This is a genomic window from Weeksella sp. HMSC059D05 (genome assembly GCF_001809725.1).
GTDB classification, from domain to species: domain Bacteria; phylum Bacteroidota; class Bacteroidia; order Flavobacteriales; family Weeksellaceae; genus Weeksella; species Weeksella virosa.
In genome coordinates this window covers 1-55,423 of the sequence record NZ_KV798535.1, presented here as the reverse complement: position 1 = coordinate 55,423, position 55,423 = coordinate 1, and the positions used below count along the sequence as shown (strand labels likewise).

The 55,423-nt window shown below is 36.4% G+C and carries 51 protein-coding genes, 4 tRNA genes and 1 riboswitch; of the genes, 20 read left to right on the top strand and 35 right to left on the bottom strand.

Annotation, left to right across the window (positions count from 1 at the left end; genetic code table 11):
- Positions 1-125: 125 nt before the first annotated feature.
- From HMPREF2660_RS04985 to HMPREF2660_RS04935, 10 genes are all read right to left on the bottom strand, one after another.
- Positions 126-208: transfer RNA gene (locus HMPREF2660_RS04985), tRNA-Tyr, on the bottom strand.
- A 28-nt stretch (positions 209-236) separates the two neighbouring features.
- Positions 237-310 (bottom strand) — tRNA-Thr (locus HMPREF2660_RS04980).
- Positions 311-421: 111 nt separating this feature from the next.
- A complete protein-coding gene (raiA, locus tag HMPREF2660_RS04975) occupies positions 422-721 on the bottom strand; it encodes a ribosome hibernation-promoting factor, HPF/YfiA family (RefSeq protein ID WP_013597834.1) in 300 nt (99 codons plus the stop codon).
- Complete coding sequence (locus HMPREF2660_RS04970; RefSeq protein ID WP_013597835.1) at positions 718-1,623, bottom strand: tyrosine-type recombinase/integrase; 906 nt, start codon at positions 1,621-1,623, stop codon at positions 718-720. The genes raiA and HMPREF2660_RS04970 overlap by 4 nt, the downstream gene beginning before the upstream one ends.
- 71 nt (positions 1,624-1,694) lie before the next feature.
- Positions 1,695-1,889, bottom strand: a complete 195-nt coding sequence (rpsU, locus tag HMPREF2660_RS04965) for a 30S ribosomal protein S21 (RefSeq protein ID WP_070485913.1) — start codon at positions 1,887-1,889, stop codon at positions 1,695-1,697.
- Between the two features lie 77 nt (positions 1,890-1,966).
- Positions 1,967-3,109, bottom strand: a complete 1,143-nt coding sequence (locus HMPREF2660_RS04960) for an acyl-CoA dehydrogenase family protein (RefSeq protein ID WP_013597837.1) — start codon at positions 3,107-3,109, stop codon at positions 1,967-1,969.
- Between the two features lie 196 nt (positions 3,110-3,305).
- On the bottom strand, positions 3,306-4,229 hold the full coding sequence (locus HMPREF2660_RS04955; RefSeq protein WP_013597838.1) for a cation diffusion facilitator family transporter: 924 nt from the start codon (positions 4,227-4,229) through the stop codon (positions 3,306-3,308).
- Positions 4,230-4,273: 44 nt separating this feature from the next.
- Positions 4,274-5,902, bottom strand: coding sequence for an L-glutamate gamma-semialdehyde dehydrogenase (gene pruA, locus HMPREF2660_RS04950; RefSeq protein WP_013597839.1), 1,629 nt, complete (start codon positions 5,900-5,902; stop codon positions 4,274-4,276).
- A 183-nt stretch (positions 5,903-6,085) separates the two neighbouring features.
- Positions 6,086-7,339, bottom strand: a complete 1,254-nt coding sequence (locus HMPREF2660_RS04945; protein ID WP_070485912.1) for a type IX secretion system plug protein — start codon at positions 7,337-7,339, stop codon at positions 6,086-6,088.
- Positions 7,340-7,823: 484 nt separating this feature from the next.
- On the bottom strand, positions 7,824-10,238 hold the full coding sequence (locus HMPREF2660_RS04935) for an alpha-ketoacid dehydrogenase subunit alpha/beta (RefSeq protein WP_013597842.1): 2,415 nt from the start codon (positions 10,236-10,238) through the stop codon (positions 7,824-7,826).
- A gap of 462 nt (positions 10,239-10,700) precedes the next feature.
- Here HMPREF2660_RS04935 and HMPREF2660_RS04930 point away from each other — a divergent pair, with 462 nt between their 5' ends.
- The 3 genes from HMPREF2660_RS04930 (at position 10,701) to HMPREF2660_RS04920 (ending at position 13,556) form a co-directional block, all read left to right on the top strand.
- Complete coding sequence (locus HMPREF2660_RS04930; protein WP_070485910.1) at positions 10,701-11,624, top strand: hypothetical protein; 924 nt, start codon at positions 10,701-10,703, stop codon at positions 11,622-11,624.
- Between the two features lie 57 nt (positions 11,625-11,681).
- Entirely contained in the window at positions 11,682-12,554 is an 873-nt protein-coding gene (locus tag HMPREF2660_RS04925; RefSeq protein WP_070485909.1) for a hypothetical protein, read from the top strand.
- A 153-nt stretch (positions 12,555-12,707) separates the two neighbouring features.
- Positions 12,708-13,556 carry a hypothetical protein gene (locus HMPREF2660_RS04920; RefSeq protein WP_070485908.1) on the top strand — a complete coding sequence of 283 codons (849 nt, stop codon included), beginning with the start codon at positions 12,708-12,710 and terminating at the stop codon, positions 13,554-13,556.
- A gap of 69 nt (positions 13,557-13,625) precedes the next feature.
- Here the strand turns inward: HMPREF2660_RS04920 and HMPREF2660_RS04915 are convergent, their stop codons facing one another.
- Positions 13,626-14,588 carry an endonuclease/exonuclease/phosphatase family protein gene (locus HMPREF2660_RS04915; protein ID WP_013597846.1) on the bottom strand — a complete coding sequence of 321 codons (963 nt, stop codon included), beginning with the start codon at positions 14,586-14,588 and terminating at the stop codon, positions 13,626-13,628.
- A gap of 40 nt (positions 14,589-14,628) precedes the next feature.
- Here HMPREF2660_RS04915 and HMPREF2660_RS04910 point away from each other — a divergent pair, with 40 nt between their 5' ends.
- Both HMPREF2660_RS04910 and purE read left to right on the top strand, forming a co-directional pair.
- The gene (locus tag HMPREF2660_RS04910; protein ID WP_070485907.1) at positions 14,629-15,756 is read left to right on the top strand and encodes a 5-(carboxyamino)imidazole ribonucleotide synthase; all 1,128 of its coding nucleotides are present in this window, start codon (positions 14,629-14,631) and stop codon (positions 15,754-15,756) included.
- 4 nt (positions 15,757-15,760) lie between these two features.
- Entirely contained in the window at positions 15,761-16,264 is a 504-nt protein-coding gene (purE, locus tag HMPREF2660_RS04905; RefSeq protein ID WP_070486104.1) for a 5-(carboxyamino)imidazole ribonucleotide mutase, read from the top strand.
- Between the two features lie 54 nt (positions 16,265-16,318).
- On the opposite strand, the gene HMPREF2660_RS04900 is transcribed toward purE, so the two are convergent.
- From HMPREF2660_RS04900 to rpsT, 3 genes are all read right to left on the bottom strand, one after another.
- Positions 16,319-16,390 (bottom strand) — tRNA-Glu (locus HMPREF2660_RS04900).
- Between the two features lie 214 nt (positions 16,391-16,604).
- Positions 16,605-16,676 (bottom strand) — tRNA-Glu (locus HMPREF2660_RS04895).
- An 18-nt stretch (positions 16,677-16,694) separates the two neighbouring features.
- Positions 16,695-16,949: a 30S ribosomal protein S20 gene (gene rpsT, locus HMPREF2660_RS04890; RefSeq protein WP_013597849.1), complete on the bottom strand. Its 255-nt coding sequence runs from the start codon at positions 16,947-16,949 to the stop codon at positions 16,695-16,697.
- Positions 16,950-17,288: 339 nt separating this feature from the next.
- Between rpsT and HMPREF2660_RS04885 the strand changes: the two genes are divergently transcribed.
- A complete protein-coding gene (locus tag HMPREF2660_RS04885; RefSeq protein ID WP_070485905.1) occupies positions 17,289-17,921 on the top strand; it encodes a C40 family peptidase in 633 nt (210 codons plus the stop codon).
- 93 nt (positions 17,922-18,014) lie between these two features.
- Here HMPREF2660_RS04885 and HMPREF2660_RS04880 read toward each other — a convergent pair whose 3' ends face one another.
- The 8 genes from HMPREF2660_RS04880 to HMPREF2660_RS04845 form a co-directional block, all read right to left on the bottom strand.
- Complete coding sequence (locus HMPREF2660_RS04880; RefSeq protein WP_070485904.1) at positions 18,015-20,162, bottom strand: TonB-dependent receptor; 2,148 nt, start codon at positions 20,160-20,162, stop codon at positions 18,015-18,017.
- A 54-nt stretch (positions 20,163-20,216) separates the two neighbouring features.
- Positions 20,217-20,306: riboswitch (TPP riboswitch) on the bottom strand.
- Between the two features lie 42 nt (positions 20,307-20,348).
- Entirely contained in the window at positions 20,349-21,971 is a 1,623-nt protein-coding gene (locus HMPREF2660_RS04875) for a class I SAM-dependent methyltransferase (protein ID WP_070485902.1), read from the bottom strand.
- A 79-nt stretch (positions 21,972-22,050) separates the two neighbouring features.
- Positions 22,051-22,485, bottom strand: a complete 435-nt coding sequence (locus HMPREF2660_RS04870) for a PepSY-like domain-containing protein (protein ID WP_013597853.1) — start codon at positions 22,483-22,485, stop codon at positions 22,051-22,053.
- 28 nt (positions 22,486-22,513) lie between these two features.
- Entirely contained in the window at positions 22,514-23,032 is a 519-nt protein-coding gene (locus HMPREF2660_RS04865; protein ID WP_070485900.1) for a PepSY-like domain-containing protein, read from the bottom strand.
- A gap of 58 nt (positions 23,033-23,090) precedes the next feature.
- Positions 23,091-23,807, bottom strand: a complete 717-nt coding sequence (locus tag HMPREF2660_RS04860; RefSeq protein WP_013597855.1) for an LOG family protein — start codon at positions 23,805-23,807, stop codon at positions 23,091-23,093.
- Between the two features lie 90 nt (positions 23,808-23,897).
- Complete coding sequence (locus tag HMPREF2660_RS04855; protein WP_013597856.1) at positions 23,898-24,599, bottom strand: Bax inhibitor-1/YccA family protein; 702 nt, start codon at positions 24,597-24,599, stop codon at positions 23,898-23,900.
- Between the two features lie 68 nt (positions 24,600-24,667).
- Entirely contained in the window at positions 24,668-25,348 is a 681-nt protein-coding gene (gene pnuC / locus HMPREF2660_RS04850; RefSeq protein WP_013597857.1) for a nicotinamide riboside transporter PnuC, read from the bottom strand.
- A gap of 22 nt (positions 25,349-25,370) precedes the next feature.
- Positions 25,371-26,006, bottom strand: a complete 636-nt coding sequence (locus HMPREF2660_RS04845) for a 4'-phosphopantetheinyl transferase family protein (RefSeq protein ID WP_013597858.1) — start codon at positions 26,004-26,006, stop codon at positions 25,371-25,373.
- Positions 26,007-26,169: 163 nt separating this feature from the next.
- Between HMPREF2660_RS04845 and ahcY the strand changes: the two genes are divergently transcribed.
- Positions 26,170-27,483, top strand: coding sequence for an adenosylhomocysteinase (gene ahcY, locus HMPREF2660_RS04840; protein ID WP_041942262.1), 1,314 nt, complete (start codon positions 26,170-26,172; stop codon positions 27,481-27,483).
- Positions 27,484-27,552: 69 nt separating this feature from the next.
- Here ahcY and HMPREF2660_RS04835 read toward each other — a convergent pair whose 3' ends face one another.
- The 3 genes from HMPREF2660_RS04835 to dnaX form a co-directional block, all read right to left on the bottom strand.
- Entirely contained in the window at positions 27,553-28,485 is a 933-nt protein-coding gene (locus HMPREF2660_RS04835; RefSeq protein ID WP_013597860.1) for an FKBP-type peptidyl-prolyl cis-trans isomerase, read from the bottom strand.
- A gap of 81 nt (positions 28,486-28,566) precedes the next feature.
- Positions 28,567-29,067 carry a hypothetical protein gene (locus tag HMPREF2660_RS04830; protein WP_070485898.1) on the bottom strand — a complete coding sequence of 167 codons (501 nt, stop codon included), beginning with the start codon at positions 29,065-29,067 and terminating at the stop codon, positions 28,567-28,569.
- A 152-nt stretch (positions 29,068-29,219) separates the two neighbouring features.
- A complete protein-coding gene (gene dnaX / locus HMPREF2660_RS04825) occupies positions 29,220-30,311 on the bottom strand; it encodes a DNA polymerase III subunit gamma/tau (RefSeq protein WP_070485896.1) in 1,092 nt (363 codons plus the stop codon).
- 136 nt (positions 30,312-30,447) lie between these two features.
- On the opposite strand from dnaX, the gene HMPREF2660_RS04820 reads away from it, so the two are divergent.
- The 7 genes from HMPREF2660_RS04820 to HMPREF2660_RS04790 all read left to right on the top strand — a co-directional run bounded on the left by HMPREF2660_RS04820 (position 30,448) and on the right by HMPREF2660_RS04790 (position 38,704).
- Positions 30,448-32,925 (top strand): FtsK/SpoIIIE family DNA translocase, encoded by a 2,478-nt coding sequence (locus tag HMPREF2660_RS04820; RefSeq protein ID WP_013597863.1) that lies wholly within the window; start codon positions 30,448-30,450, stop codon positions 32,923-32,925.
- 15 nt (positions 32,926-32,940) lie between these two features.
- Entirely contained in the window at positions 32,941-33,558 is a 618-nt protein-coding gene (locus HMPREF2660_RS04815; protein ID WP_013597864.1) for an outer membrane lipoprotein periplasmic chaperone LolA1, read from the top strand.
- A gap of 3 nt (positions 33,559-33,561) precedes the next feature.
- Positions 33,562-35,064 carry an LptF/LptG family permease gene (locus HMPREF2660_RS04810; protein ID WP_070485894.1) on the top strand — a complete coding sequence of 501 codons (1,503 nt, stop codon included), beginning with the start codon at positions 33,562-33,564 and terminating at the stop codon, positions 35,062-35,064.
- 8 nt (positions 35,065-35,072) lie between these two features.
- Positions 35,073-36,215, top strand: coding sequence for a 3,4-dihydroxy-2-butanone-4-phosphate synthase (ribB, locus tag HMPREF2660_RS04805; protein WP_070485892.1), 1,143 nt, complete (start codon positions 35,073-35,075; stop codon positions 36,213-36,215).
- A gap of 277 nt (positions 36,216-36,492) precedes the next feature.
- Positions 36,493-37,260, top strand: a complete 768-nt coding sequence (locus HMPREF2660_RS04800; RefSeq protein ID WP_070485890.1) for an exodeoxyribonuclease III — start codon at positions 36,493-36,495, stop codon at positions 37,258-37,260.
- A 17-nt stretch (positions 37,261-37,277) separates the two neighbouring features.
- Positions 37,278-38,171, top strand: a complete 894-nt coding sequence (locus HMPREF2660_RS04795) for an OmpA/MotB family protein (protein ID WP_070485888.1) — start codon at positions 37,278-37,280, stop codon at positions 38,169-38,171.
- Positions 38,172-38,218: 47 nt separating this feature from the next.
- A complete protein-coding gene (locus tag HMPREF2660_RS04790; protein ID WP_013597870.1) occupies positions 38,219-38,704 on the top strand; it encodes a GNAT family N-acetyltransferase in 486 nt (161 codons plus the stop codon).
- A gap of 23 nt (positions 38,705-38,727) precedes the next feature.
- On the opposite strand, the gene HMPREF2660_RS04785 is transcribed toward HMPREF2660_RS04790, so the two are convergent.
- From HMPREF2660_RS04785 to kdsB, 9 genes are all read right to left on the bottom strand, one after another.
- Entirely contained in the window at positions 38,728-39,261 is a 534-nt protein-coding gene (locus tag HMPREF2660_RS04785) for a DUF4136 domain-containing protein (protein ID WP_070485886.1), read from the bottom strand.
- Position 39,262: 1 nt separating this feature from the next.
- On the bottom strand, positions 39,263-39,784 hold the full coding sequence (locus HMPREF2660_RS04780; RefSeq protein ID WP_070485884.1) for an NUDIX hydrolase: 522 nt from the start codon (positions 39,782-39,784) through the stop codon (positions 39,263-39,265).
- Between the two features lie 6 nt (positions 39,785-39,790).
- Positions 39,791-40,675 carry a site-specific tyrosine recombinase XerD gene (gene xerD / locus HMPREF2660_RS04775; protein ID WP_070485882.1) on the bottom strand — a complete coding sequence of 295 codons (885 nt, stop codon included), beginning with the start codon at positions 40,673-40,675 and terminating at the stop codon, positions 39,791-39,793.
- Positions 40,672-42,258, bottom strand: coding sequence for a S41 family peptidase (locus tag HMPREF2660_RS04770; RefSeq protein WP_070485880.1), 1,587 nt, complete (start codon positions 42,256-42,258; stop codon positions 40,672-40,674). The genes xerD and HMPREF2660_RS04770 overlap by 4 nt, the downstream gene beginning before the upstream one ends.
- 5 nt (positions 42,259-42,263) lie before the next feature.
- The gene (locus HMPREF2660_RS04765; protein WP_013597875.1) at positions 42,264-42,695 is read right to left on the bottom strand and encodes a deoxycytidylate deaminase; all 432 of its coding nucleotides are present in this window, start codon (positions 42,693-42,695) and stop codon (positions 42,264-42,266) included.
- Positions 42,696-42,706: 11 nt separating this feature from the next.
- On the bottom strand, positions 42,707-44,668 hold the full coding sequence (locus tag HMPREF2660_RS04760) for a site-specific recombinase (RefSeq protein WP_070485878.1): 1,962 nt from the start codon (positions 44,666-44,668) through the stop codon (positions 42,707-42,709).
- Positions 44,669-44,715: 47 nt separating this feature from the next.
- The gene (locus HMPREF2660_RS04755; RefSeq protein WP_013597877.1) at positions 44,716-45,378 is read right to left on the bottom strand and encodes a LolA-like protein; all 663 of its coding nucleotides are present in this window, start codon (positions 45,376-45,378) and stop codon (positions 44,716-44,718) included.
- A 111-nt stretch (positions 45,379-45,489) separates the two neighbouring features.
- Entirely contained in the window at positions 45,490-46,038 is a 549-nt protein-coding gene (locus tag HMPREF2660_RS04750) for an HNH endonuclease (protein WP_013597878.1), read from the bottom strand.
- An 82-nt stretch (positions 46,039-46,120) separates the two neighbouring features.
- Positions 46,121-46,846: a 3-deoxy-manno-octulosonate cytidylyltransferase gene (kdsB, locus tag HMPREF2660_RS04745; RefSeq protein ID WP_013597879.1), complete on the bottom strand. Its 726-nt coding sequence runs from the start codon at positions 46,844-46,846 to the stop codon at positions 46,121-46,123.
- A gap of 109 nt (positions 46,847-46,955) precedes the next feature.
- Here kdsB and HMPREF2660_RS11110 point away from each other — a divergent pair, with 109 nt between their 5' ends.
- The 5 genes from HMPREF2660_RS11110 to HMPREF2660_RS04725 all read left to right on the top strand — a co-directional run bounded on the left by HMPREF2660_RS11110 (position 46,956) and on the right by HMPREF2660_RS04725 (position 51,298).
- A complete protein-coding gene (locus tag HMPREF2660_RS11110) occupies positions 46,956-47,078 on the top strand; it encodes a hypothetical protein (RefSeq protein WP_255356414.1) in 123 nt (40 codons plus the stop codon).
- Positions 47,079-47,082: 4 nt separating this feature from the next.
- Positions 47,083-47,862, top strand: a complete 780-nt coding sequence (locus HMPREF2660_RS04740; protein WP_013597880.1) for a DUF3822 family protein — start codon at positions 47,083-47,085, stop codon at positions 47,860-47,862.
- Positions 47,862-48,404, top strand: a complete 543-nt coding sequence (rsmD, locus tag HMPREF2660_RS04735) for a 16S rRNA (guanine(966)-N(2))-methyltransferase RsmD (RefSeq protein WP_013597881.1) — start codon at positions 47,862-47,864, stop codon at positions 48,402-48,404. The genes HMPREF2660_RS04740 and rsmD overlap by 1 nt, the downstream gene beginning before the upstream one ends.
- 106 nt (positions 48,405-48,510) lie before the next feature.
- Entirely contained in the window at positions 48,511-50,694 is a 2,184-nt protein-coding gene (locus HMPREF2660_RS04730; protein ID WP_070485876.1) for a TonB-dependent siderophore receptor, read from the top strand.
- Between the two features lie 103 nt (positions 50,695-50,797).
- A complete protein-coding gene (locus tag HMPREF2660_RS04725) occupies positions 50,798-51,298 on the top strand; it encodes a TlpA family protein disulfide reductase (RefSeq protein ID WP_013597883.1) in 501 nt (166 codons plus the stop codon).
- A 369-nt stretch (positions 51,299-51,667) separates the two neighbouring features.
- On the opposite strand, the gene rpsA is transcribed toward HMPREF2660_RS04725, so the two are convergent.
- Positions 51,668-53,482 carry a 30S ribosomal protein S1 gene (gene rpsA, locus HMPREF2660_RS04720; protein ID WP_013597884.1) on the bottom strand — a complete coding sequence of 605 codons (1,815 nt, stop codon included), beginning with the start codon at positions 53,480-53,482 and terminating at the stop codon, positions 51,668-51,670.
- A gap of 244 nt (positions 53,483-53,726) precedes the next feature.
- Here rpsA and HMPREF2660_RS04715 point away from each other — a divergent pair, with 244 nt between their 5' ends.
- Positions 53,727-55,382, top strand: a complete 1,656-nt coding sequence (locus tag HMPREF2660_RS04715; protein WP_070485874.1) for an ABC1 kinase family protein — start codon at positions 53,727-53,729, stop codon at positions 55,380-55,382.
- Positions 55,383-55,423: the final 41 nt, after the last annotated feature.

The window sequence follows — 55,423 nt, the reverse complement described above, 5'->3', positions numbered from 1 at the left end:
ACGCTCTACCAATTGAGCTATTCCCGCTTACACTTTCTACAATACAATTTCTGAATAAAAAGCCTCGCAAAGCTAAGGATTTTTTTTAATTCCTATGAAATTCAGAACAAAAAAAATAAAAAATGTGGGAAGAGCAGGATTCGAACCTGCGAAGGTGAATACCAACGGATTTACAGTCCGTCCTCGTTGGCCGCTTGAGTATCTTCCCAACTGAACTTTTTACTTCTTTCTGTATGAGCCGATAGAGGGATTCGAACCCACGACCCCGAGATTACAAATCACGTGCTCTGGCCAACTGAGCTATATCGGCAAAAAGTCCTAGCATTTAAAAGAACAATCCGCTAAGTATTGAATTTAACGGACTGCAAATTTACATAGATTTTTAATAATTCCAAATTTTTTTTCGGAAATTTTATAATCTTTATCGGTCTGCGATTTTTTCTTTCCGTTTTATAATTAATCTTTTTAGTGTATCTATCGATAAATCAATGCATTCCTCAAACGATTGCCCTTTTTTACTTACTATAATATCATCTCCAGGAATTTCTAATCGAATATCAATCGATTTATTATCTTTCTCCGAGGTGTTTTCTAATTTCATCGATACGTCTGCCGCAATTATTTTATCGGACAGATGGTCTAATTTAGCTAATTTTTGCTCTAAATAATCTTCTAAATTTTGTTTTGCGTTGAAATTAATCGCTTGAAATTTTACTTTCATAGTTCATCTTTTTTCCGCCCACGAGGGTGAGCATTGTTAAACACTTTTTTCAAATTCTGTATGCTACTGTGCGTATAGATTTGGGTAGAAGACAAACTTGAATGCCCTAAAATCTCTTTCAATGCATTCAGATCTGCTCCATTCTCTAACAATTGCGTAGCAAACGTATGCCTCAATACATGAGGACTCTTTTTATGCTTCTCTGTAATAAAACTAAGATAATAATTTACTCTTTCGTAAACAAATTTTTCATACAAAGCTTGACCGTTATTTTTGATAAAAAGTGTTAAATTTTCGCTACCAACAACTTCTTTGCGCACTTTTAGGTATCGAGTAAACTCGGACACTAGATTTTCTCCGATAGGCAAAACTCGCTCTTTGTTTCGTTTTCCCAAAACTTTGATTTCTTTTTGCTCGATACGCAACTGAGGAAGTGTTAGTTGTATTAACTCTCCTCGCCGTATTCCTGTTTGGTAGAAAAGATTCATCATCAAACGATCACGTATCCCATCAAAATCATCCGGAAAAATATTTTCCAACTCAAAAAGTCGTTGCATTTCTTTTTCAGTATACGGTATGATTACTTCTTTTTTCGTTTTCAGTGATTTTATCTGCAACATAGGCGAAGTAGTTAACTGTCCCGTTTTGATAAGATAGATGTAGAAAGTTCGTAAACTACTCAACTTCCGATTAATACTACGTTCGGATATATTCTTATCCGACAAAGAAATTATAAAAGACCTGATATGATTTTTTTCGGCTTTTTCTATTGAATCGCTTGACTCTTCTATTTGGTAGAAGGACAGAAAATCATCTAAATCTCGTCGGTAATTCTTTATAGTATGAAGTGAGTAACGCTTTTCGTACTGTAAATAGTCTAAAAACCTCTGTATTGTCTCCATAAAAAAACCTATCCGTCAAAGATATGTTTTTGACGGATAGGTTGATAATTTTTCTAAAGAAAAAACGCTATTTATGCTTCTTCTTGCGCAGCCAAAGCTTGTTTGTAGATTGCTCTACTCATTTTTTGACGCTTCAAAACAGAAGGTTTTGTATACTGTTGACGTGCTCTTAATTGACGCAAAACGCCTGTTTTGTCGTATTTTCTTTTGTATTTTTTCAAGGCTCTTTCGATTGATTCGCCGTCTTTTACTGGAATGATTAACATAATCTATCTATTTTCTTTTGTTTCTTTCTATTGAGTTTGCAAATATACAACTCTTTATATTTTAAACAAATACTTTTTTAATCTTTTGTAATATTTCTTCCGATTACTAATTTTTGAATCTCGGTTGTTCCTTCTCCAATGGTACATAATTTAGAGTCGCGATAGAATTTCTCTACCGGAAAATCTTTAGTATATCCATATCCACCAAAAATCTGTACCGCTTCGTTTGCGATTCTCACACATGCTTCCGATGCAAAATATTTAGCCATTGCTCCTTCTGTCGACATCGGTTGTTGATTATTTTTCAGGTATGCAGCTTTGTAAATTAATAATTCAGACGCTTCGATTTCGGTTGCCATCTCCGCCAACTTGAAGTTAATTGCCTGAAAATTAGCAATTGGCTGCCCAAATTGGTGTCTTTCTTTCGAGTATTTCAAGGCTGCTTTGTATGCACCTTTCGCAATTCCTAAACTTAGTGCTGCAATAGAAATTCTACCTCCATCTAATATCGTAAGCGCTTGTTTGAAGCCTTCTCCTACTTCTCCTAAGCGGTTTTCGTCTGAGACACGTACGTTATCAAAAATTAATTCTGCCGTTTCGGATGCACGCATTCCTAATTTATTTTCCTTCTTTCCAGAGGTAAATCCTGGTGTGCCTTTTTCTACTACAAAGGCTGTGGCATTATTTTTCGCTCCTTTTTCTCCTGTTCTTGTCATCACTACTGCAACATCTCCAGAGATGGCGTGTGTAATAAAATTTTTAGCACCGTTGATTACCCATTCGTCTCCATCTTTCACTGCTGTTGTACTCATTCCACCAGCATCCGATCCTGTATTATGCTCTGTTAATCCCCACGCACCGATCCATTCTCCGGTGGCTAATTTTGGGATCCAGCGCTGTTTTTGTTCTTCTGTTGCAAAAGTTAGGATATGATTTGTACAAAGTGAGTTATGTGCTGCAACAGATAAACCAATCGAAGGATCTACCTGAGAAATTTCGTCTACAATTGCGATGTATTCATCATACGATAACCCGCTTCCGCCTAATTCTTCTGGTACTAGAATTCCCATAAAACCCATCTCTCCTAACTTCTTGAAAACTTCTACAGGGAAAGTTTGGCTTTCGTCCCATTCCATTACATGAGGAAGAATATTTTGAGTTGCGAAATCTCTTGCTGATTGTGCGATTAACTGAATATTTTCGTTCTCTAAGTGTTTCATTTTTTTGTATGTTTTTGCTCGGCTAAAATAAAATTATTATTGATGAAATGAAAATTTTCGGTTTGTTCTTTTCGATGTTGTTAAAAAAACGAGCATTTTACGAAATCCGACATCTATAAAACTAGATTTGTTGGATAATTGTTTTGTTGGGTTTTCTTTTCTATAGATTCTATAGGAGAAAGCTGTTCTTTTCGTTTTAGATTTTCTTTTTCAGTCGATTCAATCGTTCTTCATAATTTTTATTTTCGAGATAATCTGGTTCGATATGAATCAAAACATCTGCAATTTCTGGTATTTTAAATTTTATAAGATCTTTTACTAAATGACTAATTTCATGCCCTTCTCCTACCGAAATTCCTTTGTCTACAATGACATGTAAATCTACAAAATACATCATGCCCGATTTCCTGATGTTGGCCTTATCGGTTCCTAAAACTCCGGGTACTTGCAGTGTTATTGTCTTGATATTTTCTATTAGTTCATCATACAAATGTTCGTCCATGATTTCGCCCAAAGCCGGACGTAAAATTCTATACGCATTGTACAGTATAATTCCCGATGCTATCAGTGCTGCAACATCATCCGATGCTTCCCATCCTGGTCCTAGAATAAGTGCGAATGAAATCCCTATAAATGCCATGACAGAGGTTATCGCATCACTTCTGTGGTGCCACGCATCTGCCTTGAGAGAAGAACTGTTGGTTTCTTTACTTTTTCGGATAACGTATTGGTAAGATAGTTCTTTGAACAAAATAATTCCTGCCAAAACAATCAGCGTAAATGGTTTTGGCATATCGTGCGGTGTTAAGATATTTTGTACACTTTCGTAAGCAATGATACAGGCCGAAACAATCAGAAACAAAACTACCATAAATGTTACGATTGCTTCTGCTTTCCCGTGTCCATAAGGATGATTTTCATCGGCCGGACGAGACGAATACTTCAAACCAAATACTACGAGAATAGACGAAAAGACATCTGTTGTAGATTCTATGGCATCTGCAATTAAAGCATAAGAGTTGCCGAGATATCCTGCCACACCTTTGATAAGAGCTAAGCAAAGATTTCCTAAAACACTAAATATAGAAGCTTTTATTGCTTTATCTGTATTCGATTCCATAAAGATAAAAAAACCCCACCGAAGTGAGGTTCTAAAGGTAAGTTTTATTTTTCTAAAAACGGATATTTATAATCTGTTGGGTGTACGAATTGTTCTTTTACTGTACGTACTGATGTCCAACGAAGTAAATTCATTGCAGATCCTGCTTTGTCATTTGTTCCCGATGCTCTTGCTCCACCAAATGGCTGTTGACCTACCACTGCTCCGGTTGGCTTGTCATTGATATAGAAGTTTCCAGCTGCGTTTTCCAATGCTACATATGCTTTTTGCAATGCATCTGCATCCATAGCATAGATTGATCCTGTTAAAGCATACTCAGAAGTTTCATCTACTAATTGTAGAGTTTCTTCGTATTTATCTTCGTCGTATACATAAATCGTCAAGACAGGGCCGAATATTTCTTCTACCATGCTTTCGTATTTTGGGTTGGTTGTTTTAAGAACTGTTGGTTCTATAAAATAACCTTTCGACTTGTCGAAATTTCCACCATAAACAACTTCTACCTCAGCAGATTCTTTTGCACGAGTAATGTAACCTGATATTTTATCGAATGCTTTCTCATCGATTACCGCATTCACAAAATTCGTAAAGTCTTCTGGTGTACCAACGGTTACGGTAGACAGCATATCTTTCATTTCTTTTTCTACTTCTGCCCACAAGTTGGTTGGGATATATGCACGAGAAGCTGCTGAACATTTTTGCCCTTGATATTCGAATGCGCCACGCACCAATCCAATTGCTACGTCTTTTGCTTTAGCAGATTTATGCACCATTACGAAATCTTTTCCTCCTGTTTCTCCTACGATGCGTGGGTAAGTTTTGTGTGTATTGATATTGTCTCCGATGCGCTTCCAGATATCTCTAAAAACTGTTGTTGATCCTGTGAAATGGATTCCCGAAAAGTCTGGATGTTCAATAACTGTTTTAGCGGTTTCTGCTCCACCGGTCAATACCATATTGATTACTCCGTCTGGTAAACCTGCTTCTTTCAACACTTCCATGATTACTTTTGCAGAAAGCAATTGTTTGTCTGATGGTTTCCACACTACTACGTTCCCCATCAATGCCATACAGGTAGGTAAATTACCAGAAATTGCCGTAAAGTTGAACGGCGTTAGGGCGAAGGTAAATCCTTCTAACGGACGATATTCTACACGGTTCCATACTCCTGGAGATGAAATTGGTTGATCTGCATAAATTTCGGTCATGAATTTTACATTGAATCGTAAAAAATCAATCAACTCACAAGCAGAATCAATCTCGGCTTGCATGGCGTTTTTCGATTGACCAATCATCGTTGCAGCATTGATTTTTGCACGATATGGTCCTGCAATAAGGTCAGCTGCCTTTAAGAAAATAGCTGCTCGTTCTTGCCACGTAGTTCTCGACCAGGTCTTGCGTGTTTCTAAAGCTACTTCGATAGCTTTTTTCACATCTTCTTGGGTCCCTACATGATAATATCCTACTACTTTCTGATGGTCGTGTGGAGGACGAATTTCTTTTTTATTATTGCTAAAAATTTCTTCGGCCCCTATGTATTGCGGAACCTCGGTTATTTCCGAGAACATTTTTTTGTAAGCTGCTTGTAATTCTGCACGTTCTACAGAACCTGCTCCATATGCTTTTACTGGTTCATTCGCTATTGTTGGAATGGAAAAAAAACCGTTTGCCATTTGTTTGTATTTTATTATTTAATTTCCACAAATTTAGTGATATTCTTTTAGAATCCTCAACAGTTCAGTTTAAAGTTTCGATTCGTAAGCTTGTAAATAAACAAAAGTTATATGCCAAAAAAGTTGTTCTATAAAAAAGTTAAAAACAACTTCCCGTAGTATTTCTTCTTTTTGGGCGATGTGCTACTTACGAGAATTTCCCTCTCCGTAACCAATCAGCATATCATACCGAAAACCCCACGGCCTGAAATAGAACAAAGCTTGATACAGATTTTCGGTCTGCCAAAAACTTCCATCGATATAGGTTTGCGACACTTCGGCTGTTTTGGTGTTTCGTACCGCAAATTGATAATTGTAATAGCCTTGCTTCAAGTATAGTTCTACTTCCCACAATCCGCTTTCGCTCATTCTCATTTTATTGGTATCGGTAAGCTGCCAATCGTTGAAAGCACCAACCACAAACACTTCAAAATCTTGACCACGAAAATCGAACGGTTCTAAAGCAAAATTTACCCATGTGTAATCTGCTTCGGATGCTGCGTTTCTTTCGGTGCCGACACGAATGGTTCGGATGTAAAAATTCCCGTTGATATCTGGATAATCATTGTACAAATATTGATATTGAGGTTCGTGCGGACGAAGAAAAGTGTAATAAACACTGTCTTGCCGAAGTGTTTTCTCGGTAGAAAGTGCTGGCACGTCTAGATTTTTGGTATCGAACCAATTGTACTCGCTTCCGCCTTCCATTACCCATTTGTTCGAATTATATATTAATTGGTTGCTTCTAGAAAATTGTGGTGTCATTGGCATACCATCGTTCCAATTGTTATTTTTCATGACGTATAGTTTTGCAGCTTCGGGTGATTCGGTAAGATTCACATTCGCACTAGCTACCTGAACTTGGATTCTTTGGTTGTACCATTCATCCAGACTATTTACATAACGTGTGGCTTGTACACCTAGATCAACTTGATTTTGATAAACTGCGAAACGCTTGGTAAAAATCGGCTTCGTATCATTATCCAAATAAACCGTAAGCATATAATTACCAGACAGTTTAATATTCATATCTCTGTTGGGAATTTGGATTTGATAATTGGTATATTTCTGATAGGTATTGAAGGAGTTTTTATAAGTTTTGATATAATCTGAACTGTATCCGTCTAAATATTCTGACTGGAATACGTTGGAAGGCGACCAGTCGGCGTTTCTATGTTCGATTTTGTATTGATAACGTTTATAACCCGCTTCTAAATCATCAAACGACAACAATAAATAGCCTTTTCCTAGTTCGATTATTGGTGTATTATCGTTGGTCTGTGGATTGAATAATTGGATCGCTTGAATATTTTTCGGTGGTTGAACATAGGGGATTTGAGCATAAGAAACGCCTACCATTATGCATACAAAAACAACAAACAACTTAGTGAAATTCATTGAAAAATCGTGGTTTTATTTTGTTAAAAGTTAGACATAATACTCCGTTGAGAAAAATTAACAAGCCCAATAATAAAACAAATACTGGTTTTAAGAGTAGATTATCCCACAGGTTCTTCATCATTAGACCATTGATAAAATTAAAAAAATTTTCGGTTTGTAGGGATGTTGCAAAATGCAAGACAAAGACAAGTGAAATAATCCAAACCAGAAATACGTTGTACTTTGAAAAAGAGCTTATAAAAACAAAACTGAAAACAACGATAAAGTATAAACCAATTGAGGACAGGGCTAAATTGTAATCATAGGTTGTCGAGACGCCGTTACTATACCAAAGCTGATGTGCAAAAAACATTTGCATACATATCAGTATAGATATAATGAAACTCAACAACATGTGTAAAAATAGTCTCATAGATAATAAAAGTGTCTACATCTTAGAACGCAGACACTTTTGGCTTATTGTTTAGATTTTAACTTTTTTTTAATAAATTGAAGGGTATTTTGCAGGGTTCGATTCGTGCATCAATGCATATACTCGTTCTACAATTTCATCTACCGAAGGTTTCGAGAAATAATCTCCATCGGTGCCGTACGGTGGACGGTGTTCTTTTGCTGCAATGGTTAGCGGCTGACTGTCTAATAAATGATAGGCTTTTTGTTCTTCGAGAATTTTTTGCAACATATAGCCGGTTGCTCCCCCTGGCACATCTTCGTCTATAACTACCAATCGGTTGGTTTTCTCTAATGATTGATAGATTGCATGCGACTGATCGAACGGTATCAACGATTGCACATCGATAACTTCTGCATCTATCCCCAGCATAGCCAACTCTTTTGCTGCATCCATAACAATTCGCCAAGTAGAACCGTAGGTTACCAACGTAACATCTGCACCCGTCTTGGTGATTTCTACTTCGCCAATTGGCGTGGTAAACTCACCCAAATTCGATGGCATTTTCTCTTTCAGTCGATAACCATTCAGGCTTTCTACAACGATTGCAGGCTCGTCTGTTTGCAATAGTGCATTATAAAAACCAGCTGCTTTTGTTAGGTTTCTTGGCACCAGTACATTTACTCCACGCACCAGAGACAAAATCCCTCCCATTGGTGAACCCGAATGCCAAATCCCCTCTAGTCGATGTCCGCGTGTTCGTATGATAACGGGTGCTTTTTGTCCGCCTTTGGTACGATAAAAAACGGTCGCCAAATCATCCGAAATACCTTGCAAACAATATAGAATATAATCTAGGTATTGGATTTCTGCAATTGGCCGAAGTCCTCGCATAGCCATACCAATTCCTTGTCCTAGTATCGTAGCCTCTCGTATTCCGGTGTCTGAGATTCTTACTTTCCCGTATTTTTCTTGCAAGCCTTCTAATCCTTGGTTAACATCTCCTATGTTCCCCGAATCTTCACCAAAAACAACTACATTGGGGTATTGCTCGAAGATTTTATCAAAATTATCTCGCACAACTACACGCCCGTCTTCTAGGCGATTTTCTTCATAGACTGGTTCTACATTTCGGATGTTCTTTACGGCTTTTTCGGTATCGCTATACAGCTTAGAGCTATAGTTTTCTTCTTCTTTTGCCATATTCTCTTCTAGCCAAGAAATCAGGGCTGCTTTTGCAGTAAGGGTTTCTTCTCGTGTAAGGCGTAAAACTTTTCTTGCGGCTGCATATACATCTCGCTTGAAAGGTGTTTTTTTGGTTTTCAATTGACTTAATTCTACGCCGATAAAAGCAGCGTTTGCAGATTCTTTTTGTAGATTTTCTACCAGTGTAACTACCTCTTCTTTTGCAGCAACAATCGGATCTAAATAGTTTTGCCAAGCAATTTTTTGCTCAGTTTTCACATGAGTTTTCCATTCTTTTTCTAGGGCTTCTAACTCTTCTTCAGAAATTATTGTATGCTCATTTACTTGATAGGCCAAGATCCATTCTTTGAATTTTTTTATTCCATCAAATTCTTTTTCCCAAGCCAAACGTTCCTCGTTTTTGTACCGTTCGTGTGATCCCGAAGTCGAGTGTCCTTGCGGCTGCGTACATTCTGTAACATGAACAATGCACGGAATATGATGTTTGCGTGCCAATTCTTCTGCCTGTTTATAGGCTTCTACCAGCTCTAGGTAATCCCAGCCTTTAGCCGTAATTATTTCATAACCTCTTTCTTCATTGGTTCGTTGGAAACCGCTCAACATTTCACTTAGGTCCGATTTTGTTCTTTGGTACTGAGCAGGCACAGAAATTCCGTATCCGTCGTCCCAAATAGAGACCACCATAGGCACTTGCAAAACTCCTCCGGCATTGATAGTTTCCCAGAAATGCCCTTCGGAGGTAGATGCATCTCCTATTGTACCAAAAGCTATTTCGTTTCCGTTGTTCGAGAAGCGCCCATCCTGATCACCGATTGCTCTGTACACGGCCGATGCTTGCGCCAGCCCCAAAAGGCGTGGCATTTGCCCTGCAGTAGGCGATATGTCTGAGCTAGAGTTTTTTTGTTCTGTAAGGTTCTTCCAAGAGCCATCTTCGTTGAGAGAGCGGGTAGCAAAGTGCGATGTCATTTGTCGCCCGGCAGAGGCCGGTTCGTTTTGCAAATTGGTATCGGCATAGAGCTGAGCAAAAAACTGCTGAATAGTTAATTCGCCAATCGCCATCATGAAAGTTTGGTCGCGGTAATAGCCCGAACGGAAATCTCCATTCCTGAAAACTTTTGCCATGGCAATTTGCGGAAGCTCTTTTCCATCGCCAAAAATACCAAATTTTGCTTTCCCGGTAAGCACTTCTCTACGCCCCAAGTAACTCATTTCTCGTGAGATGAAGGCTGTTTTATAATCGTTGAGGATTTGTGTTTTTAATGTATCGAAGGAAATTTTTTCCATATCCTGTGTTCCCATTCAAAAGTAAATTTTGTTTGTTACCTTACAAAAGTAGCAAATTAAAGTGAAAAAATATTGTTTTTTCATCGCCAGCGACCCTAAGCTCTTTCCTTGTCTTTGCTATTATAGAAGTATTATTGCCTTTTTTCTATGTTTTCTTGCCGTTAGAAAAAAGGCTTTTTTGGCATATTTTTTGTGCATAACACATAACTTACAGCCTTTATAAACACGCTACAATGGTGAAATTTTGTTTATTATCTTGCCAAAACTGCTTTTGAATGCAATAGCTATTGACTACAATTGTCTACATCTGTAATTTGACTATTTTGGAAATATCAAAAAAATAATTTTTAGATTTTAAAAAATAATTTTCAGATTTTTAATTATTGGTTTATATTTACACTTTTGATTTTACACGTCAAAAAAAAAATCTATTTATTATACAAACCTTGTGAAACAACCTAAACTTTTTTTTAGAAAATGAACAAAAAAAACCTCCTTCTATTAACTATTAATATAATACTGTTTGCAGCAAGCAGCCTGCACGCACAAGTTGGGATCAACACCGATAACCCACAGCAAACTTTTCATGTAGACGGTAAAAAAGACAACCCCACTACCGGCTCACCATCTGCAGACCAACAAAAAGACGATGTAGTGATAACCGAAGAAGGCCGCCTGGGCATAGGCACCATAGCGCCAACCGAAAGTCTAGATGTAGACGGTAGAACAAGAATACGCAATACCGACTCGCTGACAAACACAGCAGTATCGGCACTGTATGTGGACGAAAATGGTCTGGTGGGCAGAAGCTCTAGAAACATTAAGGCAGCTTACCTTGGATCCAACAAAAAATACAATCCAGGGAATTTTGAAGACTATAAGCATAATAACCATTATTATCTTCCGGTAACTCTAGACGATGTCAAGGTCAACACACTTGGTGTTACCTATGTACCAGAAAGCACAACACCAGAAGGTGTGAAAAAACCTGCGTCTATACAAATACACGAAGATGGGTATTATATGTATTCTGGCTCTATAACCTTTATGGGCAGCCTAAATAATGATGGCAATGGACTTGGATACATAGATTTTTTCATAAATGTTTCTGGTTATACGGGGTCTGGTTCTGGTCATCAAGATGATGAAGGTTATTACACGATAGGTGGGAGAAGAGCTTTCACGAGAGAGAGTCTGAATTCTGGTGCGTCTTATTCCTACACCTTTCCTACCAAAATAGCCTATCTACATGCAGGGACCACCTTCACCATATCCATGTTTAACAGTAAAATCCCAACATCATTTGGTCGTGTAAATTTTGGAACTAGTTCTTTTAGCACCTTTTTTGTCGACGGTTCGGGTGATGTGCCCTCGTACACCCTCAGCATCATCAAACTATAAGATGGATGCCAGTTCAAAATTTTATAAATAAAAAAACACCTAAAACTCAATAAAAAAATGCATACTAAAACCTTTACTCTCCTTATAATTCTATTGGTAGCAAGCAGCCTCTATGCCCAAGTCGGGATCAACACCGAAAACCCGCAGCAAAGATTTCATGTAGACGGCCAAAGAGACAACCCCACTACCGGCTCGCCAACGGTAGACCAACAAAAAAACGACGTAGTCATCACAGAAGACGGTCGTGTAGGTGTAGGCACCACAGAACCCACCGAAAGCCTAGATGTAAACGGAAAAGCAAGAATACGCAACACCAATACGCTAGACAGCGAAACGGTATCGCCCCTGTATGTAGACGAAAATGGCTTGCTGGGCAAGGCAGAAATCCATCAGTTTTTTTCATATTATTCACCGGGTAATTTTGCTGAAGATCTTAAACCATATTTTGTAGATGAATTTCTTTATAAAGAAAATAATCCTTACATATTTAAAATGTATAATGAACCTTATACTGTTGATGCCAATACCCTACATGTAGAAATTACTACACAAGGTGAAGCCAAAATCCCGGCAAAAGGAACCTACTTTATAGGAGGCTCTATATTACCCGTATTGATTTTTAATGGAAATGACGGCCAAGAATATGCACACATCACCTATGATATTGAGGTGAAAAAAGAGGGGGAAACCAGTTGGACATCGATATCTGGAGGGAGAGCCGCTTACCCGAGAAAAAATCTCACCTATTTGTTTTATACTGCTATATTCCCTGCCACGATCGTAGACCTAGAGCCAGGCACATTGGTGAGAGTATCGCTGTACTGCACCAATACAGCCACCTCTAAAAGCACTATACCTAGTAATATCAATCATAACTCAAGTCGATTATATAGTTTTCCAGCGTTTACACTCGATATTTATAAGCTATAGAGAGATGAGATACTGTAGAAGCTTCTTTATTCGATGGCTGGGTAGAGATTACTATATTAATAACAACAAGACATTTTACAGCAAAGTAATCCATACAGAATAAAAAATTTTAATAAATGGATTATAGAATACAACTTAAACTTTTATAAAAAAATGCATAGAAAAAACATCATCCTTCTTATAGTGCTTCTTGTGGCAAGTAGCCTATATGCACAAGTCGGGATCAACACCGATAACCCGCAACAACTGTTTCATGTAGACGGTAAAAAAGACAACCCACCTACAGACTCACCAACTGCAGACCAACAAAAAAACGACGTAGTCATCACTGCAGATGGCCAACTTGGCATAGGCACCACGCTGCCAAGCGAAAGTCTAGATGTAAATGGCGGAGTAAGAATAAGAGTACTAGATTCTATACCCGACCCTAAAGCTATACCGATCTATATAGATGAAAACGGTTTGGTAGGTATGGCAGACTTTACTAAAGTAGCTACTTTTATAGTTTCTGATAAAAATTATGTTGTAGAACCAGGTCCGTTTAATAGCGGTACACCTTATATTCTACCAATAAATTCTGATGATCTAAAGAAAAACACGCTAAAAGTTACAACCTCATCGAATAATGCAATCATCCCAGAAGATGGAGTTTATTTGATTTCAAGTTCTGTAGCTGCTCGACTTTTATTTAATCCAGCTGATACTCAAAAATACGGGTATATAACTTTTAGTATCGACATAAAAAGAAATGGGGAATCTACTTGGACTACGGTATCAGGCGGTAGAAAAACTTTTTTCAGAGTAACAAATCCCTTAGAAGACAATTATACCATTCCTACGGCCATTGTCCGACTAGATTCTGGTTCGTCTGTTAGGGTGAAAATGTTCAGAACAAAAGATAGTAGTGGTAATCTTCAGGGAGCCTCTATCCTTACCTCTTATATAGGAGGTGTAAACCGACACAGAGGATTTACACTCAATATCAAAAAGCTAAATGAATAAAATTTAGCTACCAATCGACATGTTCACCTAAGAAAAAGCAGCCAATTTCTTGCCAATCGGTTCTAGAATTTATTCTATTTTCAGTTCAGCAATGATCGGGAAATGGTCAGATTCTATAAAGTCACCGCGGTAAAAATTGGTTACTTTTATATTCTTCGAGACCCAAATATGATCGATATTGGTTCTGAAAATTGGGACAAAAGCATTCCATGAATTCTGAAAACCAAAGCCCAAACGAGCATCTTTTAGTTTATCATTTTTTATTTTATTGATGTTCGGCGAGAAGAGCGTACAATTAAGATCACCCACCAACAATATATTCTCATGGTCAGACTCTTCTATATCTTTTTTCATCAACTCTAGTTGAAGATTCCTTTTCTCGAACCGCGCCTGGTTAGGCAATGGCGGCACTGGATGCGTCCCCAAAACTTGTATTTTTTTTTCGCCTACCGAAATGGTTGCCCATAAAGATGGATGCCTATCATCTATATAATTTTTCACTACCAGAGAATCTATTGGGTAGCGACTATACAAAGCGATACCAAAATTATTATCCCGCACTTCTTCGTGATAATACGGGTATAAAGTACGCAGATTATCCAAGTTATTTTGCCATTTTGTGGTAACTTCTTGCAGCAAAACAAGATCGGCTTTTTCTTTGTTTATAAATTGCATCAGCGTATATACATCGCTGTTCTGAGAATAAATATTGACGCTTGCCACCTTGTAGTTCGGAGACTCTGTTTTGGCATTTTCACCAAAATAGAAAGGACGTATCAACATAAATAATTGCCAAAAACACAAAATAAATAGTACCGGAAAAAGAATAGATTTCCTTTGATTTTTACGTACTGCATAAATATAGAGGGCCGTACAAACCAGCGTAAACGCAAGCGTATACACAGAATACTGCGCAACAATATCGAACAACCAATAATCGGCAAAAGCTCTACCTGTAAGATAAGCCAAAAAGAACAAGTAAACTAAAACTTTACTTACCTTTGCAAAACCAAAAGGTGAATTATTTTTCATCGAAACAAAAATAAAGAAAACAAAGAACAATTATCACTTTATGACAAAAATTGGCATACTAGGCGGCGGACAATTAGGTTATATGTTTTTGCAAAACGCACTACAATACCCTTTCGAGATTCACATCCTTGATCCGTCGCCCGACGCACCTTGTGCAAAACACGCACATTCTTTTACAATAGGAGATTTTGCAGACTACCAAACAGTACTAGATTTTGGCAAAACAGTAGACGCCATCGGGATAGAGATAGAACATGTAAATACAGATGCATTGCGCGAACTGAAGAAAATGGGCAAACACATTGTTCCCGATCCTGAAGCATTAGCCATCATACAAGACAAAGGCGTACAGAAAAATTTTTATACAACACATAAAATTCCGACAGCACCCTATATCACAATCAACAATTGGGAAGAAATCCCCGAGAAAGAAATACAGTTTCCTAGTTTCCAGAAAACACGAAAAGGAGGCTATGATGGGAAAGGAGTTCAGTTTTTATGCAATGAAAATGATTTTCAAAAACTACTACAAGCACCTTCTATCATCGAAAAAGCAGCCAATCTAGAAAAAGAAATAGCCGTTGTAGCCGTTGCAGACCATCTTGGCAATGTAGTTACCTACCCAACAGTAGAATTGGTTTTCAATGAAGAGTACAATTTATTAGACTACCTCTTGATGCCGTCTACCCTACCGAAATCCACCTCTGAAAAAGCTGAACATCTAGCCATAGAAGTCGTAAAAGCTTTGCAATCACCAGGAGTTTTTGCAGTAGAAATGTTCCTGAACAAAGACGGTTCTATTTGGGTAAACGAAACGGCCTGCCGTGTCCACAACTCGGGGCACTCTACCATAGAGGCAGCCGAAAGTTCTCAATTCGATCAAATGCTTCGAACCTTAGCAAAATTACCTTTAGGCTCTACAAAACTCTTATCAACTTCTGCCATGGTAAATTTGATTGGAGCAGATGGCGAAGTTGGCTCTGCCGAAATAAAGAACATAGAAAAAGTATTGACAATACCAGGAACATATTTGCATTGGTATGCCAAGACAGAAACACGACCTGGACGAAAAATGGGTCATTTAACATTCCTAAATAATGATTTAGACGAATTAAAAAACAATATCCAACACATTAACCAAACCATACAAGTGGTTGCAAAAAAATAAAATTATGGTCGGAATAATCATGGGGAGCGATAGTGACTTACCAATTATGCAAGAAGCAGCAAATTTCTTAGCATCACTCTCTATCCCGTACGAATTGACAATAGTTTCTGCACATAGAACACCGATTAGAATGGTGGAGTATGCACAGAATGCCAAAAGCAGAGGAATACAAGTTATTATTGCCGGTGCTGGTGGCGCAGCGCATCTACCTGGTATGATCGCCTCCTTGACGACGCTTCCTGTAGTAGGCGTGCCAATAAAATCATCTAATTCTATCGACGGATGGGATTCTATTCTTTCTATTTTGCAAATGCCAAACGGAATTCCGGTAGCAACGGTTGCACTAAACGCAGCCAAAAACGCGGCAATTCTTTCTGCACGTATTCTGGGAAGTTCTAATGATGAAATTACAGAAAAATTAACTCGCTACCAGCAAGAAATGGAAGCACAAGTAGAAGAAAAAATTGAGAAGGTAAAAGAAAAATATCCGAATCGATTCGATAAATAAGAATAAAAAAGCAGCACTTGTATGTAAGTAGCTGCTTTTTTTTTACAATATTAGTACTCCCTAGGGGAATCGAACCCCTCTTTTCAGAATGAAAATCTGATGTCCTAACCGATAGACGAAGGGAGCATCAATTGCTATAGTTTTTTATTTTTTTTGACTTGTTTTGAGAATAACGCCGATGTACAATTCATTTAGAATCATACAGCGACATTTTCATTCTCTTAGAATAAAGCCTTTGCTTTATTCATACAAACAAAACACAAAAAACAATTTTTATAATGTTTCCTTAAAATATTAAGGAAAAAAAATCGCAACAGGTATTTTTTGCTGCGAAAATTTGTACTCCCTAGGGGAATCGAACCCCTCTTTTCAGAATGAAAATCTGATGTCCTAACCGATAGACGAAGGGAGCACTAGACGACTCAGGATATTATCCTAATCCGTTGATATGTTTTGCCAATTTGCTTTTCAGGTTGGCAGCTTTGTTCTTATGAATGATGTTGCGTTTTGCCAATTTATCAATCATAGAAGTAACTTTTGGGAATGCTGCTTCTGCTACTGCTTTATCCTCCTCTCCACGTAATTTTTTTATTGCAGTACGTGTTGATTTGTGATAATATCTATTTCTATCGCGTTTTACGGCGTTTTGTCTTACTCTCTTTAATGCTGATTTATGATTTGCCATAGCTAATAATAATCTTAATATAAATTATCTTACTTTTTTGGTTCGGCAAAGATAAAAACATTTTATTAATCTAAGCAAATTAAAACATAAAAATTACATGTTATTATCCTTTTTACGAGAATTCTCCTATTTAAGCAGACAATCCTCTCACCAAAAGCGGATGCAAATATAGCAAGAGTTTTGATATCTACAAATTCTTCGTAGATAAAAAATGTTAAAGTTTTTTGTTAAAAAAAGTTAAAGTAGTTAAAGTAATGTCAAACACACAGAAAAATAGATACGATTAGCAACTGGAAAACTATTTTTGTTTCGCTTTAACAGTTTTGAATACGATTTGATATGAATTTTAAAGTATTTGGAGTTTTTAGTATACTTGCAACGCTATTGTTTACCTCATGTACAACATCTTCGGTTGCTACCAATAATAATCCATTGTTAGCAAACAGAAGTTTTGCTCCACAAGCGAAATTCTTTACTCCTCACAACAAACTAATCAATAAACGTGCCATAAACGTCTCTCCAATCGAAATTAAACCAGAAGTGCAGAGTTTGGCTATTCTCAATACCGTTATAGAAGAGACAAACCATGTTTTTTCTGACTTACTTTTGCAAGAAGCAGAAACTTACTTAGGTACCCCTTACCGCTATGGCGGGACCACTCGTCGTGGAATCGACTGTTCGGCTTTTGTACGTAATGTTTTCTCTATCTTAAACAAAGACTTACCACGCGTATCGGCTGACCAAGCCAAACAAGGAGAACGTATCGCTACAGAAAACTTAAAAGAAGGCGATTTGGTATTCTTTGCAACGAAAGGGAGAGGTCGTGTAACCCATGTAGGAATTGTTCACGGAAGAGATGAAAATGGCGTTCTACAATTTATCCATTCTTCAACCTCTAAAGGAGTTATCATCACGCCAATTACAGATAGTTATTGGGGCAAAAGATATCTATACGGCAAACGAGTTCTTTAATACTTAAAACGAAAAACAAACAACATAAAAAAAGCTGCTTCAGAAACGAAGCAGCTTTTTTATATGAGGAGAATTTTTTATAAAAACTTAGTACTAGAATCGGACTTTCATCCCACCCATCACATTGATTCCGGCTTGAGGAAAGTAATAAGCTTCCCCGTAATAAAACCCATACGATTCGTATTCTTTATCGAATAAGTTGTTAATCAAAAATGTAAAATCTACTGCTTGTTTTCCTTTCATTTTCAGGCCATAGCTCAACGTAAGATCTGTTAATAGATAGCTTGCTAATTGTCCATCTACTGGCTCTGTATTCGATAAATATTGTTCTCCTACATATTTCGTATACCAGTTGATTCTGAAATTCTTGATTGGCATTACATCAAAACCTGCTCCAGCAACCCAACTTGGCGAAAGAATGGTTTGGGTATCACCGTAAGCAACTACAAACTCATTTCCTTGTGCATCATATTCGGTTGTTTTGTAGTCTTTGTTGATGTTTTTACTCCAAGTTGCATTCCCGAATACAGAAACTCTTTGGGGAACAATTGCGTATTGTGCGTCTAACTCGACTCCTGCTCGATAACTCTTTCCGATATTTTTTCTCAAAGGTGATCCGACATCATTCACCGCTCCGGTATAGACCAACTGATTTTTGTAGAGCATATAATATCCGTTGAGGTTAACCGAGAATCGTCCTGCTTTCTTATAACCTAACTCGAAATCTTGTAGATGTTCTGACTTTGGTTTTTCGGCTTGATTATATTTGTAATCGTTACGAAGTGGCTCTCGGTTTGATATTCCGTAATAGGTATAAAAACTGTGTTGATTATTTACCTTATAGTTTATACCAACTTTTGGATTGATAAAATTAAATTGATCGTCGAACGGTCGGAAATCATCACTGTCATTCTCTCCTCCTTCGTGATATTTCCCAACATAATCGATAAAACGATATTGCAAATCACCATAAAATTCCCAATTATCTAACCCATATAAAACTTTTGCATAGGCTGCAAGTTGAGATTTGGTTGCATAATTATTGTAAAATTTATAATCTGGTAATTGCCAATCGAAGTCTTTCATCCATTTTACAAATCCGTAGTGATCTCCTTTGTATTGGTTTGCAGAAAGTCCCCAGAAAAACTTGAAGTCGCCTAAGCGTTGATTTTCCATTTCCCAGTTGAAACCATAAAAATCGTTGTTTAACCATTTCTGACGAATAAGATCTGTTCTTTTCAGTTGTGTAAATTCTTCTAATTTGTACTTACTCAATCTTTCGTTTTGCTTATAATCTTCATAATACCCTTTTCCTTTGGTATAGTGTAGGGTAAGTTTCGACTTCCAGTCATCCCCCATTTTTTGATTCCACGTAAAGAAGTAATGATTTTGTTGGTAGTTATCGGTTTGATTGTCATAATACCCAATAACTTTAGACCAATCTTCATTATAGATTGCCCCCGATGGGTTGAATCTTCTATTTTCGTTCATCATTGCACGGGTTACTCCTCCCCAAGCTTGGTATGTTTTTTCGTTACCGTACATATTTTGGAAACGGAAAGAGGTGCGGTTGTTCAGCTCGTATACAGCGGTAAAATCATACGACCAAAGTTTACTTGATGCCCGTTCTATATAACCGTCAGAGCGGAGATGGGAAGCACGTACATCGACAGAAAATTTATCATTGAGGATTTTTCCTGTTCCACCTTGTACGGTATATTTTTGCGAATTGAAGCTACCATAAGAGCCTGCTAACTCTAGAAATGGATCTCGAGATGGTGCTTGCGTTTCTATGTTAACGCTTGCTCCAAAAGCGGCCATCCCATTCGTAGAAGACCCCACGCCGCGCTGGATATAAATTGCATTGGTAGAGGAAGCTAAATCGGGCATGTTTACCCAGAAAACACCTTGTGATTCTGCATTGTTCAACGGAACGCCGTTTAGAGTAACATTTACTGAGCTCTCCCCTAGACCACGAATCCGAATGGTAGAATAGCCCATTCCGTTTCCAGTATCAGAAGAGGTGAGAATAGATGTTCCACGATTGAGCAAAGTAGGAATATCTTGCCCTAAGTTGCGTTCGTTCAGTGTTTTTTTGTTGTACTTTTCTACCGAAATTGGTAGTTGTTCTAGAATCGTTAAACCTTCTAATTCGATGTTCTCTGCTCGAATACTGTCTTGCTCTTGCGCCATAAGCCACTGAGCACTAATCATTGATAAAAGAAAAATTGACCTTTTCATAAAAAATAATAATTTATGAAAGGGACACAAAGAACCATGAGAATTTTTGGTTCTAGGTGAAGAAAACCGTTTCCCTTAGCAGCATTATCTGCTCAGGTTCTATGGGTATAATCTCAGCCTTTGCAAGCACCCCTTTCTATGAGCGGCAAAGATAACATTTTTTCTATAAGAAACTCAAAAGTTCTTCTAGCTTTGGCTAACTTCTGTTTCTTTAACTGTAAGATGCTGTATACTAACGGTTACCAACTCTTTTATCGGGAATAGCTTCATCAGTTTAGGGTCCGATTCTAATCCTACTTGATCGCAAATTTTCTTAAAGATATCATATTCTACAATATATTGATCAGAAAATCCATGCGTTGCATCGTAAGCAGTGGCGGGTGTCTTGCCTAAATTTTCAGCTGCTATTTTTGGTGAAAGACCGTGCAATTCTATTAGTAATAATCCATATTTTTGTAGAAAAGGTTTCCAGTTCTCAAGGTGTTCTTGTAGGTTATCTTCAATGGCATTGTTGGATATTCTTTTACCTCTATACGCAAAAGCTCCTGTAGATGTACTGATCCGGTTGCTTGGTTTGTCTACATCAGTCCAAATTCTGTTATGGTCGAGAAAGCTTCTCATATTTAACAAATCAGACAAATGTATGCCGTAATCGTGTTGCAAGTCGTGCGCTAAGGTTTTAGGATCGGATATATCGCCCCATATAACTTTTGCCCAAATATCGTTTTGGATGAGATTTGCTCGCGTTACTCGCAGGGCGGCTTCGTTATAGTCTGCTCCGACCAAAAAAAGCGGATACTCATCGAGATATTTTCCTCGCAAAGTTTTTCGTTCGATTACTTCGTATAAATGTTGTAGCAAAGCTCCGTTTCCACTTCCCATATCGAGAATTCCTTTGGGTTGAAGATTCAGTGGACGGTTGAAGATATCGATAATAAATTCATCTATAATTTTGAAATACGTGGCATGTGCTCCTCCACTTCCCCACACATTCATCTCTCTATGAACATGCTTTTCATCTTGCCCCTCTTCTATTTCTCTTATTTTTTTTGCAACCCCAAAAAGCAGCTCATTTAGCTGTGCGAAAAGAGGTAAATAAGAAACTGTTACTCCGTATGCTGTTGCGCGACGCGCAAAGAATAAGCCAACTGGGGTAAACTGGAAATTTTTACCTTTTTTATCGAACCATCCTAATTGGGCCAATGCAGAGAGTATTTTCTCGAAATGTTGGGGATTTTTGTGGTATTCGTCTGCACTAAATGATGCTTCCATAAAATACTTATGAAACATTCCACTCATCCCTAACCGTACGGCCAATGGTGCAATCAGAGCCCCTTCTATGTGTTTGCAGATTTGATGATGAAGTTTTTTATTTTCTAATGTATCTTGATGGGTCGGGACTATATATTTCTGATATTTGGTATATAGTTGCATCCATAGTGTGCAAAATTCTTGGTTGGTTTCTATACTATTGTACACCACTTCGTTTGACAAGTAAGCTGCTAGGTCTTGATAAATCTCATAATTACGGAAAGCGCGTTCACTATATTTTGACAATGAAATCGTAACCTCATCGGTAGAGTTATCTACTTCGTGTAGCAAATAATTCTGCGAAGCTAAAACATGAAATGCTACATTTAGATAGCCTTCGTTCGCCTGAAATTCTTCTGCTACTTGCTTTAGGGATACTTTTTTGCGTGTTAATAAAAAGTGTAATACTCCTCTTTTTGCCAAGGCAGATATGATTGGTGCCACAACAATTCCGTCTAGATGACGAAAAATGGTTTCGCGTAATTCTCTTTTATCCATAAATTAAAAATACAAAAAAACCGATACAAATATCGGTTTTCTTGTAAACTATTTTTTCTTCCTTAAGTTTGAAGAAAGTTTATTGATCGATACGCAAAAAAGCTCCTTTATGATTAAATTTCAACTCTAATCCGTCTGATAATTTCACCTCGTATCCTCTTTTTTCTTTCTCTACTTTATAGACCTGTGCATTTGGGTAGTGTTTTTTTATATACGACACGATATTTTGGTTGATAAATTGTGTTGGGATTGCCTTGCCTTTCCCGTCGACTTCTTTCCAGTTTCCTTTTCTATCAAACTCTACTTTTATCCCGTTATCCAAATAGACTTCGTACTCATCGACTAGGTTTCCTTTGGCATCTACTTTGGTTTTTGCAATAGTATTATTGGTGAAATTAGCTTTCAAGAAGCCTTGTGATGGTTGTGGTAATCGAGCATTTTGCACATTTGTTTGTGCGAATGTAAAGCTCCCGATTGCTATAAAACCTCCTATTAAAAGTGTTTTTATTTTCATTTTATCTATTTATAGTTTGGTTGCGTACTTATTTTGATTTACTTACGAAATTTCCGTTTTGATCGAATTTTAGCTCTACATCACTCGGATATAAATCCACTTCGTAACCTTGTGCCTTTTTTTCTACTTTCTCTACACCATCTGCAGGATAATTATTTTTGATATAATCGGTCAGAGGAGTAGGCAAAAAAGTTAGTTTCCCGATAGTTTCTTTTTCTTTTTTCACTTCTTCCCAATTCCCTCCTTGATCGAATTCTATCTTTGTTCCGTCGGTCAGTTGTACTTTATACTCATCGTCTTCTAGGTTATTTTTCTCATGAAGTGCATTCTGTATTTGTGCATTTGCAAAATTTTGAGTTATAAAATTTCTAACACTTTCGGGCAATTCATCTTCTTTCAATAATTGCTCGTTACGATCGACCGTTTCGGTTTTCACGGTTCCGTTTTCCTCTATCTCTTGGTAGGTTTCTTTCTTGTTATCTGTATTATTACATGATTGTAAACCGATCAAAGATATTATAGCAAGACTAAAGGCAATTTTTTTCATTTTCTATATTTTATTATTGTTGTATTGTCTTATGAAATTACAATCATCGTACCAAAACCTAAAGATTGATTTTGATATTATATTTCTCATAAAACGCTTTGATATGTGCCACGGCTTCTTCTGCAGTATCTACCAAGCGGTACAATTCTAAGTCTTTTTCTGCAATATACCCTTCTTCGAGCATGGTATTTTTGAGCCAATCGAAGAGACCACTCCAAAACTTTTTTCCTACCAAAACGATTGGGAATCGCCCTGATTTTTTAGTTTGGACTAACGTAAGTGCTTCAAATAATTCATCCAGAGTACCGAAACCGCCTGGCATCACAATAAACCCTTGAGAATATTTCACGAACATTACTTTTCTCACAAAAAAGTAATTGAAGTTTACCATGTACTGATTATCAATATAATCGTTGAGTTTTGCCTCGAATGGCAAACTAATCCCCAATCCTACAGAAGCTCCTCCTCCTCTTTGTGCTCCTTTGTTTGCAGCTTCCATTATAGCAGGGCCACCACCGGTAATTACCCCGAAACCAATTTGCGTTAATCGGTAAGCAATTTCCTCTGCCATGTTGTAATATAGATGATCGGGCTTGGTGCGTGCAGAGCCAAAAATAGATACACACGGTCCGATTTTTGACATGGTTTCGTAACCGTCTACAAATTCACTCATTATTTTGAAGAGTGCCCAAGAGTCGTTAATTCTTATTTCATTCCAATTTTTTGGTCGGAAAGGCGATTGTATTCTATCGTTTTCTTTTTCTTCATTTGTCATTTGATGTCGTTTTTCTTTAATAAGATTTACTATTATAAAAAAACTGTAACAGATTTGTTACGGATCTTTATTAATTATTTTTTGTTATGGTCAATCTCTACTCATAAAAACTCTCAGGATATACCAGAACAAAAGCATTAATGAAGCAAAGAGCGATAAGGCTGCTGCAACATATTGTTGCGTCCCGAATTCATGCTTTAGTTGATGAGTATTGTACAAAATTGCTCCACCTGCCAAAGCACACATCCCGACGGAGAACCATAATCCTAAATCGAATCCGAACAGCATACCTGCAATAATCAATCCAATGGCGAGAAAGAAGCCAATTGTTAGTGCACCTTTCAAGACCGAGAAGTCTGTTTTGGTTAGAAATACTATTACCGAGAGTCCGACAAACAAACCTCCGGTTACTACAGCTGCTTGTTTTATTACGTATTGACCGCCGTACGCCAATGCAATATAGAGTAAAGGAACGAATAGGAGTGCCTCTGCAATGATGTATATAAGATATCCTACATATTGTTGAGATTTCGAAGCCGAACCGTAAGCCATTTTTTGTGCAACCCATGTAACACCCATAAAACCTGCCAACAAAGCCAACCAAAGGTAGCCTTGAGTAAGACTCAACATAAAATTTACTAAAGTTTCTGAGCGTAGCATGAGCGATTCTATAATAACAAAGACCAACACACCACCGGCAACATGGCCGTATGTATTTTTATAGAAGGTTGATCGATCGGCCTGATTTGCCTGAGCTACCAATAGGTTTTGTACTTGATTTTGATTTTCCATATTTTTTCTTGCGATGGTTATAATTACTATTATTACTCGTAAATTTAGAAAATTATCAATAGAATTCGTTATAATTTATTTTTTTGTGTTTTCTGGGTATCTATCCAATCTACTAAGCCAATAATCGATAATACGAGTAATACGATGTATTGTAAAGATGTAATTACAGCTCCTTTATAAATCATCAAAGGTATCATGATTAGGTCTCCTATAATCCAAAAAATCCAGTTATCGATTTTTCGTTTTGCCATCATCCACATTCCTACCAAAAATACGGCCGTCGTAGTGGCATCGATAAGATCTATTTTGGTGTAATGAATTTTTAGTTGAGCAAGATAATTACCATTGAAGTTATTTTCAATCAATGGTCGGAAATAATAAACCATGAGAATGAAAAGAAAACTTGCCACAAAAAACAACAACGCTTTTCTATATTCTTTGGTTGTTGCCCAACTAACTTGCAATTCTTGCTGATGCAACTCGAGTTCATTTTTCCATAGTAACCAACCATAAATGGCCATAGAAACGTAGTAAATCTGTATAATGGTTTCGCCATATAATCCCCATCGAAAGAACAAAAACATAAAAATCCCTGTAGAGATTATCGTGGTAGGATATAGTTTGATGTCTCTTTTGTAGGTATAATAAACAGAAATAATACCGAATAGAGTGGCTACTATTTCGAGGACAATCTGCCAAGTTGCATGCGTGCGATAAGGTTCTATAAGAAACTCTAAGAAATCTATCATAATCAGGTTATTAGTTAATAGTTTAGGTATAATCCAAAACCCAGGTTAGATAAAAATCATCAAATTTCTTATAATGCCCGTAATAGATTCTACTAGATTTTTGATCCGAAATCCAACAAGAAATAGCCTGTTTTTCTTTCAGACTAAATTCTTCTATACGATAATGATGTAGAAAATTCCAGAGATTGCCACCATTGAGTTTGTATAATCCCTCTTTCAGCCCCCACAGAATATGCAAATAATCGACAAGTTGATCAGGATACTTTTTCAGCCAATAAAACTCGTCATCTCTTACATATTTTTCTTTGATATTGAGAATCTTCTTCGGACGAGATTTTTCTATATCGATACCTAAAGGCAAATCACTTATCCCTACAGCCACATATTCGTAAGAATGAGTAATCGACAATTCGTTGCTTGTAGGCAGATATGGCTTTCCTTTTTCATCATACAGCACATCATAATCGAGATCCAAGGCTTTGAGGCAAGCCCGCAAACCTAAATATTCTCTTGCTTGTTTTGGCCTAAGACCTTGAAATTTTTCTAGCCTTTTTTCTGATAAAGATAAAAATGCTAACAACTCTTCGGTGCTTTCGGTCAATTTCCAACAAACGATTCGGGTTTGTTCTTTGAATTGTAAATCATGCGTGATGCCCATAATTGTTTTTTCGAAGCCAAAATTCAGCTTAGTAAGCAAATTTACAAACAAAAAGCAGCAATAAAGTTGGAATTCTGAATAATTTTGATTTTTAACATCGAAAATGATTAAAGACAATCACAAGAAAAATAAGTATATTTGTAGCAAAAATTTTATTACCATTATGGCAACAGAAACACACTATATTCCTTACAAGGTAAAGGATATTTCCTTAGCAGATTGGGGAAGAAAAGAAATCAAATTAGCCGAAGCAGAAATGCCAGGATTAATGGCCATTAGAGAAGAGTACGGACCATCGCAACCATTGAAAGGTGCACGCATTGCGGGCTGCTTACACATGACGATACAGACAGCAGTGCTTATCGAAACTCTTGTTGCTTTGGGGGCAGAAGTTACTTGGTCATCTTGTAATATTTTTTCTACACAAGACCATGCAGCAGCAGCAATTGCGGCAGCAGGAATCCCAGTCTATGCCTGGAAAGGGATGAGTGAAGAAGAATTTGATTGGTGCATCGAACAGACCCTTTTCTTTGGCGAAGATAGAAAACCTTTGAATATGATTTTGGATGATGGAGGAGATTTAACCAATATGGTTTTTGATCAATATCCTGAATTGGCAAAAGACATAAAAGGACTTTCTGAAGAAACCACAACTGGTGTTCATCGTTTATACGAGAGAATGAAAAATGGAACATTGCTTGTTCCGGCAATCAATGTAAATGACTCTGTTACAAAATCTAAGTTCGACAATAAATACGGTTGTCGCGAATCTGCAGTTGACGCAATCCGTAGAGCAACAGATGTAATGTTAGCAGGCAAGCGTGTGGTAGTTTGTGGATATGGAGATGTAGGTAAAGGAACTGCAGCATCTTTCCGCGGGGCAGGATCTATTGTAACGGTAACCGAAATCGACCCGATTTGTGCTTTGCAAGCTGCCATGGAAGGTTTCGAAGTTAAGAAGTTAGAAAACGTTGTTCACAATGCAGATGTTGTAATTACCACAACAGGCAACTTCAATATTGTACGCGCAGAGCATTTTAAGAAAATGAAGGACAAAACCATTGTATGTAACATTGGACACTTCGATAATGAGATTGACATGGCATGGTTGAACGAAAACTATGGTGATACAAAATATGAAGTGAAACCGCAGGTAGACATTTACAATGTAGATGGAAAAGAAATTATTATTTTAGCCGAAGGTCGTTTGGTTAATTTAGGATGTGCTACGGGTCACCCATCATTTGTAATGTCGAATTCTTTCTCTAATCAAACTTTGGCACAAATAGAACTTTGGACCAATTCTGATGCTTACGAAAACAAAGTTTATATGTTACCAAAAAAATTAGATGAAAAAGTAGCTGCTTTACACTTGGCAAAAATCGGTGTAGAACTAGAAATTTTATCAGAAGAGCAAGCAAAATATATCGGGGTTGAGGTTGAAGGACCTTTCAAACCAGAATATTATCGATATTAACAACGATATAATCATAAAAAAGAAGGACGCAAAATTGCGTCCTTCTTTTTTTATGATTCCAAGTAAACATTACTTACCTTGCTGTTCGATCATTTTTTTCAATTCTGCCTCTTGTTCTGGCGTTAATTGATGTGTGCCTCCTGCCGGTTCTTTCGATTCTTCTGATGCATCTTTCGTACTCAACAATTCTACCTCAAACTCCAATGCTTGGTTGGGTCCGATTCCTCCTTGTGGTGCACCGTTCTCACCATAAGCCAAAGCGGCCGGTATATAGAAAGTATATTTTGCTCCTGGCGACATCAATTGCAATCCTTCTTTCCACCCTGGGATAACCGCATCTAGTGGGAATTCTACAGGCTCTCCTCCATTCTTGTCGGTCGAATCAAAAACTTTTCCTGTTTCTAAAATCTTGCCGGTATACTTTACTTTCACCACTGAATTTGCTGTTGGTTTTGCTCCAGAACCTTCTTTCTGCACAACATAAACCAATCCGCTAGCGGTCGTTTTTGCTCCTGAAGATTTTTTCTTTTCTTCGATTAGTTTATTCGATTTCTCGTTATTTTCTTTTTGTAAATCTTTTACATGCTTCTCGGCATACGTCATCAAAAATTGGTTTCCTGATTCTTGCGTTAAAAGTAATTTGCGCTTTCTCACAACATCCATAAAACCTTGGATAACTATATCACGATCGAACTTCCCTTCTAAACCTTGTGCAGAAATTACCGACTCTATAGTTTGACCTATTTGTTGCCCAATAGCAAATGATTCACGCTCTTTCCCTCCGTTTAGATACTCACGAATTCCTTTTTCTACCTCTGCATAGTTCACAGAATCCGACTCTACCAAACGACTATTCAGCATCTGAGCTTGATCACCCAAAGACGTACCAAATGCATACGAAGCTTTTTGGTCATCGTTCTCTAACTTATCGATTGTTTTTCCAGACTTGTTACATGCCACAAAAGAAGCTATAACCACAAGACTTAAAAATATTTTTTTCATAACGATTCATAAATTTATGCAATTTTACAAATAATAAATAAAATATACAGATTTTCTTCTAAACAAATTCTCTTCTAAGATTTAGTCGTAAATATTCAACCCAAAATCTTTCATTAATTTGAGAAGAGTTGCGTTTTTTTCAGCCATTTCTTTTGCGATGACTTTATTGGTTTTTATATGATTTACCGTAGCAATGGCTTCTGTGATTCTCGTTTCTATTTTGATAGAGTAATTATTCAAATAGCTTTTGCAAGCATTCACAATTCGACTGCGAAGTCCTTCGAACTCGGTTTCAGAAGAAATGGAACCCAACTCAACTTCGATCAGACTTTCATTGATTTTCTTAAGTTTTGCCGTAGACAAAATACTGTAGGTCGGAATCAAGTTTACTGCTTTGATCTCTTCTAAAAATGAAAACCAAAACTGATCGACTTGCTCTTGCGTAAACGGTTTTTCAGGCAAACGTTCATCCGCGATTGCAGCAACTTCTTCCTCCTCTTTTTTTTCATCCAACTCAATCGACAAACTAAAAGCCGATTTTCGCTTCTTTTTTAGTGGTTTTGTAGCACGAATATCTTGCATTTCTTCTGCAGTCTCTGCTACTTTTTTGGCAGGCTGTTCTACAGAATTAGCATTATCCGAAGGTGCTGATTGTGATGAAGATACAACTTGCGACTCTTTGGTTTGGATGGGTATAGAAGGTGACGTTTTACCCCAAAATAAATATGCAGGGATTATTCTATACTTTTTTTTTTTGCTAAATCTCCTTGTGGATCCAACAAAGAAGACATTTGCATCAAGGCAATTTCTACGGAAAGACGTGGATTTTTAGAAGATTTATATTGTATATCGGTCTGATTTGCAATGTCAATTGCTCCAAACAAAAAAGCGGTCGGGCACTTGGCCGCGTGCTCTAAATATTTTGCTTTTGTAGCTTCTCCAACTTCTAATAATCCTACGGTTGAAGGTGTTTTTGAAATTAAAACATCACGGAAATGAGCGCCTAATCCATTAATGAAAAGATGAGCATCGAATCCTTTTTTGAGAATTTCATCCAATAATAATAAAGCGTCTGGTATCTGATTGGCCAAGAGAGCATCCGTCATCTTGAAGTAATAATCGTAATCTAAAACATTTAGGTTTTCTGCTACTTTCTCGAATGTTAAATTTCTATTGGTAAAGGTTACCATCCGATCAAAAATCGACAAAGAGTCACGCAATGCTCCGTCTGCTTTTTGCGCAATCAGGTGCAGAGCATCATCTTCGTATTGTACTTTTTCTTTTTCGGCAACAACTTTCAAGTGATTTTTGATATCCTCTACACTAATTCTTTTAAAATCATAAATCTGACAACGAGACAAAATCGTCGGGATAATTTTATGTTTTTCAGTCGTGGCTAATATAAAAATAGCATGAGCGGGCGGCTCTTCTAATGTTTTAAGAAAAGCATTGAAGGCAGCTGTAGAAAGCATATGCACCTCATCTATAATATAGACACGATATTTACCAACCTGAGGAATAATCCGTACTTGTTCGATCAACGACCGAATATCGTCTACAGAATTATTAGAAGCTGCATCTAGCTCGAAAATATTGAATGCAAAATCCTGCCCATCACCGCCACCATTTTCTTCATTAATTTTTCTTGCTAATATACGTGCACATGTTGTTTTACCTACCCCACGCGGACCACAAAAAAGCAATGCCTGTGGCAACTGATGACTTTCAATTGCATGTTGCAAAGTAGAGGTAATCGCTTCTTGCCCTACTACATCTTCAAACTCTAACGGACGATATTTTCTTGCCGATACGATAAACTGCTCCATAACTATTGACAAATATACTTGTTTTCATTGGCTTTTGAAAACATTCTTCTCTTGTAATTTTCTGTCTATATTTATTCTCTTTCTATTGGGTTATTTTCTATTTTTGTAACTCGTTTTTCTACAAACCTATTATACAATGACCATACGAAATACAGAGCCTGATGTAAAAACATCTAAAAAGAAAACATTTAGAACCATAATTGGTATTCTAATTATTTCTTTAGGATTTACTTTGTTTTTATCACTTGTTTCTTATTTAATCAACAGCAGTTGGGATCAAAGCCAAATCTATCAACTGACTGACAAATCGATCGAGGCAGAAAATATTTTTGGAAAGCTAGGAGCTCTTTTAGGAGAGATTTTTGTTCGCAACGGTATAGGAATTGCGGCGTTTTTCTTCCCTATTTTTTTGATAATTCTTGGTCTAAAAGTATTGACTAGACTAAAAAAAATAAAACCCTTTCACGCCGTATATAACTGGATTTTCTTCTTGATATGGGGACCAATTTTACTAGGTTTTATTTTCCCGAATAAAGATATTTTGTCTGGAGCAATGGGTTTCGAAGTCAATGATTTTCTCAATAGTTTGATAGGAAAAATTGGTGTTGGCATGGTATTGTTTGTCAGCTTCCTTATCTACGCTATTGTACATTGGCGACTGAGTTACGAAAATATCACACACAAATTAGAAACCAAAAGAGAAATCAAAAAGCAAAAACGTTTAGAAAGCGATCTTGCAGAAAAAGAAAAAGCCGAAAGAGAAAATAACGATCCTTTTGAGGAGTTTAACCATCCCACTAGAGAAGAAACAAAACTTCCTACCGAAAAAAAAGATCAAAAGATTGTTCATGTTTTAGAAACCCATACAGAGGAAGAGGATTTCTTAACCGATGCTCAAAAAATAGAAGAGTATGAAAAAGAAGCCTCTAGACAAAACAAAAAAAATAAAGAAAACGAAATCTCTACAACTCTATATAAAACAGATATTCCTCAGCCTTATATAGAAAAAGAAGAATCAGGTGAAGCGGAGAGTATTGAACTGAAAATTGAGCAAAATACCGAAGAAGAGGTTTTGGAAGAAATATCCGAAAATCTAGTGAAAAAACATGGTGAATACGATCCACATTTAGATTTGCCAAACTATCAATTTCCGCCACTGAGTTTGCTAACCAAATATTCGAATGCTTCGCAAACAACAATTGATCAGCGAGAGTTGGATGCCAATAAGAATAAAATTGTAGACACATTGGCTAATTACGGAATCGGGATATCGCAAATAAAAGCAACCATCGGGCCAACGGTTACGCTGTACGAAATTGTTCCAGAAGCCGGTATACGCATCTCGAAAATAAAAAATCTAGAAGACGATATTGCACTAAGTTTAAGCGCTTTGGGTATTCGCATCATCGCTCCTATCCCAGGACGTGGAACAATTGGGATAGAAGTACCCAACTCTAATCCTTCTATTGTATCGATGCATTCTGTTATTGCTTCTGCCAAGTTCCAATCATCAACGATGGAGTTGCCAATCGCTTTTGGAAAAACAATTTCTAATGAAACCTTTGTTGCCGACTTGGCTAAAATGCCTCACCTTTTAATGGCAGGAGCCACAGGACAAGGTAAATCTGTAGGATTGAATGCAATCATCACATCTTTGATATACAAAAAACATCCTTCAGAGCTGAAGTTTGTTTTGGTCGACCCGAAAAAAGTAGAGCTAACGCTTTACTCGAAAATAGAACGTCATTATTTGGCCAAGCTCCCAGACTCAGACGAAGCCATCATCACCGACAACACCAAGGTTATCAACACCTTAAATTCATTGTGTATAGAAATGGATGAGCGTTACGAGTTACTGAAAAATGCCTATGTCCGAAATATCAAAGAATACAACGCAAAATTCAAACAAAGAAAACTCAATCCTGAGAATGGTCACCGTTTTTTACCTTATATCGTTTTGGTTGTGGATGAGTTTGCAGACCTGATTATGACTGCCGGAAAAGAAGTCGAATTACCAATTGCTCGTTTGGCTCAGTTGGCGCGTGCCGTTGGTATCCATCTAATTATTGCAACTCAACGCCCGTCGGTGAATGTTATCACGGGAACGATAAAAGCCAATTTCCCGGGGCGTGTTGCTTTCCGAGTAACATCTAAAATCGACTCTAGAACAATTCTAGACTCTTCTGGTGCCGACCAATTAATAGGAAAAGGGGATATGCTTTTCACTACAGGAAATGATTTGGTTCGGATTCAATGTGCATTTGTCGATACGCCAGAAGTAGATAAAATAACAGAATTTATTGGCAATCAAAAAGGCTATCCTGACGCATTACACTTACCAGAATACGAAGGAGAAGAAAGCAGTGCATCTGATATAGACCTGAGTGAACGAGATGCTCTATTCGAGGAAGCAGCAAAAATTATCATTACTGCTCAACAAGGCTCTGCTTCTCTATTGCAACGAAAACTAAAAGTAGGATATAATCGAGCAGGGCGATTGATAGATCAATTAGAAGCGGCAGGAATTGTTGGCCCATTTGAAGGCAGCAAAGCCCGGCAAGTGTTGATCCAAGATGAACTAAGTTTGGAACAGTTGTTGAGTAATCTTGATTAACAAAATTGTTGAGAAATGAAAAAGAGCTTATTTACCTTTTTGGTATTTTTATCGGGGATAATTGCCTACGCACAAGATGCAAAAGACTTGTTGGATAAAGTAAAAAGCAAATATCAAAAAGCATCAACCTACTACATAAAATTTGATTTAGAAAATGGTGGAAAAAAATTCCAAGGTGAGGTATTTTCCTTAAAAGAGAAATTCAATCTCAACGTCATGGACATTAACCAGCTATATGACGGCAAAAAATTGTATACAATTTCTAATGATGACAAAGAAGTAACGATTTCTAACAGTCGAAACACAGATGATTTATTAACGCCTACTAAAATTCTAAATTCTTACACCAATGATTACACGTATAAGTTAGATAAAAAACAAACGATTGCTGGGCAACCCATTCAATACGTAAGATTTACCCCTAAAAACAATCAATCATCGATACAATATGCTTTATTAGGCATCAATACCAATAATAACCAAATTTATCAATATAAAGAAGTAAGCAAAAATAATCAAACGACTTCTATCACTGTAAAAGAATATTTAGAAAATTTAATTATTCATAAAAGTTACTTTAACTTTGACAGCAATAAATACAAGTCGAAAGGCTACATTGTGACACAATTATAATTGATGATTAAGAAACTTGACGGTTATGTTTTAAAGACCTTCATCGGTCCGTTTTTCTTTATATTTAGCATCTTATTTTTCATTTTTATAGTCCAGTTTGCCTGGCAAGAAATGGATAAATATGTAGGCAAAGGATTAGATTGGCTTACCATTGGTGAGCTTATCTTTTATATGGGCATTAACGTCATTCAACTCGTTTTACCGCTGACGATTCTTTTGGGGTCGATCATGACATTTGGAGGGTTTGGCGAACGATATGAGCTTGCCGCCATGAAAGCCTCTGGTCTTTCGCTCGTTCGTATTCTCTCATCTGTTTTTGTTTTGGTGGCATTATTATCGATAGGGCTGTACCATTTCGGGGACAAAATGATGCCTTATTCTCAACGGAAAGCTCGACAAATAATGTTTTCGGTTATCGAAGCAAAACCTACTCTGCAAATTACCGAAGGTGTTTTTAGCAACAATATCCCAGGCTTCAGCATGAAAGTAAATCGGGTCGACGGTGACAACAGCGAAAAGCTTACCGACATCTTTATTCATCAACAATTGAGCAAAACAGTCTTGGACGAAAACGGAAATGATATCAACATCGAACAAGACCCTTTGACCATAATTGCTGAAAAAGGAATTTTGCAAGTTGATAAACACAACCCTCGTTTTCTGAAGCTAGAACTTTTTGATGGAATTTCTTACACAGAGCCGCTAAAGAATAAAAGTTATGAGCAACGTAAACGACAAGAAAACCAAACAACAAAGTTCGATTCGCTGCATTACTTTATCGATATTTCTGCAATTGTTGATAAACAAACCCAACAAGATCCTGGCAACTTCTATAAAAACTTAAAAGGAAAAGACCTCAAACTCTTAATCGACTCGGTTCAAAAAACCAACCAGGAATTTTATCTTAATAATGCCAAAAGCAATTACATCAGTTCTTATTATTACAGTAATAAGATGGCAGAACTGAAGCAAGAAAAAGTAAAAATAGAACAGCCTTTGGTACAATTTGAACAATTGGAAAAAAACATTCAGATTATTTCTCTTAACTCGGCTATCGCCAATATAGATCGAGATATACAGAATAATGAGTTTCAGATTGAAGAAGACAATGCCCGAAAAAAATATTTTTCGAGAATCAATTTGCATTATTACCGTAATTGGTCTTATGCGATAACGTGTATAATTTTCTTTTTTATAGGAGCACCATTAGGAGCAATCGTGAAAAAAGGCGGAATTGGAATGCCCGTTATCATGTCGATAATAGTTTTTATTTTTTATTTTATCATCAATTTTACTGCTGAAAATCTCACCAAAAGTGGTAACTTACATCCGTTTTTATCGGCTTGGGCAGCAAATTTCATTTTTCTACCCTTTTCGGTACTTTTACTTCTAAAAGCCAATAGCGATTCTACTCTTTTCGATATTAGTAAATACATCGATCCGATAATGAAACTATACAGCAAATTCATAAAACCAAAAAACAGCGAACATTCTCGCTATCAATAAACAAGATTATGGAGACCTCAAAGACTCAATCAAAAACTAAATTAGATACAATAGAAGAGGCATTAGAAGACCTAAAGCAAGGGAAAATCATCATTGTTGTCGACGATGAAGATCGTGAAAATGAAGGAGATTTTGTAGGGATTGCCGAATTGGTAACACCAGAAATGATAAACTTCATGGTAACCCATGGACGTGGATTGGTCTGCGCACCCATCACGCAAGAACGCAGCAAACATCTCGGTCTAGATTTAATGGTCGGACATAATACAGCCGTTTTCGAAACCAACTTTACCGTTTCTGTAGACCTGAAAGGATATGGAACAACGACAGGAATTTCAGCTTCTGACCGTTCAAAAACCATCAAAGCATTGATCGATGATAATATCGACCCCGATGAATTGGGACGCCCTGGACATATTTTCCCGCTTATTGCAAAAGATGGCGGAGTCCTTGTACGCTCTGGACACACAGAAGCTACGGTAGATTTAGCACGTCTGGCAGGCTTCAAACCTGCAGGTGTACTCATAGAAGTTCTCAAAGAGAATGGAGAAATGGCGCGTCTCCCTGAATTGTTAGAAGTAGCCAACAAGTTTGATTTGAAGATTATTTCGATCGAAGATTTAATTGCCTATCGTCTGAAAAATGAGTTTTTGGTAGAAAGAATAGATGAATTCCCGGTGAAAACATTCTTTGGTGATTATAAATTGATTGCCTACAGACAAACAACCAACAATCAGATTCATTATGCCCTGACAAAAGGGGAATGGACCGAAAATGATGAAGTTGCTGTTCGTGTAAATTCTACCAATAGTTACTATGACTTGTTCTCTGCCCTACAAAATGGTGAGCAACCCATGCTAGCTTGTACAGCAAAAGTAATCGATGAAATTGGTAGAGGAACGATTATCTTTATCAATAATGTCCAAACGCCAGAATCTATCCACACAAAACTTAATTTATACAAAAAATACTCTGAAGGTAAAATGGATTCTGGTATTCTGCCAATAGATGAAAAAGATCACGGTATCGGATCACAAATTATAAAGGATTTAGGCATCAAAAAAATGAATATATTAACCCGTTCGACAAACAATAAAGAACCCGAAACTACTGAGTTCGGCTTAGAAATTGTGAGATATACACAAATCTAAAAACAAGAAAGTCAGTGCAAATGCACTGACTTTCATTTTTAAACCAACTAAATCTATAAACCTACTCACTTTTCGAATATCAAAATACGCTAAAAAAAAACAATTTCCTCTTGATGCATAATAAGAAAATATATACATTATTTATTCAATAAAGCTTTTTTACCAATTTTATAGAAAAAATAATTTCCATTAACTTTTCTCTATTTTTATTTATTATGAAATAAAGCCAATTTTCTGAACTTTGTCGTGCTCTAAAAAAAGCTGTAAATTCGTCATCATGAAAATAATTAGTTACAATGTAAACGGCATTCGAGCTGCACTAAGAAAGGGTCTTACCGAATGGTTGCGTGTAGCAAATCCTGATATATTTTGTGTACAAGAAACCAAAGCACAACCCGAGCAAGTGGATATTTCTGAAATCCAGGCATTAGGCTATACTGCTTATTGGCATTCTGCTCAAAGAAAAGGATATAGTGGGGTTGCAATTTTCAGTAAAATTCAACCAAAAAATGTAGAAATAGGCACAGGAATAGATTATATAGATCATGAAGGGAGAGTAATTCGATTGGATTTTGATCAGTTTTCCGTCATCAGTCTTTATCTGCCTAGTGGTACAAATATGGAAGAGAGGCTGGATTTTAAGCTTCAGTTTTGTGAAGATTTTCTTAATTATATCAGAAACCTAAAACAAAACATCCCGAATCTCGTTATAGCTGGAGATTATAACATTTGTCACGAAGCTATTGATATTCACGATCCGATTCGTAATGCCAAAGTTTCTGGTTTTTTACCCGTAGAACGCGATTGGATGACTCGCTTTATCGACCAATGCGAAATGATAGATTCTTACCGATTTTTTGTTAAAGAACCTCATCATTATACTTGGTGGAGTTATCGTGCCAATGCTCGCGCAAACAACAAAGGGTGGCGAATAGATTACCATATGGTAAGTCATCAACTAAAAAATAATATAAAAAGAGTTGGAATTCTTACCGAAGCAAAACACTCGGATCATTGCCCAATTTTGGTAGAACTTGAATTCTAAAAAAATAGAACAAACCTATGAAAAAAGGTCTTTTTTCTCTTATAACTCTAGCAACATTTGCAACTTGTGTTCCGCTAAAAAAATACAATGATTTAGAAGATCGGTATTACCTGTTGATGCAGGAAAAAAATAATTTTGAAGGAAAATTGAGTGATTTGGATAACATTTTGACTCAGAAAAATGAAGAAATTGCTCAGCTACAACAAGAACTTGCTAATAAACAAACCGAGCTAGATGAACAGCAAAATGCATTCGAAGCTCTAGCACAAGACTCATCGAAAGAGTTACAAGACAATATCGAAAAAAATCGTGATTTGCTAAATCAATTAGCCAAAACAAGATCAGATTTAACATCAAAAGAAACAGAGTTACAAGCCAAAATAAAACGAATCAATGAGCTCGAAAACTTATTGGCACAACAAAGAAAAGCAATCGCGAAACTAAAACAATCTATTTCTGATGCTTTACGCGGATTCGAAGGCAAAGGAATTACAGTTTACGAGAAAAATGGGCAAATTTATGTATCTATGGAAAATAAATTGCTTTTTTCTACTGGCAAATGGGACGTACGCCAGGAAGGAATAAGTGCTCTAGTTCAACTTTCGAGTGTTCTGAAAAAACAAAACGACCTAAATATTCTAATCGAAGGACACACAGACAGTGTGCCATATGGTGCAAAACAAGGTGATGTACAAGATAACTGGGATTTATCGGTTATGCGAGCAACGGCAGTAACCAAAATTCTACAAAAAGATGGTGTTCGTCCGACTCAAATGACAGCGGCCGGTAGAAGTAAATATATCCCTATTGGTGACAATGCAACTGAATCTGGGAAAGCTAAAAACAGACGTGTGGAAATTATCATCACACCAAACCTAGAGAAAATCAATAAATTATTGAATCAAATATAAGTATCTTTATGGCCACCGGAAGGTGGCTATATTTTTTTTTAATTTATATGAAAATTATCGGAGATACCAAAAACTTGGTCATAAGAGAGTTTCTAGAATGGGATGCTCAAGAACTCTTTTTGATGAATTCGGATATCGAATTGATGAAAAAAGTAAATGAAAAACCCTACCTTTCTATAGAAGAAGCAAAAATATTCATCGAGCAAATGCATGCTCATTACCAAGAGAATGGGTTTGGTTTGTATAGTGTACACGAAATGAGAGGTGGACGCTTTGTGGGTTGGTGCGGTTTGCGAAAGACCAAATATGGACCTGTTCTCAATGTACGAATAAAGAGAAAACAATGGAACAAAGGTTATGCAACCGAAGCGCTACAACTGGTTATCGATTATGCAATCAATGAACTGAAGTTAGATAAAATTGCAGCTAAAATCCAACCTAATAATCCCGCAACAAAAACAATATTAGAGAAAACAATCCTAGAAAACTCCACAGAAAACCCACTGGTTTATCTATGGAAAAGAGAAGCATAAAAAGTTTAGGAAATCTCTATTTTTCATTTGGTTTTGGGTGGATAATTTTTCAGTAATTTCTGAATCCCTTTTTCCATAGCTACATCTCTTGTTTCGGGTGATGCATTATAAGGCATTTGAATGGCTAGGATACCCTCCCAAATCAATTGATTGTTTTGCCAAAATTGCACAGTGAAGTCTTGGTTTAATTTTTTAGAACTGATAGGAATCCCAAAAGAAACCCCTCCACCAAAACCACCTCTATAACCATAATTTCCGCCTCCTACTCCAACACCAACAGAACTATTACTGTTTTTGGATACGTATTCTTTCGGATAGATTTGGATCTGGATATCCGCATTCTCTGAATAGAGTAGATTTTTTTGGGACAATTGTTTTTTTAAAATACTAAGAAAACGTTCTTTATCCAATTCATCCAATTGTATGCTATCTTCGTTTATTGAATAAGTTTTCAGTGAATAGAAATTTATATTACGGTCATAATCTACTTGTACTTGTTGGGTGGTACAGGCCGTTAATCCTGTCAATACGATCAGTAAAATATAAAACTTTTTCATCTTATTTATTTTCTTCTATATATTGTTGCACAATCCTTCTCAACGACTCAAAGCCAATTTCCTGTAAGTTAACATCTTGCATTGCTATCCATCGGATAGATTGTATTTCATCATCCTCCAAATTTAATGCCGCATTCTCTGGAAAATTAGCAATAAAAGCCAAATCGCACGTACGATATTCTACATCTTTGTATAAATATTTATTAGGTTGAGATCTATAATACCAAAGATTTTCGACCGGAATATCCAAATTCAATTCCTCCTTTAACTCTCGTTGTGCTCCTTCTTCTGCCGACTCTTTTGGGTCGACAAAACCACCAGGCAAGTCGAGTTTCCCAAGCATAGGTTCTTTATTTCGAACACAGAAAAGTAATTCATTGCCTCGCCTAATAATTATTGCTGTTGCTGTTGCAACATTATGAAAATATACAAAATCACATTGACTGCAATGTAGGCGATGATAATCATAGATTTCAATACTAGAAGCGCCACAATGTGGGCAATAGTTGAATTGTTTTTGCATACTTCTTTATTTATTCCTTGGATGATGGTTGAGGATTGCTTCTCTCAAATGTTCTTGATCAATATGTGTATAAACTTCTGTTGTTACAATATTTTCGTGCCCTAACATTTGCTGAATAGCGCGTAAATCGGCTCCATTTTTCAGTAAATGAGTTGCAAAAGAATGTCTGAATGTATGCGGGCTTATATTTTTTTGTATTCCTGCGATGATGGATAATTCTTTTATAATAGTAAATATCATAACACGTGTAATATTCCGCCCTCTTCTATTAAGAAAAAGAATATCCTCGTACCCTGGTTGAATGGGTTGATGTTTTCTGATTTCGTTCCTATACAAGTCGATGTACTTTATGGTATATGGACTTATCGGAACCAAGCGCTCTTTGTTTCCTTTTCCCAGAACTCGTATAAATCCTTCTTCGAAAAAAAGATCCGAAATCCGTAGATTTACCAACTCCGTCACCCGTAAACCACATCCGTATAGCATTTCTATTATAGCCCTATTTCGTTCGCCTTCTGGTTTTGATAAGTTGATTACATCAACCAAACGATCGATTTCTTTTTCGGTTAACACATCGGGTAATTTTGTGCCAATTTTTGGGCTTTCTAATAATTCTGTTGGGTTATCTTGTCTTATTTCCTCGTACTGCAAATAATTAAAATAGCTTTTAAGTCCAGACAGTATTCTTGCTTGTGAGCGTTGACTGTATTCTTTGGCCATTGCGTGTACAAATTCTACCAAACTATCGTAGGTGTGTTCTTGGGGTAAAAGAGGAGAGAATTGTTGTAATTTTTTTATATCTCGCATATAGCTTTCGATCGTATTATTTGCCATATGTTTTTCCAGCTTCAGGTAAGTTTGGTATTCGAGTAAGCTCTCTTCCCAGCTCATCTTTTTCTTTTGTTTTCTAATTCTATAACTCTTTTTATCATTTCATCTTCGGGTAGCCAGACACGGTAATACATAGGTAATCCGAACTTGAGCTTTGCTACAGATGCTTTGAGAAACGTGTTAACAATGGGAAAATAATCTTTTTTGACCATGCTGGATTTAAGTCCAAGAATCTTGAGAAAATCTGCATGGTAAAGAGATCCGTCGAAATATCGATAAAATATATTTTCGGTTTGCAATAGGAGAATATTTTTATTTTCGTCGGTTTTGTTAAAAACGAATTCATCATAATATTTCGCATCAGGATTATACGTTAGCCAATTGGCTACCGACAGTGTATCGAACGCTACAAACTCGTCGGGAACTATTCCTCCACCGCCGTATACTATTTTTCCAGATGGAGCTCTGAATTTTAATTGTTCGTTGAGCTTTATGCTATCTCTTGAGAACAGCTCACCAGAACGTATACGATTGTGCAAATCTTCATTATAAGTTTCTTTGCTAACGGTGTAAGGTTTTTGTATAGACCGTCCGCTTGGCGTGTAGTATCTTGCAACCGTCAGAAGAATGCTAGAACCATCACCCAAATCGATTTCTCGTTGTACCAACCCTTTCCCGTATGAGCGCCTACCAACTATTGTACCGCGGCCATAATCTTGCAATGCTCCAGCAACAATTTCGCTCGAAGAGGCCGATCCTTCATCTATCAGCACATAAACTTGTCCTTGCTCGAATAAGCCGCCTTTTGTAGCGAAAATATATTTTTTCTTTTCGTCTTTATCTTTGGTAAAGACAATCAGTTCGTTTTTGGTTAGAAACTCATCTGCAATTGCTTCTGCCTGCGACATTACTCCTCCGGGATTTCCTCTTAGATCAAGAACCAAAGTTTGCATACCTTGTGCCAGAAGATTTTTTAGGGATTGATGGAAATAGGAAGCTGCATTGTTGGTAAACTTAGATAGCTTTATATACCCTAACTCTTGATTGATCATATGTTCGCCAACAATCGGATTGACGGGGACAATGTTTCGCTTAGCTGTTACAGTAATGGAGTCTTTGTTACGTAATAAATCTAGCTGAACTGTGCTACCTTTTCTGCCTTTGATCAATTGCTCGAATTTCGATGCGTTTTTTCCTACAACACTCTCCTTATCTACGGCGAGAATACGGTCACCAAAACGCAATAAATCTACATTTGGACCATCTTGCAAAGCACGTGTAATCACCAGAGTATCTCGGAGTCCTTTGTATTCTATACCAATCCCAACATATTCTCCTTTGATTTCTTGATTGGCTTTATCAACTTTTACTTTTTCTATGTATTTGGAGTGTGGATCTAGTTGATCGACAATTTTTTTTATGGCAACATCGACCAAACTATCAGAACTTATTCCGTCGATATATTGTGCATCGATTAAAGAAACTAACCGTCTGATTTTTTGCTCGTTTCCACTATAATGCAATCCGATAATTTCATCATTACTATCGAAGGCAATGTCGTACCGTTTTCCTGCTAAAAATCCGAATAAAAAAAGAATAAGTACAACCAGAAAATAATTGAGTATTTTGAAAAATTTTCGCATAAAGTTCACAAAAACTCTTCTGGAATTTGTTCGATTACAACGCCAGCTTTATGTAAAAAGTCTAGCCCTTCTACATCTTTATAATCTTGCATATACACTACACGGTTGATACCCGACTGATGAATGAGTTTACTACAATCTTTGCAAGGCGAAAGAGTGAGATATAGTGTTGCACCTTTGCACGACTGTGTAGATGCGGCAACCTTGAGGATTGCATTGGCCTCTGCATGCAAAATATACCATTTGGTTTCGCCATTTTCGTCTTCGCATCTATTATCAAAACCGCTTGGCGATCCGTTGAATCCATCGGAGATAATGGCTCGATCTTTAACAATAATGGCGCCTACTTTTTTTCGTTCACAGTAGGATAGTTTTGCCCATTCTCTTGCGATTCGCAGATAAGCTTTATCGTATTTTAATTGTTTTTCGTCTTTCATGTATTTCGATTCTATGCCTCTTGTTTGGTTCTGGTCCATAGTGGGGGGATGATAAACGGAAATGGATTTTGGACAAAAGCTTTGATGACTTGTAAAGATAGTGAGAATATTTTGGCAAATGGGATATTATTCGAGCGCATTGCCAAGAGCAACGATAGAGTAAAACTTACGATAAAGTTGAATCCCCCAATCAGAAATACAGAGATAAAAGCGATAATTAACGGAGCAATATCGAAATGATAACCGATTCCTCCGATACCGATGGCTAAGTTTCCAGCGGCAAAAGTGATGTGTCGGATATCGAACGGGATACCTGTAAATTGCCCGACCAAAAAGGCCATTCCCATCATAAAACCAAAAGCGACGTTCCCGACAACTCCTCCGAGATTTATCTCGAACCAATGGGCAATTTTACGGCGTTTATGGGTAGAAAATAACCGTTTGAGGATGGGATGATTGTATATCCTGTCGGGTATATTATTATATCGTTGATTGTTAATGACTAATCCAGAAATGAGTCCAGAAATGAACAAGAATACACCGGCAATAGATGCAAACCAAAATATTTTACCGTCCATCGTAACCAATTCTTCCCAAAACTGATAGGCTTTAGAGTATTTTATGAAATCTATTTTCAGTATGTCTTTTATGATATAGAACAGTCCTAATGAAATCCCAAATCCTGCAATCACATTCCCCATAAAGGCAATAAACTGTGAACGAGAGAGTTGAGCAAACAATGTTGTAAAGTCTTTTACGTTGATTTCATTGCCCTCTGTTGGTTTAATGGCTTGTGCTACTCGTGCTGCAGTCATCGATGGTTGCTTTGTTGCAAGTGTCCAATGCAAAAGGTATATGGTACTGAATCCGATGGCATAATTTAGACTATAGAAGAAACCGTGAAATAAAGGCGATGCATTGTCTACATTACTAATTAGTACTTTGATGAAACACAAAATGGAAACGATAAACCCACCACCGCACGCGGTAGAAAACATTTTTATGTAATCTTTAGCAGTAGAAGTAATGTATTTCTCTCCTGTTTTCCCGTTATGATAGGTTGCTAAGAAAGTTACCAAATAGACTGTAGCACTCAACTGATTGCTTACCAGATTTTTGGGCGAATAGAAACCCACCCATGATTTGGTTGCTTGGGTAAGAAAATCGACAATTCCTGCTGTATTGAGACGGTTATATTGATTAATCAACAACTGTAAACGTACCAATTGTTGTTGCATAGTATTGAGTTTCGATGCAACTTTTAGCGATATTCCTTTGTAATCTTTTTGTGTAAGAATGTTTTCTAATAAAATCTTACAATCGACTATATGTTTTTTGATCTCTAATGTATCAAAATTAACTTCGATTTTATCAACAATCCGGTTTATTCTTAGTGATAATTTAGATACTGGATTATCTAAGTAATTTACTTCGTTCGTGTAACGTATTAATTCTTTATCTGCAAACTCTCCTGTTATTCTATCATTGAGGATAGATATGGACTGTAATAATTGTGATTGGATATTGGCATGGATTTCTTTCATCTGTTCTTCTGATGTATCAGAAAGCAAAACACTATACAATCGTTGCCAGCGATCTTTGGGAATTAGTTTTACCCATTTAAAATTCTTTTGTTCATAAAAAATTTCATTCAGCAATGACGATAGTTCGTTATTATCTTCGATTTCTGGCAAAATAAAATCGCCAATACGTTTTCGAATCATCGAAAATAAACCATCGAACGTGGTTATACCAGAATCTACTAAATAGGCTATAAAATTTAACTGACGGAAACTTTCTGAATAGAGCTTGAGGAATTTTTCTCGGTAAGTAGAATCTCTCTCTAGCGTCGAGGTGAGATCGTCTATGAAGTCTATTGCATTGGGATAATTTTTTCGGGCAAACTTTAGAACTTTTACTAAATAGCTTTTGTCATAGGATTGGGAAATAGTTAATAGAGCTTCTAACTTCATGCACACTCATTTTTATAGACAAAGGTATCAATAATATCGTTGTAAAATTAAAATTTGAATTGTTTTTCACTAATCGATGGATTGATTTTTATCTCACTGAAAGTTACCACATATTCGCCTCCTTGTTTGGGTTTACCTACAATTTTCATGGCAAAGGTTAGCCCATTAATTTTCTTATAATTTGAGTATATCAAAGTTTCTTCTTTGTTTTCCTCCATTAATAATTGATAGGTTTTCTTGTCAAAATAATAATAAGTAATATTTTTATTTTTACTCAATGCTACCTTGTATACAGGTATTTTTTCTACTTCTGTTTCCCCTACAAGTTGTACCGTAAATCCTTTCTTTTTATACATTAATAAATCAGAGTCGAATGCATCTGGCTGATAATTTGGTACGACAACATTTTTCTTGAGGATGTCGCTGTACGTCCAACCATTTTTACCATCGTATCCTTCGTTGAGTACTTCCTTTTGGTTCATGATAAATACTACTCGTTTGTGGTAAGGTCTTTTGTGATAGACTACTAATGGATAAGTATTATTCACGTCCAAAGCTACGTCTCCTTTGAGAATTATGCTGTTCAGATTTATCCAACTTTTTTCTCCTCCAGTGTTTTCTATATTTTTCTGTACAATTTCTTCGGCATTTTGCGCCAACAAAAAAACGGTAGAGAATAAAAATACTAGTACTGAGAGTGCGGTTTTCATAGATACATTAATTTTATAATCGAGCCAATATATAAAGAAATCCATTCACAAAGGCATGGATTTGCAAAACATTAACGTTCTATTTAGAGTTTTTGGCAGGATATAATTTTGCTATGAATCGATTTTTATATGTGACCAATTATCGCCACGTATTATCCTATATATCTGACCTTCTGATATATTGTATTGTTTGGCCAACGTAGCTACTTTTATTTTTTTATTCGGGTTGGCCAATTTCTTTTTTAGACTCCGCACTTGTTTCTCAGTCAACTTACTATTGGGTAAATTATTTAGGCGAGAGCGTCCTTTCATTTTTCTGAAAAGATGCTGATTGTGTTCTTTCCACTCATCATGATTGGCCCATTGTAGATTTTCTACTGCATTGTTAAGTTTGTTATGATCTAAATGAACCACATATTTTTTATTTTCTGGATTTTCTAAAAAAGTTTCTGCCACCATTTTATGCACATACCAAGCAGTTCTTTTCCCATCCTTTAGAACAATCCAAATTATTCTATACCCATTGTTTAGGGTTCCTTCGACAATTTTGAATCTATCAGAACCTTGATATATTTTTTTTACTAATCCAGAATTCGAGACCATGAAGCTTCGGTTGGTCGCTAATTCTTCATCCTCATAATCTTTCCAAACTTCTTTCATTTTTTGTGGTATTAAAAAACATCTATTTCACCACAATTTCCATACCACATAAGGTGCTGATAACCAAATTAATGATATTCAATTAAAGTAGCTTTCGGGCTTGTTCTAAATCTTCTTTTGTGTCGATCCCGATTCCTACAAAATCTGTTTCCACTACTTTTATTCGCATCCCATACTCCATATACCGTAATTGTTCTAGTTTTTCGGCCAATTCGTTTTGCAAAGGTGCAAGTTTTGCAAACTTTAGTAGCGCTTCTCTACGGAAAGCGTATACACCAACATGCCTATAATAGGTAGGATGAAAAGTAGTGTCTCGCGAAAAAGGAATCGGACTTCTAGAGAAATATAGTGCATAATTTTGCGCATCGGTTACCACTTTTACAACATTCGGATTATGGATTTCTTCTTCTTTTTTGATTTCAATTTTCAGGGTAGAAAGAGAAACATCTTCTGCCTCTTCTCCACGGAAAGTCATTAACAAATCAGCCAAAGCCTTTCGGTTAATAAATGGTTCATCACCTTGTACATTGAGGACAACATCGGCATCGATATTTTCTATAGCTTCGGCAATACGATCGCTCCCTGTTTCGTGTTCTTTTATACTCATCATTACTTTTCCGCCGTGCATAGAAATTTCATCATAGATAAGCTTCGAGTCTGTTACTACAAAAACTTCATCAAAAAGTTGAGTTTCTACGACATTTTCATAGGTCGTTCGGATGACAGTTTTCTCTCCTAATTTTTTCATTAATTTACCAGGAAAACGAGTAGAGCTATAACGAGCGGGAATAACAGCAATTATTTTCATTCGTATTTTTTAGTTATAATCGATAACAAATGTGAGAAAAAGAATAATTATAGAACGAATAAGTTAGAGGATATCTTTTGAAATCTTTAACTTTACACAAATTTTGAGCGTGAAGAATCTTTTCAAAATCATTCTTATCATCTTTGCCATTGCGTTAGTTTGCACCTATATGCTCGACCTGAAAGAAACGTATCAAACCAAACAAGCACTACAAACGCAAGCAAAACCGTAATTCTATGCATGCAGAAAACACAAAATCTTTGGCGTTGTTACTAACCCCGACAAGCCTTATTTACGCAACCTTGAAGGATACCGAACAGGAAATTAACTTCCAAAATGTTCAGGTTTTTCGGACAGAACATACAGCAACAAAAATTGCCGAGAAAGATATTGTCGAAGAACTGAAAAGCAATTTAGTTTTCAGGCAATCCTATCATCGTATACATTTAGCCTTTCTGACTAACCAAATGCAATTAATCCCGAATGAGTTTCTAGATCTTCCGTTCGAGCAACTAATGCAACTTCCTAATGAAAATACGACAAGTGGCGAAAAGAAAAATTATCTCGATAGCCCACTCGATTCTTTGAATGCAAGCATTGTGTATGAAATTTCGACTACGATAAAAGATGCATTACTAGAAATAGAAAGCTTACGAAATGTTCAGCTGTTTCACTCAGGGAAATTGTTTTTAGACCATTTACATCCGTCTGGTGAGGATGAAGAAATGTTTCTCAATCTACATCAACAACAATTAGAGATTGCAGTTTATAAGCAAGCTCAACTGCAATATTACGCAGTATTTCCGTTGCAGTCTATCGACGATTTTTTATATTTTACGCTGGTTGTTCTCACACAATTAGAGCTGGATTATACCCATTGTTCTGTCTACTGTTTCGGAGAAATTACTGCAAGTTCTGATTATTATCAGCAATTAAAAAAACAAATTCGCAACGTTCATCTAGGACTGAAAGACGAAAATTATTGCGAAAATTTCACCTTATATAATTTATTCTAATGCGTATAATTTCTGGAGAATTCAAAGGAAAAAGAATTTCGGCTCCGGCCAATTTACCGGTTCGTCCGACCACAGATTTTGCCAAAGAAGGTTTGTTCAATGTCCTCAATAATGAATGGTATTTTGATGAAATAACCGTTTTGGATCTTTTTGCTGGGACAGGAAATATCACATACGAGTTTGCTTCTCGTGGTGCTAAACATATTACAGCTGTTGACCAACACAATGGTTGCATTCGGTTTATTAACGAAACTGCTTGTAAGATTAGAGCACAAGATCGCATCGATGCAATAAAAGCAGATGTTTATAAATTTCTAGAAAGAAAAGCAACGCAAACATTCGATATTATCTTTATCGATCCACCATATCAATATTCTTTAGAGGATTTTCAGAAAGTTTTGCAACTCATCAAAGCCAATGGTTGGCTGGCCGAAGAAGGAACCTTGATAATGGAACATCCGAAAGAATATTCATTTGATGATCTGGAAGGTTTCGTCTTGCACAAAAAATATGGTAACGTACACTTTAGTTTTTTTTCTTAATTTTTTTAACATTTACTGATAAATCTCATAAAATTATTTTTTTATTTATAATTAGTCTAACTAAATTTGCAAAAGTTATTTAGAATAAATAAAAATAATATTTATCATGAGAAAAAATAAACTCCTTTTGTCAACATTTGCATTATTTGCCTCGCACTTACTTTTTGCTCAAGATGCTACCGAAAAAAAAGACACTGTTCGTGAGCTAGAAGGTGTCGAAGTTTTTGGAGATCGAAATAAAAATCAACGCGGATTAGAATCAATCACTCGATTCCCTGTGAATCCGAATGATCAAATCCAAACAATTTCTATCCTCTCAGAAAAACTAATAGAAGATCAAGGAGCGCTAAGCATTACCGATGTTGCACGCAACGTTCCTGGTGTTACTTTGTTTGCATCGTACGGTGGAAATAGAGAATCTATGTCGATTCGTGGTTACCGAGGAACCCCAATTTTACGCAACGGTGTCCGCCAAGACTCTGACTTCCGTACAGCTTCTGGGATAGCTGATATGCAAGGGATAGAATCTGTACAAGTTATCAAAGGTTCTGCTGCCATTACGCAAGGTGTAGGGAACGGTTTGGGAGCTGCAGGAGGAGTAATCAACTTAGTAACCAAAACGCCTCGTTTCGTGAACCAAAGAAATATTGGATTACGTGTAGGATCTTGGAACCAAATAAGAACTACTTTTGATGTACAACAAGTTTTGGATAATAACCGAAAACTGGCTGCTCGATTAACGGGTGCTTACCAACAAATGGATAGCTACAGAGATGTTGTTAACAACAAAAAATTCTACATTCAGCCATCGATTGCTTGGCGCCCAGATAGCAAAACAGAATTTGTTGCCGAAATGGATTATCTAAAATTTGATGGTGTTCCGGATCGTGGTACTGTAAACTTAGGACCAAACAACGTAAATGCACTTTACGATATCGGTAAAAAGTTTTTAGGTTTTGATACTGATTTTGATAAAACAGAAGCCATAACTTACTCTCTTCGTGGTACTCGCCAATTAACCGATAATATAACTGCACGTATAGCCTATTACTCTTCAATAAACGAACGCGATTCGCAAGGTGCTATATTATCATTACCAAGAGGATCTAAGGATTATGCGATTCGTAATCGTGCATTGTCGAGAAGTTTCAAAGACGATAGAAACTCAACCATCCAAGTAGATTTGATGGGGAAAGACTTCCAGTTTGGTATCGTGAAATGGAATTGGCAATTAGGCTATGATTACACCACAGTACGTGTAGATAATAGAAGAGTAAACTTTGGTACTGCAGATAAACCCGTAACAAGGATTGATGTTGATCAAATCAATGTATTGGACAACTTTACTAATCAAATGCCAAACAATTTTGATTGGGGAAAAATGCAATTGAATAATTTTTCTCCATTACAGAAAGATTTCTTCTACGGTTTCATGACCCAACATCATTTAGCGATAACAGATTATGTGAAATTGGTCGGAGCTTTACGCTGGTCATACTCAGGTCAAAATTCAGATGATGTAATCGACCCTATGCTTGGCTTGATGATTTCTCCTACCAAAAACATCAGCTTATTTGGATCTTATACGACAACATCTAGTTTGAGAGGTGCTTCGAATCCTTTACAAAATGGTGGAACAGTAGGTATATCAAGAACCAAACAATTTGAGTTTGGAGTGAAAACAGATTGGTTCGAGGATCGTTTACGTGCCAATGTCACCTACTTCGATATGAACAATGAGAATCTTTCGTATCAAGTTTATGAAGGAACCACTCCAACTGGTTTGTATGATTTGGCCGGAAATCTAAAACGCAAAGGTGTAGAGGTTGAAGTTACGGGACGTCCGTTACAAAACCTACAGGTTATCTTGGGATATGCGTATCTAGATGCACGATATAATAATTCTCCGTCGTATGTAAACAGATCACGTCCTATGAATGCTCCTTATAATACGGCAAATGCTTGGTTGCAATACAAATTCAGAAATACCAATAGCTTTATTGATGGTTTATCACTTTCTGCAGGTGTTTATTATGTTGGTTCTCGTCCGACCAACGAGTTTACAAAATTACCATTTATCCATGATACAGATCCTAACACAAAACCATTCAACATGCCAGAATACACAACGCTAAATGCACAAGTTGGTTACTCGCTGAAACGTTTTGACTTCCGTTTGTTCTTCAACAACATTACAGACGAAATCGGATACAACTCATATTTCCGCGGAGGATATATCAACCAAATAGATCCGTTTAATATGGCTGGACAAGTTATTTTTAAATTTTAACCCTCATCCATAAATAGTTTTTAATCAAAAAAAGGGGAGCCTCATGTAAGCTTCCCTTTTTTTATTTGCGTGATATTTTTTAACTTTCGAAAAATATTTTTATATGAAAACAACAAAACAGCTTAGTTTCCTTTTAGTATTTCTTATGGGCTGTATGATGGTTTTTGGGCAAGCCAATAACGAAATCCCTAAGAAAGTGCCGACCTTTGAATACATCAACCTTCTGAAAGAGAATATTTTTTCTGATAAAAATCTTCCTAAAAAAGGACAAACTCTTTTTATTTATTATACCACAGAATGTATTCACTGCCAAATAGCTGTGCAACATATGAATGATAATTCAGAAAAATTCAAGAACACCAATTTGATATTTGTTTCTACCTACCCAAAAGATAAAGTGCTAGAGTTTTTTGATATTTATGGTGAGAATTTTAAGAATGCTAAAAATGTAACGCTTCTTTTGGATTCGAATGATGAGTTTATTTTCAATTTCAATCCACAATCCTTCCCTTCTTTCTATCTGTATGATAAGGATAAAAACTTGGTAACCTACAAGAAGGGCTCTCTCGAGTTTCGTGATTTATTTTCTTACTTGAAAAAATAAAGTCTTACCGAAAACCTAAAAAAGCCGTTCTGAAAAATAGAACGGTTTTTTCTTTATAGAGTATAATTAATGTATCAATGCAATATTCATTAGAAAAATATAGCAAGCCTACATTCTAATTATATTTTGGTCTAAAGAGAACTTAGTGCAAAAGCTATAATTCGTTTTACTAGTATAATTAACATTGAAAAAACTCTGCTACCAGATGAACATGTGCAAAACCAATTGTATAAACTGGTTTCGATGATCGATTACAAAAGTAGTAGTGGTATTTTAGAAAATATCGATTATTATCATAATAACAAAACCCGCACAGTAATCTGAGCGGGTTTTATTTGTATATAAGAAATTATCTTATTCGCTTAGGATTTAGTTTCCTCCTTCTTCTAATTTCTTTTTAAGAGCAGCTAACTCATCGATATCTCCTAATGTAGAAGTTTCGATTTTATTATTGTTTTCCGCTACTTTTTCAGCTTGTTTCGCTTCTTCTTCGCGGAATATTGCGGTATGAGAAACTACTACACGACGGAATTCTTTGTTGAATTCAATTACTTTGAATTGAGCTTCTTCTCCTTTTTTGATACGAGACCCGTCTTCTTTTTCTAGCGTGCGAGCAGGAGCAAAAGCTTCTACGTCAACATCGTCAAACTGTACAGTTGCACCTTTATCAAAAACATCAACTGCTTTTCCTGTATGAACAGTTCCTACAGCATATTTCTCTTCGTATTTATCCCAAGGGTTTTCTGTCAATTGTTTGTGACCTAAAGATAAACGACGTGCTTCTACATCCAACTCAAGAACTACTACGTCTAAAATATCGTCTACATTCGTAAATTCTGATGGGTGCTTGATTTTTTTCGTCCAAGAAAGATCAGAGATATAAATTAATCCATCTACACCTTCTTCTAATTCTACGAATACTCCAAAGTTTGTGAAGTTACGTACTTTACCTTTGTGTACTGATCCTACAGGATATTTGGCTGTAATATCTGTCCAAGGGTCTGTAGATAATTGTTTGATACCTAAAGACATCTTGCGCTCATCACGGTCTAATGTTAAGATTTCTGCTTCTACTTCATCTCCTACTTTTACAAAATCTTGTGCAGAGCGTAAGTGTGTAGACCACGACATTTCCGATACGTGGATTAAACCTTCTACACCTGGGGCAACCTCTATAAATGCTCCGTAATCAGCTAATACAACTACTTTACCTTTTACACGATCACCAACTTTCATGTTCGGATCTAGAGCATCCCATGGGTGTGGCTCTAATTGTTTGATACCTAATTGGATTCTTGATTTGTCTTCGTCGAAATCTAAAATCACAACATTGATTTTTTGTCCATCTTCTAAGATTTCTGACGGATGATTGATTCGCGACCAAGAAAGGTCTGTGATGTGGATTAAACCGTCAACACCTCCCAAGTCTACAAATACTCCATACGAAGTGATGTTTTTCACTTCTCCTTCTAATACTTGACCTTTCTCTAATTGAGCAACAATTTCTTTTTTCTGCTCTTCGATATCAGCCTCGATAAGTGCTTTGTGAGAGACAACAACGTTTTTGAATTCTGGGTTGATTTTTACAACTTTAAACTCCATCGTTTTCCCTACATATTGATCATAGTCACGGATTGGTTTCACATCGATTTGCGATCCTGGCAAGAATGCTTCGATTCCGAATACGTCTACAATCATACCACCTTTTGTACGAGCTTTGATATATCCGTTAACTATCTCTTGTGTATCATGTGCATTGTTCACTGCAGCCCAAGCATTCAATGTACGTGCCTTACGGTGAGATAGAACTAATTGTCCGTTTTTGTCTTCACGCTGATCAACCATTACTTCCACTTCATCGCCAACTTTAAGGTCGGGATTGTAACGGAATTCATTTAAAGAAATAACTCCTTCAGATTTGAAATCGATATCCACAATCGCTTCCTTATCTGTTAAACGTACAACTTTACCTTTAAAAACTTCTGTTTCTGATAAGTCTTCTAAAGTATCATCATACATTGCTTCTAGTTCGGCTTTCTCTTTACGATCTGCTTCACCTAAACCAGACTCAAAAGAATCCCAATCAAATTCTTCTTGAGGTACGTTAGCGTTTACTAAATTTTCTACTTTAGGAGTTTCAAGAACTTGCTCTTGAATTTCTTCTTTTTTTGTCTCTTTCGACATAAAATATTCATTTGTATCTCAACATTTTAGACTCGAACCACCGTGGCAACTAAGTATTGAGAGGTGTTAATAATAATTAATATAAATATACTCGGTTCGATTAGCCACTAAGCGGATGCAAATTTACAACATTATTTTTAAATTTTATGTATTATTTTGATAATGAAAGATTTTAGTATGTTTTATGGCAAAAGATGGAGTAGTTTTTGCAAGAATATATCAAAATTTATAACCAATACAGAATATGGATAGTGTAAAAAAACTGAAACGTTTTTCTCAAGTTGCACAAGTTATCTCGAAGTATGGATTAGAAGAGTTAATTGCTCGATCGAACATAGAAACACTTACACCTAGTTTTTTTACGAGATGGAATCCTAAAGCGCGTAGAATTTTCGAACAAAATATATATGTAAGATTTCGATTAGCATTAGAAGAATTGGGTCCTACCTATATAAAACTCGGTCAATTAATCAGCAATCGAAAAGATTTAGCATCACCAGAAATGATTGCAGAATTGCAAAAATTACAAGATAATGTACAACCAGAAGAGATGGATATTGAAAAAAAAATTGAAGAAGAATTTTCTTTCCCCGCTTCTAAATATTTTCAATCGATTGATAAAAAACCAATTGCTGCAGCTTCTATCTCACAGGTGTACAGAGCAAAATTTCATTCTGGTGAAGAAGTTGTCCTCAAAGTAAAAAGAGAAAATATAGAGCAAATTATCGATGCCGACTTAGCTATCCTTAGAGATATTACCCAATATCTAGAAAAAAATTATGAAAAACTACGCAAAAAAAACATCAAACATATTTTACAAAGCTTCGAAAATTCTTTAAGAAAAGAACTTTCCCTTACGAATGAATACCAAAATATAGAGCGTTTTAGACATAATTTTATTGTTTCACCCGATGTGTACGTTCCTTTAGTTTACCCACAAATTAGCAATAATAATATATTGTGTATGGAATTTATTAGTGGTCGCAAAATCAATGAGAAAGATAAAATAGAGGCCATGGGATATGATCCTAAAAAAATTGTACTAAAAGGACTTGATATCTATGTGAAACAAATTTTAGAAGATGGATTTTTTCATGCAGACCCTCATCCTGGTAATATTTTTTTACTCGAAAACGGTAAGATAGCTTTTATCGATTTCGGATCGATGGGATATATAACAAATCTCGATAAGCAACGATTAGAAGAGATTGTCATTAATTTTGGATTTAAAAATGCACATAAAATAATTCGAAACCTGAAAAAATTAGCAATTTCGTATTATATCGAAGATGAAAACCAATTGGCACGAGAAATTATCGATATTATCGATTATATAGAATACAATACCATAGATACTATCGACATACAAGTAATTATCAGAAAAATAAACCAAATACTGAATACAAATCACATACTTTTGCCAGAATTCATCTATATACTTTTGCGCGGAATCGCACTTATAGAAGGAGTAGGTCGACAACTAGATGCCAATTTAAATCTACAAAAAGCCATCCAACCCTATGCTAAAAAAATAGCAAAAGAAAAGCTACACCCTAAAAATATTACTCAAAAGACGATTGAGAAAATCAAAAATTCAAAAGATTTAATAGAAGATATACCCGAAGATTTATCAAAACTAATCAATAAAATACTTAACAATCAATTTGGTCTTAATTTTCATATTCAAGACCTTCCAAAAATTGAGCATTTAGTCAAAAACAGTATAAATAAGCTCGTTTTAGCTATCCTTACATTAACCTTTGGATTAGGATCATCTTATCTTTCTTCAACAGAAATCTGGCCCATGATAGGAGGAATTCCTTTATTAGCATGGATAGGATTCGCCTTATCAATATTCACAGCATTAAATATTGTTATGCTTATTATACGAAATAAATAAACTAATTCACGGTAGGATGAAGTAGAAAAGATAGTTCTTAA

Excerpts from the sequence above, each read along its gene's own strand:
- HMPREF2660_RS04760 (WP_070485878.1), bottom strand. The coding sequence starts at position 44,668 with ATGAAGTTAGAAGCTCTATTAACTATTTCCCAATCCTATGACAAAAGC.
- HMPREF2660_RS04880 (WP_070485904.1), bottom strand. The coding sequence starts at position 20,162 with ATGAAAAGGTCAATTTTTCTTTTATCAATGATTAGTGCTCAGTGGCTT.
- HMPREF2660_RS04945 (WP_070485912.1), bottom strand. The coding sequence starts at position 7,339 with ATGAATTTCACTAAGTTGTTTGTTGTTTTTGTATGCATAATGGTAGGC.
- HMPREF2660_RS04845 (WP_013597858.1), bottom strand. The coding sequence starts at position 26,006 with ATGGGCATCACGCATGATTTACAATTCAAAGAACAAACCCGAATCGTT.
- HMPREF2660_RS04925 (WP_070485909.1), top strand. The coding sequence starts at position 11,682 with ATGCATACTAAAACCTTTACTCTCCTTATAATTCTATTGGTAGCAAGC.
- ahcY (WP_041942262.1), top strand. The coding sequence starts at position 26,170 with ATGGCAACAGAAACACACTATATTCCTTACAAGGTAAAGGATATTTCC.
- HMPREF2660_RS04725 (WP_013597883.1), top strand. The coding sequence starts at position 50,798 with ATGAAAACAACAAAACAGCTTAGTTTCCTTTTAGTATTTCTTATGGGC.
- HMPREF2660_RS04755 (WP_013597877.1), bottom strand. The coding sequence starts at position 45,378 with ATGAAAACCGCACTCTCAGTACTAGTATTTTTATTCTCTACCGTTTTT.
- xerD (WP_070485882.1), bottom strand. The coding sequence starts at position 40,675 with ATGAGCTGGGAAGAGAGCTTACTCGAATACCAAACTTACCTGAAGCTG.
- HMPREF2660_RS04955 (WP_013597838.1), bottom strand. The coding sequence starts at position 4,229 with ATGGAATCGAATACAGATAAAGCAATAAAAGCTTCTATATTTAGTGTT.
- pnuC (WP_013597857.1), bottom strand. The coding sequence starts at position 25,348 with ATGATAGATTTCTTAGAGTTTCTTATAGAACCTTATCGCACGCATGCA.
- HMPREF2660_RS04810 (WP_070485894.1), top strand. The coding sequence starts at position 33,562 with ATGATTAAGAAACTTGACGGTTATGTTTTAAAGACCTTCATCGGTCCG.
- HMPREF2660_RS04910 (WP_070485907.1), top strand. The coding sequence starts at position 14,629 with ATGACAAAAATTGGCATACTAGGCGGCGGACAATTAGGTTATATGTTT.
- HMPREF2660_RS04870 (WP_013597853.1), bottom strand. The coding sequence starts at position 22,485 with ATGAAAATAAAAACACTTTTAATAGGAGGTTTTATAGCAATCGGGAGC.
- HMPREF2660_RS04740 (WP_013597880.1), top strand. The coding sequence starts at position 47,083 with ATGCATGCAGAAAACACAAAATCTTTGGCGTTGTTACTAACCCCGACA.
- rsmD (WP_013597881.1), top strand. The coding sequence starts at position 47,862 with ATGCGTATAATTTCTGGAGAATTCAAAGGAAAAAGAATTTCGGCTCCG.
- HMPREF2660_RS04820 (WP_013597863.1), top strand. The coding sequence starts at position 30,448 with ATGACCATACGAAATACAGAGCCTGATGTAAAAACATCTAAAAAGAAA.
- HMPREF2660_RS04815 (WP_013597864.1), top strand. The coding sequence starts at position 32,941 with ATGAAAAAGAGCTTATTTACCTTTTTGGTATTTTTATCGGGGATAATT.
- ribB (WP_070485892.1), top strand. The coding sequence starts at position 35,073 with ATGGAGACCTCAAAGACTCAATCAAAAACTAAATTAGATACAATAGAA.
- HMPREF2660_RS04770 (WP_070485880.1), bottom strand. The coding sequence starts at position 42,258 with ATGCGAAAATTTTTCAAAATACTCAATTATTTTCTGGTTGTACTTATT.
- rpsU (WP_070485913.1), bottom strand. The coding sequence starts at position 1,889 with ATGTTAATCATTCCAGTAAAAGACGGCGAATCAATCGAAAGAGCCTTG.
- HMPREF2660_RS04875 (WP_070485902.1), bottom strand. The coding sequence starts at position 21,971 with ATGGATAAAAGAGAATTACGCGAAACCATTTTTCGTCATCTAGACGGA.
- HMPREF2660_RS04885 (WP_070485905.1), top strand. The coding sequence starts at position 17,289 with ATGAATTTTAAAGTATTTGGAGTTTTTAGTATACTTGCAACGCTATTG.
- HMPREF2660_RS04830 (WP_070485898.1), bottom strand. The coding sequence starts at position 29,067 with ATGCAAGATATTCGTGCTACAAAACCACTAAAAAAGAAGCGAAAATCG.
- purE (WP_070486104.1), top strand. The coding sequence starts at position 15,761 with ATGGTCGGAATAATCATGGGGAGCGATAGTGACTTACCAATTATGCAA.
- kdsB (WP_013597879.1), bottom strand. The coding sequence starts at position 46,846 with ATGAAAATAATTGCTGTTATTCCCGCTCGTTATAGCTCTACTCGTTTT.
- HMPREF2660_RS04930 (WP_070485910.1), top strand. The coding sequence starts at position 10,701 with ATGAACAAAAAAAACCTCCTTCTATTAACTATTAATATAATACTGTTT.
- HMPREF2660_RS04785 (WP_070485886.1), bottom strand. The coding sequence starts at position 39,261 with ATGAAAAAGTTTTATATTTTACTGATCGTATTGACAGGATTAACGGCC.
- HMPREF2660_RS04865 (WP_070485900.1), bottom strand. The coding sequence starts at position 23,032 with ATGAAAAAAATTGCCTTTAGTCTTGCTATAATATCTTTGATCGGTTTA.
- HMPREF2660_RS04795 (WP_070485888.1), top strand. The coding sequence starts at position 37,278 with ATGAAAAAAGGTCTTTTTTCTCTTATAACTCTAGCAACATTTGCAACT.
- HMPREF2660_RS04790 (WP_013597870.1), top strand. The coding sequence starts at position 38,219 with ATGAAAATTATCGGAGATACCAAAAACTTGGTCATAAGAGAGTTTCTA.
- HMPREF2660_RS04835 (WP_013597860.1), bottom strand. The coding sequence starts at position 28,485 with ATGAAAAAAATATTTTTAAGTCTTGTGGTTATAGCTTCTTTTGTGGCA.
- HMPREF2660_RS04765 (WP_013597875.1), bottom strand. The coding sequence starts at position 42,695 with ATGAAAGACGAAAAACAATTAAAATACGATAAAGCTTATCTGCGAATC.
- HMPREF2660_RS04780 (WP_070485884.1), bottom strand. The coding sequence starts at position 39,784 with ATGCAAAAACAATTCAACTATTGCCCACATTGTGGCGCTTCTAGTATT.
- pruA (WP_013597839.1), bottom strand. The coding sequence starts at position 5,902 with ATGGCAAACGGTTTTTTTTCCATTCCAACAATAGCGAATGAACCAGTA.
- HMPREF2660_RS04960 (WP_013597837.1), bottom strand. The coding sequence starts at position 3,109 with ATGAAACACTTAGAGAACGAAAATATTCAGTTAATCGCACAATCAGCA.
- dnaX (WP_070485896.1), bottom strand. The coding sequence starts at position 30,311 with ATGGAGCAGTTTATCGTATCGGCAAGAAAATATCGTCCGTTAGAGTTT.
- HMPREF2660_RS04715 (WP_070485874.1), top strand. The coding sequence starts at position 53,727 with ATGGATAGTGTAAAAAAACTGAAACGTTTTTCTCAAGTTGCACAAGTT.
- HMPREF2660_RS04915 (WP_013597846.1), bottom strand. The coding sequence starts at position 14,588 with ATGAAAAATAATTCACCTTTTGGTTTTGCAAAGGTAAGTAAAGTTTTA.
- raiA (WP_013597834.1), bottom strand. The coding sequence starts at position 721 with ATGAAAGTAAAATTTCAAGCGATTAATTTCAACGCAAAACAAAATTTA.
- HMPREF2660_RS04920 (WP_070485908.1), top strand. The coding sequence starts at position 12,708 with ATGCATAGAAAAAACATCATCCTTCTTATAGTGCTTCTTGTGGCAAGT.
- HMPREF2660_RS04970 (WP_013597835.1), bottom strand. The coding sequence starts at position 1,623 with ATGGAGACAATACAGAGGTTTTTAGACTATTTACAGTACGAAAAGCGT.
- HMPREF2660_RS04750 (WP_013597878.1), bottom strand. The coding sequence starts at position 46,038 with ATGAAAGAAGTTTGGAAAGATTATGAGGATGAAGAATTAGCGACCAAC.
- HMPREF2660_RS04855 (WP_013597856.1), bottom strand. The coding sequence starts at position 24,599 with ATGGAAAATCAAAATCAAGTACAAAACCTATTGGTAGCTCAGGCAAAT.
- HMPREF2660_RS04800 (WP_070485890.1), top strand. The coding sequence starts at position 36,493 with ATGAAAATAATTAGTTACAATGTAAACGGCATTCGAGCTGCACTAAGA.
- HMPREF2660_RS04730 (WP_070485876.1), top strand. The coding sequence starts at position 48,511 with ATGAGAAAAAATAAACTCCTTTTGTCAACATTTGCATTATTTGCCTCG.
- HMPREF2660_RS04860 (WP_013597855.1), bottom strand. The coding sequence starts at position 23,807 with ATGACAAATGAAGAAAAAGAAAACGATAGAATACAATCGCCTTTCCGA.
- rpsA (WP_013597884.1), bottom strand. The coding sequence starts at position 53,482 with ATGTCGAAAGAGACAAAAAAAGAAGAAATTCAAGAGCAAGTTCTTGAA.
- HMPREF2660_RS04935 (WP_013597842.1), bottom strand. The coding sequence starts at position 10,238 with ATGGGAACACAGGATATGGAAAAAATTTCCTTCGATACATTAAAAACA.
- rpsT (WP_013597849.1), bottom strand. The coding sequence starts at position 16,949 with ATGGCAAATCATAAATCAGCATTAAAGAGAGTAAGACAAAACGCCGTA.